The organism is Caulobacter sp. GW821-FHT11E10 (assembly GCF_058808375.1).
Window position 1 is genome coordinate 1 of sequence record NZ_JBXARP010000011.1, and the last position, 53633, is coordinate 53633.

Here is a 53633-nt window from a genome sequence, read left to right on the forward strand (position 1 = left end):
CGGCGGGCCTGGCGATGGGCGCGGCGCGCGGCGGGGCCAGCCTGGCGGGCGCGGCGACCGGCGCGGCCCAAAGCGGCGGCGCGATCGGCTTGGCCAAGGCCGCCGCCGGCGGCGCGGTCAGCCCGTTGCGCCGAATGGCCCAGGATCTTGGCGGACGCTTCGCCTCGGCGCGCGCCCAGCAGCTTGGCGGATCGGCCAGGGGCCAAGACGGTTCGCCCCCCGCAAGCCAACCGCCGGGTTGGGCCCAGCGCATGAACCGCGGCCAGGCCGTCGCCCATGGCGCCTCGGCCGCAAGCCACGCGGCCTCGTCCGGCCAGAGCGGCGGCGGCGCCTCGGTCGATCTCTCGGAAGGAGACTGAAGCAATGTTCAAGCGCCCGGAGGTTCGGTACGGCGCAACGCCCGAACTCGACACGCCCTATAGGCGGGCTCGTCAGGCGTGGGATGATCGCGAGGGCCGGATCGCCGTCAACGGCCGTCGCCTCTGGCGCCTGGCCATGGTCGAGGCCGGCGTGATCGCGCTACTGGCGGCGGGCTTGGTCTGGCAAGGCTCACGTGGCCACATCACGCCCTGGGTGGTCGAAGTCGATCGCCGGGGCGAGGCCCGCGCGGTCGCGCCGGCGGACGCCGATTTCAAGCCCTCTGACTTCATGATCGCCGCGCGACTGGAGCGCTTCATCCAGGAAGTGAGATCGGTTTCGGCCGATCCGATCGTGGTGCGCCAGAACTGGCTGTCGGCCTACGCCCTGACCAGCGCCAGAGGTGCTCGCGCGCTGAGCGCTTACGCCCAGGCCGACGATCCATTTCTTCGGGTCGGCAAGGAGCAGGTCTCGGTGGAGATCGCCAATACGCTGAAGGTCTCCCCGACCAGCTTCAGGGTCGAATGGGTCGAGCGCCGATACCAGGACGGCAAGCTGGCGGCGACGGAGCGCTGGGCCGCGACCCTGACGGTGATCCAGCGACCCTCCCGCAGCGCCGACCAACTGAAGAAGAACCCGCTCGGCGTCTACGTCGATGCGATCGACTGGTCCAAGGAGATGGCCTGATGCGCATGACACCCCGGATTCTGACACCCTTGGCGATCGCGATCGCCGCCATGGCGACGGGCGCCGCCGCCCAGTCGGACCCGCGACGACCGATCGCCGCAGCCAACGCCGCCGCGCGCGTGCAGCCCCAGCTCGAAACCTTCCAGGGGGCGGTCCAGACCTTCGCTTGGCGTGACGGCGGTCTCTATCAAATCTACACCGCGCCCGGCCGCGTGACCGACATCGTGCTGGAAGAGGGCGAAAGCCTGGTCGGGTCCGGGCCGATCGCGGCCGGCGACACCGTCCGCTGGATCATCGGCGACACCGAAAGCGGTGTCGGCGCCCGGCGGCGCGTGCATGTGCTCGTCAAACCGGCCCAAAGCGGGCTGATCACCAACCTGGTCATCAATACCGACAAGCGCTCCTATTATGTCGAACTGCGCGCCAGTGCGGCCACTTACATGGCCTCGGTGATCTGGACCTATCCCAAGGACGCGTTGATCGCCTTGGCCAAGCCGACTTCCACGCCCGCCGCGGTTCTGCTCACGCCGCCTTCGCCACCGCCGCTCGACCTGACCACCTTGTCGTTCGACTACAAGGTCACCGGCGACAAGGTCGCGTGGCGTCCGCTGCAGGTCTTCGACGATGGTCGCAAGACCATCGTCGTCTTCCCGCCGTCCGTCTCCGCAGGCGAGTTGCCGCCGCTCTTTGCTCTGGACGCGGCCGGCCGGCCCGAACTCGTCAACTACCGGATTGAGGGCCGGCGAATGATCGCCGATCGTCTGCTCGATCGCGCGGAGTTGCGGCTGGGGGACAAGCGAAAGGCCCGGCGCGTCCTCATCGAGCGGCTCGGGGCCGACGTCCGATGAGTCATCCCCCCGAGGACAGCGCGGAGGAAACGGTAAGGCTGCGGGCGTCTCCGCCCCGTGTGGCTCGGCTCTCGCGCCTGATGGTCCTGATCGTCGGCGGCGCGGCGGTCGTGTGCATCGCCGGCGCCTTGGCCATGGCCTTGCACACCCGAACGCCCAAGCCCGTGGAGCTTCCGACAGAGGAGGCGGACACCAAGCCGCCGCTCGCGGCCATGGCCGACGCGCCCAAGACCTATAGCGATGTGCCCCGGCTCGGGCCGCCGCTGCCCGGCGATCTTGGACGGCCGATCGTGGCGGCCCACGCCAGGGGCGTAGACCCCTCGCCTCCGCCGATCGGTCGCCCCGAGGGGACGTCGGGCGGTGCGGCTCCGAGCGCCCAGAGGTCTCTCGCCGACAGCGCCCGCGTGGCGGCCCTGTTCACCAGTCGAGCTCAACGCGCGACGTCAGAGCCCGCCAGCAACCCGTCATCGCCGCTGGCCGCCCTGCCAGCCGTGCTCCAGGCCCCGCCGCTCTCAAACCCGCCTCCAGATCCCAGGCAAGCCTTTCTCGATCGACCGGCGGGCTCGACGACCAGCGCCTTTCGCCCCTCGCCCCCGGCAGGTCGGCGGATCCTTCACGCTCATACCGTGATCCCGGCGGCGTTGCAGACGGCGGTGAACTCGGATCTGCCCGGTCCGGTGGCGGCCCAAGTCACGCGAAATGTCTACGACAGCCTGACTGGCCGAGAAGTCTTGATCCCGCAGGGGTCCAAACTGCTGGGGACCTATGAGGCCCGCATCGCCTTCGGCCAGCGTCGGGTGTTTCTCGCCTGGGATCGCGTCGTCTTTCCCGACGGGCGTTCAATGCAACTGGATCGTCTGGTCGGCGCCGACGCGGCCGGACGATCGGGACTTTCGGACCGGGTCGATGCTCATTGGGGCGACATGACCAAGGCCGCGTTGTTATCGACGCTGCTGGGCGTTGGCGCCGAGCTTGGCGCCGACGATGAGGGCGATGTGGCTCGGGCGGTCAGAGAGGGGCTGCAGGGCGCCGTCAATCAGACGGGCCAACAACTCGTTCGCCGGCAGCTTGACGTCCAACCAACGCTTACCCTGCGGGCCGGCCTGCCGCTCTCCATCCTGGTGACTCGCGACATCGTCTTCGATGGCTCGGCTGCGGCGTCGAACTAGGGTTCGCTCGGCAGGAGATCGAGCAGGCGGCGGAGCGCCGGCTTGTCCGACCGTCGACCGGTGATGGCTTTGAAGTCCAGAAAGGCTCGGCTGAGGGGCCGGTAGACCACGCCGTTCACGCGCGCCGCAGCAGCCTCGTTGATCAAGCCGACGCCTTGCTCCAGCGACACCAGGCGCGCCACACTCGCCGCGCTCGCCGCCAGCGCGTGGATATCTAGGCCGGCTTGATCGCGCCTTCGCGCGAGGCGCAGGGCCGAAGCGGCGATCGCGGTCGGCGCCAGGACTCGCCGCCCGGCCAAGTCGGTCCAGCCGATGGCGCTGTTTGCGGTCAAGGGATGGCTTATCGGCAGGGCCACGACCAGCCGCTCGCGCCATCCCTGGCGTTGGTCGAAGCGAGCTGGGGGATCGATCATGAAGGCGATGTCGAGCCGGTCCTGGAGCAGGGCGTCTGTCAGTCGCTCGTCGTCGGCCTCGACCAGGTCGAGCCGCAGAGCAGGCTCGCGCTCCAGCAATCGCCGCATGATGTCGTCCAGCGCGCCAGGGGCCAACCCGCCGAGCACGCCAACCCGCAAAACGCTCATTTCGGCCAGACCTAACTCGGCGGCGCGATCGACGGCGCGATCCAGGCCCGCCAGGGCGGCTTTGGCGTCCGCGACGAAATCCTCGCCGGCCGATGTCAGGCGAACGCCGCAGGGTGCGCGGTCGAAGATTCGAGCGCCGAGCCGCGCTTCGAGGTCATGGATGCGCCGTGAGACGGCCGACTGCTGGACGCCGAGCGATCGCGCCGCGCGGCGGAAGCCGCCTTGTTCGGCTGCGGCCAGGACGTAGCGCAGCTGGTGCAGACCCAGTCCGGCCCAGGCGCTGGTCCGGGACGGCGTGGTCCTTGGGGGCGAACTCTTGAGCGGAGCGTCGAACACGAGCAACTGCGGCGGCGTGGCCAGGATGGCCGCAGCGCCATCCAGAGAGCGCTTGGATGCGCTGCGCCACTCTATAGATCGAATATAGGCGGAATATTCGGTCCAACCTGGGAGGCTTCCCACGCCGCTGCGCTCGATTTCGCACGCCAACGGTCGCGGCGCCTTCGACGTCTGCGCTTTCGTGCCTTAGACTCTTTCCCCGACTGCCGAACCAGAGTGTGATCGGCGGGCGCGTACTCGACAGGAGCCCATGAAGACCTCGCTCGACCATCTGCCGGCCGGCAAGCGCAAGGAACTCGACTTCGTGGTCGAGACCCTGCGCGAAGGGTTCAGCCAAGCGCTGAGCCGGCGAACCATGCCGCGTTTTCGCACCGGCAAGCTGCTCAAGATCATTCTCTTCGGCAGTTATGCGCGCGGCGACTGGGTCGAGGATCCCAAGGGGCGATACTTCTCCGACTACGACATCCTGGTGGTGGTCAACCACGAGGATCTGGCCGACCTGGAAGAGTTCTGGGGCAAGCCCGACGATGTGCTGCTGCGGGAGCTGGCCTCCGGCGAGCGTCTGCGCACCCAACCCAACTTCATCGTTCACAGCCTGGACGACGTGAACGAGCAACTGCGGCTGGGCCGCTACTTCTTTACGGACATCCTGAGAGACGGGATTACGCTTTTCGAGGAAGACGGATTTCCGTTCGCGCAGCCCGAACTGCTGTCGCCGCAAGACGCCTATGGCGAGACTAAGGGCTACTACGAGGAGTGGTTTCCCAGCGCTGCGGGGTTTCTTGACACCGCCCGTTACGTCATGGGCCAAGGGCGATCCAAAGAAGCAGCTTTCCAACTCCACCAAGCGGCGGAACGGTTCTATCACGGCCTGGTTCTTGTCCTGACGCTGTACAGCACCAAGACCCATCGCTTGAACCTCCTGCGCGACCGTGCCGAGGCGATGGACACGCGTTTGATCGGCATTTGGCCCGGGTCCAACAAGTTCGAGCGCCAAGGGTTCGACCTGATCCGCCGCGCCTATGTCGAGGCTCGCTATTCCAAGACCTACGAGATCTCCGCCGAGCATCTAGACTGGTTGGAGAAGTGCGTCACCAAGCTCAAGGTGATTGCGGAAACCATCGCCTTAGAGCGTATCGAGGCCCTCCGAAAGGCAGTCGACTAGCTTGCGTCACGGGGTTCCGATGTCGAGCAGGACCTCCAAGCCCTTCTTGAACTCGACGACGCCTTCGCCGACGCCCAGCATCTTGGTCAGAGATTCCAGCGGACCATCGATTGCGGCCAACGTGCCTTTGACGACCTTCCTATAGCCCCAAGGCCGCGAGCGTCGTCGATCGCTGACGCGCTCCAGCGCGCGATTGCGAGCGGGTGGGATTTGAAAATTGACGTACTCGATGACCTCGAGCTTGAAGCGCAGAGGGGCTCCCGTCAGACCGAAATCGACGAGCCGATTTCGATAAGTCCCCACCTCCACAAAGGCGCGGATCGCATCGATGAGCTCTTTGATCTGCCCTCGTGCTTCGTCGAACGCGGCGGGCAGAGCGCTCTCATCCCGGGCGAGCACACCCGAAAAGCGATCGGGCAGGAGCAGCCATCGATCCTCGAGTATCTCGATGAAGAGTTGATCGAGGAGCTTGAGCATTTCCACGATCGCCTCAGCCGGCGGAAAATCGTCGAACCTTGGCGCTGCATACTCAGCCATCGCGTAAACCTCTCACCGCAGCAAAGGCGCAATCTTGGCGCGAGTCTGGGTCGAAGAGTCAAACCTTGGCCATACGGCGGAACCTCGCCCGAAGCGTCAGCCCGCGGGCATAGCGTAGCGCTCGATCACGGCGCCGTCGTCTTCGATTGCGATCTCGACGACCTCGTTGAGAAGCTCCTGCCCTTCCAAGTCGTCAAGCACAGCAGCAAACAGGATCCGTTGCTCAGCCGGCGGGACCTGGGGGACAATGATGACCAGGCCGGCATGAATCTCGGCTTCGGCGTAGAGACGCCGGAAGTCCTTGGCGTTGTTGGTGACGAAGGTCAGGAATTCCTCACGGATAGGCGCCATGAGGTTCCAATCCTGCATGCCGCCCATGCCGCGCCAGGTGACATGGGCGGCCTCATGGCCGCGCTGCTGGGCCACCTCGACCAGCGAGGTGTGCAGGCATTCGTCGATCAAGAAGTTCAACGGCCGCTCGTCCCACCGCGCGCGCCGGTCAGGGGATCGCCCTTGAGCAGCACCGTCTTGCGCGAAGCCGAAGGCACGCCGTGTTGCGACAGGCGCTTTGGACGGCCCCGCCGGGGGTGGGCTGCGGCCCAGAGACGGGCAAGCACGAGCCTGCGCGCATCGAGCTTGGGATAGCCCGAGAGCAATTCGTCCGGCGTCGCTCCCGCATCGAGCATGGCCGCAACGCCGTAGACCGGGATACGAGTGCCCTTGAATACAGGCTCGCCGCCGAGCACGGCCGGATCACTGTGGATTTCGGCCTCGGCGGCTTCCAAATCTCGAACGCGCGCATCCACCTCGCGGCGGGCCTCGGCGACGTCGACATGCAGGACGCTGTTGGCCTTGACCATCCGGGTGTTGGGACGGGCGGCGACTTCCTCGAAAAGCTGCTGGCGACGCTCCACCGGCAAGGTCCCCGCCAGGAAGTGCTCCAGCCGCATGCACAGCAGGTGACTGTGCGTCAGGTAACGCCGCGCCGCGCGCCCACCCACGGCGGGGCGGGCGACGTCGACGATGTGTTTGTCGATCAGATTGTTGACGGCCTTGAGACCAAGCCCGCTGACCGCAGCCGCCTCGGCGGGGGTGTAGAGGCGAAGCGAACTACTCATAATCATTCTCCACAGAGAGATTATTTATAACAGATCGTATTGGCCAAGTCACCCAGTCGCGACTGCGGGCGCGCGTAGGCCAAGAAAGCCTTGAACTTCACAGGTGCCGCCATCATTCTATGGCCAACGCCGTTCTCGTCGGCGTGGCCGCTGCCCTGGCGAAGAGCCCGCGCTCAACGATCCAAAGACCAATACCCCTCCACGGACCTCATCATGGCCGGCAGGGACGAGCAGCGCGTACCGCCACGGCCGATGCAGGATCTGTGATGTACACCACGCTCGACCGCGCCAAGAAGCGCGCCAAGGACCTCAAGCGCGTCTTCGACGACAGCGGCTTTCTCTATCCCTTGAACCTCTGCCAGACCGCCATCGCTCGCGCCGGCGGCTATCGCGACTGGAACGACCTGGAAGCGTCGATCGCGGCCCAGCCGCGCGTAACCTCAGACACGGACTATAGGCGTCGCCTAGTCGAGGCGCTGCCATGGCCATGCCACGCACCAGTGCGAGCCTGGCTCGACAAGGAACCAGTGTTCGACACGTTCGAGTTTGACGGACCGCGCTTTTGGTTTCGGGACGTCTATCCGTTCATCAGCGTCTCGTTGCGCCATCAACGCCGCCGCCCGCTCCTGCGGCCCGGATCGGGAACTGGCCAGCAGATGCGCGAGGGCCTGGTGATGGATCTGCTTTTGCACATGCACCCAGGCGTGCCGCTCTATCCGCGCCTAGACCCGGTCAGCTTAGCGCTGATCTACGAAGGAGATCTGGCCGCGACGTTCGCGACGCGCATCAAACACCCCCGGTTCGAGGATGAATTCGCGCGGTTGATCGAAGAGGGTGTCTTCCTGTGGACCGGACGGGCCCTTCACATCCTGCCGGTCGCGCGCGAGGCCATGTATGACGACCTGATCGAGGAGAAAACCCACCTCGCAGAACACTGGGCGCCAAGCCCGCACAACGTCAGGGAGTTCACCGGACGACTGCGCGAAGCCCTGGCTGTGATCGGCGTCGATGAGGCCTGGCGCATCGCCGAGGCCATCGCCAGCCAAGGGTCGCGCGCCTACACCACGGAATCTGGAGCAACTCTCGACCTTCTGTCCGAACTCGCCCGGGAAGGTCGTCTCGACACCTTCGCCCGGGTCTGCGGGCTGTTCGTCACGCTCTATCCGGCTAACGCCGCGTTCCTGGTCTCACAGATCCCAGTCAAGATTGGCTCCAACGTCCTGGCCAAGGTGGCGGCGAGCAACCTGAAACGCTTTGAGGCCTGGGATCGCACGCACCCGGACTGGCGCGGCGCCCTCAAGGCCACGTTCGGCTCGCCTCCAGCCTTCGTAGCCGCCATCGACGCCATGATCGCGGAGATATCGGCTCAGGCGGCGTAGGCCGGAGTTAGGTTGGGCGGGGCGCCGCGTCTGGCGAGTCTCGCCCATCTCACAAGCAAGAGTTGCTCTAGCTTGGGCATGGTGATTGGCTGGGCGGTCCAAGCCAATGGGACCGCAGCATGATCAAGTGGGGAGATAGTCGTCGGGACCACGATCCCATCCTGGCCGTATGGCCCACCTACCGTGGTCTGTACGACCGCTGGTTCATGCTCGAACTGGTCGAGACGCCCGCGGGCGGCGTGCAATGGCGCGACCGTCGTGTCCCCGACGAAGACGGCAACGTGCGAATGGACGTCTATGACGGCAAGGAAGCGGCCATCGCCAGCGCCGAGGCGCTGAACCCTGCCCTAGCCGACGCCCTGTTGGCGCGTCCCATGGATCACGTCCTCAAGACCTCGCTGATCCTTAAAGTCAGCAAAGCGCTTCAGGCCAAGCAGCGGCTCGCCGAGGAAGAGGGGTTGATGCTGGCCGAGGCGATCCGCCGACATTCCGAAACGCCGCGCCCAACCGCTTCGGATATCAAGCTCGACCCAACGGCCGAACGATACCGCGGGGCCTTAGCCGCCGAGTTGCAGATCTATCCTTATCTGGGCGTCGCCTTGATCGGCGAACGGGGCCGCCGTGTGGTCCTCTATCGCAACGCGGCCGGCGAATGGAGCCGGGCCTACAACGCAGGGGAACGTGCAGCCGAACTGGCTGTGCGAGCTCGGATCGCCAATGGCTTTGGATTTCACCACTCTCAACACTGGGGACAGGTCAAGGCCAGTATCCGCGCCATATTGCTGCCGCGCGCCAATCAGCTTCTGCAGCTGGCCAGCGTCCAGCGACTATTGGCGGAAGCCCTGGCTCGCGGTGAGCGCGTGCTGGTCAGCAATGGCGTGGTGTTTTGGTACGAAGATGACGGTCAGATCGGCTGGATGGTGAAAGCCACCACCAGCGACAAAGGGGAGGACGGCGCGACACTTTGGCGTGAAGGGACGATCCTTTCGACCAATCACGGCCGTTTGGTGATCCTCCCCTACATCAAAGAAAACGGCGAATTGATCCGGGGTCATACCAAGAATGGTCCTGGCGACGGGCGCGCAAAGCCGCGCCATCCAGACCATTATGTCGAGATCCCCTTCCGGGAGCTCAAAGGCGATCTGATGATCGGCCTCTATGGGGAGCTTCCGTATGAATGACCTTGGCCCGTTTTCTCAACGCTTCGGCTTTGAAGGCCCTGAGGCGGACATTACCGTTCGCGCCGATGCGCCCCAGGCTGTTCGGGACGCGGTCGTCATGCTTGGCTACCAGTTGGGAAAGAGCCCGAAAGGTCTGCGCTCACTGGTCTGCGAGATACTCCTACGGCGACCCAACGCCAACAACTGGAGCGACGAACCGGTCGAACACGAGGTCGCCGAACTGGTCGACGAGGCGCCATGGTTCAAGGTCTATGACATCGCCGAAGCGCTCTATCGCGACATCGAGAAGAGTGACTACACCGCCACCCAAGCGGCCAGCTTCGAGGCTCAGCTCAACCAGGTCTTTCGTGAGCACGGCGTCGGCTGGCGGATGGAGCAGGGCAAGCTCCAAGCTCGAGGCTCGGAAGTCTTCGCCGCCGCGTCGCGTTCAGCAGTGGATATCCTCGACAGCACGAGCAAGACGACGGCCGCTCGTGAAATGCATCAGGCGCTGGAAGACCTCGCCCGGCGGCCGGCCGACGTAACCGGCGCCATCCAGCATGCGATGGCCGCGCTCGAGTGTGTCGCGCGTGGTGCAACCACCGATAACGATACGTTTGGCAAGCTGGTCAAGAAGCTCGACATTCCTCGGCCGCTCGACACCGCGCTCGAAAAACTCTGGGGCTTCGCCTCAGAGCAGGGGCGGCATATCCGCGAAGGTCGAGACCCTCGTTTCGAGGACGCCGAGCTCGTCGTCACCGTGGCCTCAGCGGTCACCGTCTATCTCCAGCGGCTGGAGGCGACTGGACCGGTCGGCGATCAATGACGCTGCTTTGCCCTCAGTGCTTCGGCAATACCGGGCTCCAGCGTCGGATCGAGGAAATTCGGCCCGACTACGACGAAGGCCGGTGCGATTTCCACAAAACCCGGAAGGGCACGCCCATCGCGGCGGTCGGCGCCATCATCGATGAGGTATTCCGCTCGAACTATGCGCTCGCCGGATCGGACCCCTACTTCTCGGACGACCCGGATGATCCCGAGCCTTACTATGAGCCTCGGGGAGAGGATCTGCGCGAAACGGTCGCCGACCTAACCGAGCCGACGACCCCAGGCGTCACGGACTTGGTTGCCGACTGGCTGATCGAAAACGACGACTATTGGCCGCCCGACGGCGACGAGCCGTTCTATGTTGACGAGTTCCGTTACGAGCGAACGGCGCCGGGAGACGCGGGCCACGCCGTAGCCTGGTCAACATTCCGCGAAACGATCATGCATGAGCAGCGGTTCTTCAACCGAGAAGCCGATGGCTGGTTGGCGAAGATTTTCCAGTTCATCCACCTTCAGCGTGACCAGGATCGGTTGCCGCCGGTCTACCTGATGCAGCCAAGCCAGGCTCCAGTCTTCTTTCGCGCCCGGGTCGCCGACGCTCAGGAGCAGCGGAAAATCCTGGCCAATCCTCACCAGGAAATGGGCGCGCCGCCCCGTCGTAAGGGTAAGCCCAATCGGATGAACCCTTCTGGGATCACAGCTCTCTACGCGTCCCTCGATGTCGAGACCTGCCTGTCAGAGCTCCGGCCATTGGTGGGCGCGAAGATCGTGACGGTGGAACTGAGGCTCCATCGACCCATCATCGTCCTGGACACCACCCGCTTCCGGGCCCCGCCAAAGGAACTCAATCTCTTCGCGCGCGACCATGCTCGTCGGCTGACGCAATGGCGTTTCATGCAAAGGTTCATGGACGAGATCAGCAAGCCGATCCTGCCCAGCGACGAGCACCTCGACTACGTGCCCACCCAAGCTGTCTCCGAATACCTGCACAAGGTTCACAAGGTTCGGATCGGCAAGGAAGCGCGCAACATTGATGCGATCGTCTTCAAGTCCGCGCAGCGCCCGCCGGGCACGAATATCGTGCTGTTCGGCGACGCGGCAGACATCGTCGGCGCCGACGACAGCCTGACCAAGACCGCAAGATCAAGGTCCAGTCCTTCCCTCTTCGAGCTTTCCCTGCCGGAGGCGCGTAACCCAGCCCTGGCGCTAGATGCCGCGACCCTCAAGGTGCGGGAAATCACCGAAGCCCAGTTCCCGACCGACGAACCGGTCGATCTTGCCTTTGCGTTGGATCCGCCCTTCTAGCCCGGGTGGATGTAAATTCGGAGACGCCCTTGCCGCATCGTTCGCGGCGCCCAATTGTGACGGCGCGGGCGCCGCCTAATAGGCGACGATCTTGAGCCGGGGGTAATCGGCGGCGGTCGTGGCTGAAGCCGGCGGGCCTTTGGCATGCGCACGAGGTTCCAACGCCCGCCCCTTTTCCGCCGAACGCCGCTCGCCGGCTTGCGCAGCCAGCCTATTTGATTCAGGATTCTCCGGCTGGCGTCCTTGCACGCCGGTGGGGCGTGGAAACCCCGTGCGTTGATTAGAGCCATAGCGACAAGCCGGAGACGGCTGGCCGCTCGCGTCTGGATTCCAGGCGCGCAACCCGTGTCCGCGGTTCGCGGTCGCGCGCCCTTGTCCGCCCTGGCGTTTCCCACGCCTCCGTGAGCAGCGGAGTCGGCGATGGATCGGAATCTGAAGAGGCTCGCCACCCAGCCCGACCTGGACTGGGACGATGGCGAAGACATGGATCAGCTCTATCGGCGCCATGCGTCTTGGCTCGGCGGCATGCTGCGCCGGCGTTTCGGCCAGGGCCTTGAGGCGGACGCCGACGACGTCGTGCAGGAAACCTACGCCCGGCTCGCCCCGCACGCGGTGCGCGACATACGCCGTCCGCGCGCTCTGTTGATGCGGGTGGCCTCGAACCTGGCTAAGGACATCCTGCGTCGGCGCGCGGTGAGGGGCCGCCACGCCCAGGCCGTCCGTGACCTGCCCGATTGCGCTGAAGCCGGGGCAGAGGCGCTGGACCTGCTGACCACCAAGGAGGTCATTCTGTCGATCCCGGAAGCCTATCGCGACGTCTTTGTCTTGAGCCGCTTTCACGGTTTGACTTATGAAGAGATCGCTACACGCTGCGGTTTATCAGTGAAGTCTGTAGAATGGCGACTGAGCAAAGCCATCGCCCACTGCGTCAAGCGCGTTAAGGACTAGGCGGAAGAAGCGTCCCATGAGCCTTTCGACCGTTTCGAGCGACCGGGCCAATGAAGAGGCCGCCGACTGGTTCGCCCGCCTGAAAAAGCGCGACGTCTCGCGCGCCGACATGGAGGCCTTTCGCATCTGGCGTCAGGCGCCCGGGCACAAGGAGGCTTACGACGCGGTTGACGCGTTCTGGCGCCGAAGCGAGGCCTTGAAGACCGACCCCGATATCCGGGCCGCAGTCTCATCGGCGCTGGCGCCACCCACGCCGAACCGGGCGCTCGGGCGCCGACCGATCGTGGGGCTGGGCTTTACCGTCGCGATCGTCGCGATCGGCGCCGTCGGCGGCTATGCCCTTTGGGGCCCCAAGACCTACGCCACCGACATTGGAGAGACGCGCACCCTCCGGCTCGACGATGGCTCCGCCATCGTCCTCGACACTCAAACCAAGGTCAGCATCCGCTTCTCCCGCGCCAAGCGCGAGATCCGGCTCGAGCGTGGTCAGGCCTTGTTCGACGTCGCCCATGACACCTCGCGCCCTTTCATCGTCACCGCCGGCGAGACTTCCGTGAAGGCGCTGGGCACGCGGTTCGATGTTCGGCGTGAGAACGGCGGCGCCCGCGTGACCCTGCTGCGTGGGGCCGTGGAGGTGAGCAGTCAAGCGAAGGCGCAAGCCAGATCCTGGCGCCTGACGCCAGGGCAAACGCTGTCGGCCAAGACCGCGAGGCCGACCAGCGCCGACGTTCAGGCCCTCACGGGCTGGACGAGCGGACGGCTGGTCTTCAAATCCGTTCCGCTTGGCGAGGCCGTCGCGGAGGTCAGCCGCTACGACCGGCGCAGGATCGAACTCGATGTCGGCGAGCTGGAACGGGCTCCGATCAGCGGCGCCTTCGACGCCGGCGACACCGAAACCTTCGTCAGTTCGGCCGCCGAACTGCTCGATTTGACAGTCACGCGACCGGAGAAGGGGGTCTTCCGGTTGGTCCGTTCCGGAGCGCCCGACGAGACGCCCTGATTTTCTTTTTCACGGGCCCAGGGGGACGAGGCGGCTGACGCGTCAACCCGCCGACGCACTGCGCCGTGCACAGAAGATCCGTCCTGCGACGGACGCCGCGCGCGCGTCCGAGGGGACCCGTTTCATGCTTTTCGCATCTCTCCGCCGCCGCCTTCTGGCCGGTCTGGCGATCACCGCCTTCGCCTTGCCGCTCGGCGCGGAGCCGGCGTTGTCCGCGCCCCAAGCCCAGACCCAGACCCAGACGGTCGACTTCAACATCCAGGCCGGCTCGTTGGACAACGCGCTGCTGGCGTTCGCCGACCAGAGCGGGCGCCAGCTGATCTACACGCCCGATCTGGTCGCTGGTTTGCGGACCGCGGGTGTTCGTGGCCGCTTCACGCCGGACGAAGCTATCGCCCGGCTGCTGGGCGGCGCTCCGATCGATGTCCGACGTGGCGGTTCCAACGCCTTTGTCCTCAAGCGGCGGGCGGCCGCGATCCGGTTCGAGGGCGAACAGGCGCTTGAACCGCCGGTCACCGCCCCTGAGGCCGAAACCACCGAAGTGGCCGAGGTGGTGGTGACCGGATCGTTGATCCGGGGCGCCGGCGACGGCGCTTCGCCGATCGTCAGCCTCGACCGGGAGGTCCTTGATCGCGGCGGACACGCGACCCTCGCCGACGCGCTCAGCGATCTGCCCCAGAACTTCGGCGGCGGCTCGACGCCGGCCAATCAGCTGCTCGGCGCTGATCGTAGCTTCACCAACGACTCCGTGGCCACCGGCGTCAATTTGCGTGGATTGGGAAGTTCGGCGACCCTGGTCCTGCTCAACGGCCGGCGGGTCGCCGGAACCGGGTTGAAGGGCAACTTCGCCGATGTCTCGGCCATTCCGACCGGCGCGGTCGAGCGTGTCGAGGTGCTGCTGGACGGCGCTTCGGCGCTTTACGGGTCGGACGCCGTCGGCGGCGTCGTGAACGTGCGGCTGCGGCGCAATTTCGTCGGGGCCGAAACGCGGCTGCGGGCCAGCGCCGCCCAGGGCGGCAAGGCTCAAGAGCGGCAAGTGACCCAGACGCTCGGCCTGGGTTGGGGGGGCGGCAATCTCGTGCTTTCGGGCGAGTATCATCAGCGCGACGCGCTATCGGCCGCCGATCGTCGCCTGACCGAAAGCAGCGATCTTCGCCGCTTCGGCGGGACCGACCACCGCAACAGCTTCGCCCACCCCGGCAATATTGTCGCCTACAGCGCCGCGGTCGGTGGTTACGTCCCGCTCTACGCCATTCCATCCGTCCCCGCCGGGACGCCCCTGAAGGCTTCCGACTTCGTCGCCGGCTCGGCCAATCTCGGCGACCCGCGGCAGGGCAGCGACACCCTGCCAAAGCAGGAGCGCGCCAGCCTCTACGCCAGCATCCGGCAGGACGTGGGCAAGACCGAGCTGTCGGCCGACGCAATCTACACCCATCGCCGTTTCAGCTACCTGCAGGCCGGCCCCACCACGATCCTCACCGTCCGGCAGGCCAATCCCAATTTCGTCTCTCCAACCGGGGCGGCCTCACATCTGATCGGCTACAACTTCACGGATGATCTGGGCCCGCGTCGCCTGTCGGGACTGGGAGAGAACCTTGGCCTGACCTTTGGCGCGGCGCGCGACTTTGGCCGAACCTGGCGCTGGGACGCCTATGGCGCCTACAGCATCGACCGCGGACGTCGTGACCAGAACCGCGCCTTGAACACGCGCTTTCTGAATGAGGCGCTGGGCAATATCGCCGACGATCCGGCTACGCCCTTCAGCGCCGCGCGCGACGGCTACTTCAATCCGTTCGGGACGAGCACCCCCGCCGCGCTCGACTTCATCAACAACGGCTACCAACACCTCAAACGCCGCAACCGGGTGACAGCCGGCGGCTTCCAGATGGATGGCGCCCTCCTGAGCCTGCCGGCTGGCCCGCTTAAACTGGCGGTCGGGGTTCAGGCGCGCCACGAGGATTTCATCGTCCGCACGACCAACCTGACCTCGGGGACGAGCCCGACGACGAGCGGCGGACGATTGTTCGACCGCGACGTCTCGGCCGCCTACGCCGAACTGCGCGCGCCGCTGGTGTCGCCTGACATGAACGTTCGCGGGGTGGAGCGCCTGGAGCTTTCCCTGGCCGGACGGATCGAGCGCTACAGTGACTTCGGCGTCACCCGCAATCCGAAGATCGGGGTGGTCTGGACGCCCATCGCGCCTCTGAAGGTGCGGGCCAGCTACGGGACGTCTTTTCGCGCGCCGACCCTGGCCGACATTTACGAGACCTACGCCGTCGGCGCGGCCATCCTGCCGGACAAGTCAGGGCAGACGCTGATCCTGATGGAGACCGGCGGCAATCCAGACCTGGGCCCGGAAACCGCCAAGACCTGGACGGCCGGCTTTGACCTGACATCGCCGACGCGACGCGGCGCGCGCCTAACCCTGACCTACTTCGACACCCGGTTTTCCGACCAGGTCGGCCATCCCGTGTACGACGACGTCGTCAACGCCTTGACCAACCCGATCTACGCCAGCTTCGTGCGGCGCCTCAATCCAAGCAGCGCCACAGACCTGGCGGCCGCCCAGGCTCTGATCGACCATCCGACTTCCACCGACGCCAAGCTGTTTCCGGCCAACGCGTTCGGTGCCATCATCGACGGCCGCAACCGCAACGTCGGCGAGTTGGCCGTGCGCGGGCTTGATCTACAGGCCAGCTGGCCCTTCAGCCTGGCGGGCGACAGCTTCGTCGTCAGCGGCGATGCCTCCTATCTGTTCGATTATCAGCGCAAGCTGACGGTCGACGCGCCGGCCATCCAGTATGTCGACCTGGCCACCTTCCCCGTCGACCTGCGCGCCAATCTCGGCCTGACTTGGACGCATGCGGCCTTCACGACCAACGCCACGGTTCGCTATGTCGATGACTACCGGGCCTCGAGCGGCGCAAAGGTCGACAGCTGGACCACGCTGGACGCGCAGGTCCGGTGGGCGGCCGCGCCCACGCGCGGTCCGTGGGCGGGAATCGTGATCGCGCTATCGGCGCAAAACCTTCTGGGTGAGCAGCCACCGTTCTACGACGCAGTTCAGGGCGTGGGCTACGACTCCGCCAATGCCGATGTGCTGGGTCGCGTGGTGTCCGTGCAGCTCACCAAGCGCTGGTGACCGTCTGCGGCGCGGCGCCTGACGCCGCGCCGCGCTCTTCCTTCTCCGAGGTATGCCCATGCGCCAGCTTCTGGCGGTCGCGGCCCTTTGCTGCGCCCTTGCCGGCTCGCCCAGCCGAGCCGAGCCCTTCACCGTCGAGGACCTCCTCGACGCCGAGACCCTGGTCACCACATTGGCCTCGCCCGATGGGCGCTGGGTCGTCCTTCAGACCTATGCGGGTCAAGCCCATGCACCGCGCTTCGACTATGACGCCGCCTACTATCTGGCCACGAGCCGCCTGCGTGTCGTCGATCTCACCAAGACCGGCTCGGCGACGTTTCTGATCCCACCGGATCGCAACACTGGATTCGTGCCAGGACCGTTCTCACCATCCGGTCAGCGGATGCTGGTTCATCGGGTCCGCGACCATCGCTGGGAGACGGGGGTCATCGACCTCGTCACCCGGAAGGTTCGCTGGTTTGGCCTGGGGGTGGATTTCTCCGTTCAGGGCCGGACAGCCGCCTGGCGGAGCGAAGATGAGATCGTCGCGCTCACCCACCCGCCCGATCGCCCGCACCTGCTGTTGCGGCGCGGCTCCGAGCCCCCGGCCACCCTCGCGGCGCGCTGGCGCGCCACGGCGAGGCAAGGGGGACCGTCCGCCACGATGATCGGGTCGGGGCGATACTTGAGTCGCGGCGGCGCGGCATGGCCAGCCACGCTCGTGCGACTCGATGTCGACACCGGCAAGGTCTCAGCCCTGGCTCAGGGCGACTTTCTGTACCTCGAACTCGCGCCGAACGGCGGCCACGTCGCCGCGGTCAAGGAGGGCGCGGACGTTCAGCCGCGCGCCCAGGATCCGGTCACCGGGGGAACGGCTATGCGCCGGCGCGATCTTGTCATCGTCGACCTGAAGGATGGCCACGTCTCCGCCCCGTGCGCGGACTGCGATCTGTCGCCGTTCCTGCTGTCTTGGGCCCCAGCGGGGGATCAATTGTTGATCCATGCCCGCCGCCCCGGTCAGACGGTCGAGGAAGGCCGCCTGGCGGTGATCACGGTCGAGGCCCGCGCCGATCAGAGCGTCTCGTGGCTGACGGGCTTCCATCCCGCGATCGGCCGCACCAACGAAGGCTTCGAGCTCATCCAGGCCGGTTGGCTGGCCGGCCGGCCGATCGCCTGGGGCGATGCGAAGGCGTCTTCGTCGGCCCCAGAGCATGCTTGGTGGCGCCTGGACGCTCCTGGCCTGGCCACGCCCCTCCCACCTGGCGCGGCCAAGGCGGGTCGGCTCTATCAGACACCCGACGGCGGCGTGCTGGCGATCGACGGCGATCGATTGTCCGCCGTTGATCCACGAAGCGGGCGGGCGCGTCCGATCCTTGAGGGCTTTGTCCCAGTCAAGGCGCCGTCCAGTCAGATTTCGGGCCTGGACTTCGCGCGGGTCAGTCAAGAGCCGGTTCTTGTCGGCGCCGCCAAGGGACGGATCGTGCGCGTCGCGGCCAGCACGGTCGATGATCTCGGCCCGGCCCCGTCGGGCCTGAACCTGATCACCCCACGCGGCGCGGCCGTCACCGCCGCGCGCGACGATCACGGCGTCCAGACCATCGCCGTGGTCGATCAGGGCCGGCGTCAGACGGCGGTCGTGCTCAATCCGCAGTTCGCCACGCGCGATCTCAACGTCATTCGATCTGTCCGGCATCGCGCGCCCGACGGCGGCGAGGTCACCAGTTGGTTGATGTTGCCGCCCGGCTGGAAACAGGGCGATCGCCCGCCGATCGTGGTCGTGCCCTATCCGAGTCGAAATCATTACTCGCCCGCGAAGCCGCCCTCGGACCTGCTTCCGGGACTGGCCGTGACCAACATCTCGGCTCAACTGATCGCGGCGCATGGTTATGCGGTGCTTTATCCCAGCCTGGTGCGCAGCCCCACCGACGATCCTGGGGAAGGCATGGCCGCCGCCATTCTGACGGCCGTCGATGCGGTCGGCGCGGCGGGACTGGCCGACGCCGATCGCGTGGCGCTTTGGGGCCACAGCTTCGGTGGCTACATCGTGCTTTCGGCCGCGACGCAGTCACCGCGTTTCAAGGCGATCATCGCCTCGGCCGGGATTGCCGACCAGTTCAGCGCCTGGGGGCAGGTTCGCGGCAACGCCGCGCGCACCCGGCCAGAGGAAGGGTTCGTCTTCAACGCCGGCACGGGCTACCTGGAGACGGGTCAGATGCGTGTGGGAGCGCCGCCCTGGGCCGCGCCACACCGCTATGTTCGCGCCAGCCCCTATCTCAACGCGGAACGGATTACCGCGCCCGTGTTGCTGATCTACGGCGATCTCGACGGCTACGGCGCCGACCAGGGCGAGGAGATGTTCTCCGCCCTCTATCGCCTGGGCAAGGACGCCAAGCTCCTCACCTTCTGGGGCGAAGGCCATGTCGTCCTGGGTCCTGGAAATGTCCGACGACTGTACGCCGAGAGCTTCGCCTTCCTCGACCAGGCGCTAGGCGTAGCCCAGGCGAAGGAGCCGTGACGACCAGGCCCGGACCCACAGCTCGAGCACGACCATCGCGATGATGTCGCGGTAGGGATCGCTCCAGATCAAGTGCTCGGGCGTCAGCATCGTCACGACCACGTCGTGCTGAAGACATCCAGAGCGCATCAGGAGCCCGTCCAGCAGGAGATCGCGCAGCTGGGGCAGATCTCGAGCCAGGGCCAGCCCGTAGTGCCGGCTCAGATCCCCTTTGGATCGCCGGTCACGCACCGCGGCCGGGAGGCGCACGGCGAAGGCGGCGCGTGCAAGGGCCCGGTCGTCGCCGCCCGCGGTCAGGGCGAGCGACGACAGGCTCAGGGTCGCCTCCATGACGGGTTGGGCCAGCAACGGATTGACGACGTCCGCGACGCTGGTTCGCGCCGACCGCCCCGTGACCAGGAGGACACGGGCCAGGCCTTCGACCTGCGCGCGCTTGGTCGGCGTCAAGCCGCCGAGCGCTTCGCGCCACAAAGGCGGCGGCCGGCGCTCGGCCGCGCGGATCGCCTGAAGGGTCAAGTGCCGCGCTGGCCCGGCGCGGTGGCCGCCGAGCCCGCACGCCCCGGCCAGACCGAGACGACCTACGCGCCAGACGGAGGTCTGCGCGTATCGGGCGATCTTCATCAGATCCTGGGTTCGCCATCGCCAGGGCGGCGTGTGACGAAAATAGTCGCCGCCCAGCCAGCGACTTCCGCCCTGCATGAAGACGACGTCGCCGCCGAGGCCCGTGACGATCTGTTGGGCGCCGAGCTCGCGGCAGCGCGCGGCCAGATCCTGATCGTAGGCTGCATCGACCAACCGAAAACTGGGACGCGCGCTTGGACTGGCCTGGTCCAGGCCGTCAAGGTCCACGCCGGCGTCGGCCTTGATCGCCTCGGTCAGCTCAAATCCGTTAAGCGCCGCCGTCGCTCGGGCATAGGCGCGTTCGTCTCCGTGCGGATCGACCACATAATAGTTCAGCCAGGCGCGCACGTCCGCACCGGCCTGGCAAAGCGCCGAGGCGACGATGGAGGAGTCCAGGCCACCGGAGACTTCGGCGAGCGCCGGCAGGCCGCGGGTCAGCTGCGCGACGGTCTCGTCGATCACCCCCACGAGCCGGGCTTGTCGCTCGCCGCCGCCATCCAGGGCCCGGCGGGCGAACCGGTCCGGTCGCCAGACCAAGGTCTCGCCGCCGTCGGGCTGGATCGCGCGCAGGCCGCCCGGCGTGATCGCCGTCACGCCGATGAGCGGGGTCGCTCCGGCCAAGTGCATACGGTCGTAGAGCGCCGCTGCGACCATGTCCCAGTCGATCGCCAGATTCCTCGGCGCGGCCTGATCGAGGCCCGCATGCAGATCCGAAGCCACGATGGTCACGCCATCCCGCTGCCAGATCAAAGCGTCGAGCCCACCGGACGGATCGCGATAGACCGCCTGCGCCGGGCCATCGGCGGCGCGGAAGATCGCTACATAGCGTCCCCAGCCCGCCTTGGTGAGTCGGTCCGAGCCGGTCAGCGGCTCGGGCCCGGCATGTTCTGGATCATCGCCCCAATAATCCCCGACGAGAACAACGCGGCCGTCGTGCAGCAAGCGCGTCGTCGGCGGGCGATCCCTTGGGATGAAGAGCCGCAATCCCGGGGCGCTCACGCCTGAACGCCAGGTCGACCCCAGGGCGACGGCGATCGCGTCAGCCTGCGCGCCGGCCGCGGCGTCCGCTCCCATCCAGGTCAGCAGGATGTAGTCTCGCATGTCAGACGGCCAGGATCGGGGTGTAGGCGATCAGTCGTTCGGCGCGATCATCGAGCACCGTGTCGCCAACCTGCAGCCAGCAATGGGCCTCGAAGGACCAGGTCTTGACGCCAAACACCCACGTCGCGTCCAGGCCGGCTTGGCGCAAAAAGGCGAGCAACATGAAGGAGCGATAGAGGCAGACGCCAGGAAACGGCGCCAATGGCAGCAACGCGCGATACAGCGCCACCCGCTCAGCGAGTTCGGCGGTGACGTCCTGAACCGCGGCCGGCGGGCGGCGCGCCGCCGCATAGAGGATCAAGCTGGCGAACGGACGGCGATAGTAGCGACGCAGCATCACGCCGTAGGCGGACAAGGCCTCGATGACATCCCTCATGTGAAACTTGGACGGATGGACTGTCGCCAGATCGAGATGGGCGCGAGCCGGCAGTGCGCGTCGCGACGGATCGCGCTCCCCGATCAAGGCAAGGTCCGCCAGGTCCGCCGCCAGTTCGGGGTCGAGCACTTCAAAATCCGCCCCCACCGCGCGGAACGCGTCGGCGCCACCGGGCAAGCAGAAATACTCGCCCTTTCGAGTGTCGAGCAGAACCATATCCTCGCCCAGGCGCGCGCCATGGACCCAGCCAGCCAAGTGCATCTCGCGTCCCGAAAGTACGAGTTCACGGAAATACGGCGGCGGCCCAAAGGCGCGCCGCCGCAGCAGGTCAGCCAGCGAACTCGCGAGGCTGCATGTTCAGCTCGATGCTGAAGTCGAACCCGCCCCGGGTCAGGCGCTTGGCCGAGCCCACGCGGACGATGGTGGTCTTTTCCTTGGATCGCATGACGCGCTCCTTTTCGAGGCGTCCAAACCGGACGCCGTTGATGTCAGACGCGGGCGCGGACAGGGTTGGTCGGCGCCCGCTGCGATCAGCCGGCGACCTGCTTGGGCTCCAGGTTGATCTCCAGGCTGACGGTCCCGTCGCCCTTGGTCAGGCGCTTGGCGTCGCCGACGCGGACGAGGCGGACCTTACGGGTCTTGGTCATGACACGCTCCATTTTGAGTGTTGCCGCACAATCGCGACGACCCATGAGGCGCACCCACCACCCTGCATTGATAGTATATTGGGCCTATAACCGGGATATATTCGCACGCGCGCGCAAAGCCCTGATCACGTCGCCCGCGCGATGCCTGCGAACCTCATGCAAGGCGTCGATCGCCCCCTGCATTGCGCCGCCTCCGCCACGGCTAGCGGCGATCAGGCCAACCAGTTCTTCGCGCACCGGGAAGATCTGCGGCTCGACGACGACGGCGGGAGCCAGGCGATCGGCGGTTTGACGATAGGCTTCCAGAAGCGCGCGATTTCCCGCTTGAGCGATGATCCGGTCGAAGTGCTGGCCGAGTTGCTCGCCAAGGCCGATCGTGTCGCCGCCTGACGCCGCATCCTCCTGAAGGCTGGGACGCGACGCGCTCGCCAGAGCGTCGAAAAGGTAAAGCCGGCGCATGCTGTAGAGCTCGACCAGATCAGCGACGTCGAGGCGGCGGGCGAAATAGCCGCGCCCTCTTTGGTCTTCGATCAGGCCTTCTCCCGCCAACCGGGAGAGGGCTTCGCGAACCGGCGTCGCGCTCAGGCCAAGATCGTCGGCCAGTTCCGTGATCGTCAGAGGCTCTCCGAGCAGCAGGTCGCCGGCGCGAATGCGGTTGCGCAGGGCTCCGAGGGCGGCGGTGAACGGATCCTTGGCTTTGCCGGGCGACGAAAATCTCACGCGTGTCTCCAGACGACGAAAGCGCACGCCAGTTCATCGCTTCACTACGCCACGATTACACAAATAGTCGCACAAACGTCATCGTTCAACCGCAAGATATAGAATCTATATTGATCTAGCGCGCAGAATATTTGCGCCTATACGCAAAATCATTGCGCGCGATGATTTGCACTTTACTTGTCTTTGACATAGTGAGCGGAACTGCTCGCGGCGTGCGCGCCGCGATGCTGGCTGAGGCTTAGGCCGCGACCGGACATTGACGGCCATCGCCAATCGCCGGAGCTTTGCTACACCTTCAGGTAGATTGCCTAGGCGTGGGTTGTAATGACGGATGAGGACCCGGACAGCAGAAAACGCGCTCGCCTTCTGTCTCGCGCGCTGAAGGCGGTTCGCGGTGTTCGCAGCAGCGCCAAGTCGCGAGATCTGGCGGCGGCGCTCGGCCTTTCGCTACGAGGCTACCAGCACTTCGAAGCCGGCGGCGGCCAACTCAATATCGACCACGTCCTCAAGTTCGGCGCGGCGCTGGACTGCGACCCCATCGGCGTGCTGACCGCAGTCCAGATCGGCCGACCGGAGTTCGCCGCCTATGTCGCCCAGAATAAGGCGATGATCGCCCTGATGATCACGCTGCAGGAGTTTGTCGAAGACGCCGGGGAGGACATCGCTCGGCTCGAGACCACGACTTTCGTGTCGGCGTACCGGACAATGTTCAAGGACCTCTCGCGCCAGGCCAAGGCCGCGCGGGACCAGAACGACGACTGGATCGCGCAGAACGCCGGGCGGCTGGGCCTGCCCGGCAAGCCGCCCGAGGATGACGACTCATAGACCCAGGCTTCGGTCGCGACCGCGATCGAAGCTCACGCCGCCCCCATCCAGGACGCGACCGACGACGGCGCGCCCCAGGTGCGACTCGAGACTCGGACGCCAAGGCGTCAGGCGAAAGCCCAGGCCATCCTCGATCATGGCGAAGCGACCAGAGGCCAGATCGAGCCGCCGGCGATAGACGCCGTCGAAGGTCTCGCCCGCCGCGGCCTCCGGCCGAGCCGTCAAGCCTGTCTCGTTGGTGATCCGAGCGCGAACGGCGGCCAATTCGCGCTCCTGGAGGGTCGTCAGGAGGCGTCCGGCGAGCATTAAGCGGCCGTCGCGTCGCTCCGCCAGGCCGCGCGCGACCAGAACCTCGATCCGCGCTTCGGCCGCCCTGGCGACCTCGGCGCCAAACCCAGCGTCGCTCCCGCGCTCTTGGCGCAGGATCTGGCGATCGAGCCAGGTCGCGCCTTCGGCCTGGATCTGAGCTTCGAGCGGCAGGTCGCTGCGGGTCGCCAGGGACCGCGACCGGGTCGACGGCGGCGATCTCAGCTCGACGATCGCGCCTGGCCGGGCGTCACCGGTGTCGTCCAGGTCGGCGAAGCCAAGATGATGCTGCCGTCCATCCAAGCCGTCGATGATCGCATAGGCCGAGCCCGTCAATTCGTCGCTCAAGCCCCGCTCGACCAGGCGTCCGGTCACCGACGGGGCCGCTTGGTCGGCGTGGATCAGGAATCGGCCAGGCTCCACGGCTCGCCCCCTGTCGGCCATCGCGCGATGGAGCGTCTTGATGATGTCGCCCCGGATGGACAGATCGCGCAGACGCGCTTCGAGGTCGGGCGCCAGCCGCCAACGCGCCGGCCCGATCGGCTCGGCCAAGCCGAGTTTCTGCAGATGCGCCGCCCGTCCCAGGGCGCGCCGGTTCCTGTCCGGGTCCTCGGCGCCTGGCCGCAGATCCAGCACGCCATCGAGTTTGTCGACCGCCCTGGCCAGGCCGTGATCCAGGCTGGTCCAACGATCAGCGGTAATCTCCTTGTCGAGGGCCTTGGCGACTTCCTGCGCCGTTCGGGGGCCCAGCTCCAGGGCGACGAGGTCTTGGGCGCGCTCACGCAGCCCCTGGGCGAGATAGTCCCCGGCGATCACCAGATCGCGTCCCTCGACCCGGCCGCGAACCAGTACGTGCAGATGCGGGTTGTCGGTGTTCCAGTGGTCGATCGCCACCCAGTCCAGCCGCGCGCCGAGATCTTGCTCGGCCCGCCGCATAAGGTCTCGGGTGAAGCCGCGCAGATCTGACATCAGAGGGGCGTCCTCCGGAGAGATGATGAGGCGGAAGTGGTGGCGGTCGTCCTCGCAACGCGCGGCGAAGGCGGACACGTCCGCATGCTCCCCCATAGCGTCGAACATCGCCGGCCTGGCGCCGTCTCGTGTGACGCCCTCGCGTTCGAGATAGGCGATGTGCCGCGCCAGCGGCGCGGCGCGAAAGCGCCTTCCTCGGTGGCGCACCACCCTGGCCTTGATGATCACCCGCCGGCGACCCGCCGTTCGCCCGACGCCGCGCCCCCCGCCACGCGCCGGACCGCCGCGAGCGGCTGAACGGCCGCGTCGGACGCCCATGCCTGGATCGCTCGCCAGGGCGACGGCCCGCTTGACCTGGCCCAGGAAGGAGCCCGCAGCGGGACCGCCCCGCTCGGCCCGACCGCGTCCCGGCCTGAGAAGAAACTCGTCATCGAACTCGTTCATGGGACGAGCGCCGGCGCTCGCCGCCCTGAAAAGACTGGAAAATTCGCGTGTTGCGCCAGCCGGGACCGGCGAGCGACGGCGCTGCAAACCCAACCCCCGCAACGCCTCGCGGTCACACCGACGGCGGTGCTTTTATCTGGCCGTCGTCTTTGCCTTCTCCACACCGCGCCACAGCTCTCCCGACCGCCACCGTCGCTCATCGCGCCTCTCCGCTGAACAATCCCGTGGGCGGCGACCGCCATCGCACCGACCAGACCGGCGGGAAGAGGCCTGCGGTTCGCCAGTCAGCGGGGTCCGCCGCGCCCTGGACCCGATCGCGCAGCTTGGCGACATAGCGCTCCGTCTCGGCGGGCAGAGGACGGCCGGCCAAGCTCTGTTCATAGCGACCGGGTCCTGCATTGTAGGCGGCCAGGAAACCCTCGCGCCCGTAGCGGTCGAGCAGGCGTCGCAGATAGGCGGCGCCGGCCAGGATGTTGTCGTGGCGATCAAACGGGTCGCCTCCGAGGCCAAGTTCCGACCTGAGCTCCGACCAGGTCGCCGGCATCAATTGCATCAAACCCATCGCCCCGGCCGACGAGACGGCGCGGGGGTCACCGCCGCTTTCGGCCTGGATCACCGCCGCGATGAGGCCGGGGTCCAGTTCGAAGCGCTGAGCGGCGCGAAGCACGGCCGCCTCGTGGGACGCCGCCTGGACTGGCCCCATCGCCACGGCCGCCGCGAGCGCAACCGCAACCAACCGCCGCCTCACGGCTCACCGGCCTTGGCCGCACGCGACCTTGTCCAGATCGGGCGAGCCACGCCGCGCACCGAAGACAGCGGTGTGGGGCCAAGGTAGCGGCCGTCGAAGCTGCCGCGCGCCGGGGACAGGACGAAGATCTCATCGGAGGCCAGACGCCGGCACCCGCGCCATCGCGGCAAGGGCCGCCCCGCGCCGTCATGTCGTCTCGCCGCGACCGGTGCGGCGCCCTCGACCATCACCACGTCCCCCATCCGGCAGACGGATCGCCCAGGCAAGGCGACAACGGGCTTGACCAGGGGCACGCCCCGGGGGAGCCAGCCGCCGCGCGCCAGCCAGTCGGCGGCTTGCGGCGGCGGGTCGAAGGCGACGAAGTCTCCGACGCCGGGCGCCTTCTGGGTGAGGCGATAGAGGCCGACCGGCACGCTTTCGGTGGCGTTCCACAGCAGGCGGGGCGCAGAGGGGCGCCAGGCCAGGAGCAGGCAGGCCGCGCCGCCAAGGACGATGGCCGCCCGCCTCATCGTCCGGCCTTCCGCCGCAGAAGCCAGGCGCGATGACGTGCTCGATCATAGGCGCTTGGCGCCAGCCCCGCCTGCAGCCGGTTTTGAACGTGGCTCCAGTAGCTCGGCGCGATCCGCTCGGGCGCGTATCCGGCGGCTTCGACCGCGTCGATGACGGCGAGTCCTCGCTGGACGAGGGACCAGCCCCTAAACGCCGCCAAGACCTCGGCGCCGGGCCGGACGCCTGGACGGGTTGTGAAGGCCTGGCCCGGCGCGACGGCGCGCAGGATGTCGAGCTCGGACCGGGTGGTGCCGTAGTCGCCGCCCGTCCACCGGATGAAGGCGAAGATCGCGCCCGGCTCCAGTCGCACAGTCCGTCGGCGTCGGTCGTGGCGGACCTCGCTGCGCACCGCGCCGAAGCGAAGCCAGCGCTCGATCCGCGCCGGCCACCAGATCAGCTCGACCTCGGTCATGGGGAGCGATGCGTTCATGCTTCCGTCTCCGGGAATTCGCGATCGAAGAGATCGCGCACCATCTCCGCGACGGTCTGGCCGCGACCGAAGGCGGCGATCTTGATGCGCGCCCGGCAAGCGGGGGTGACGTCGATTGTCAGTCGCGCCGTGTAGGCCGAGGCGCGCAGAGGCTCGTCGGCGGCCTTGATCCAGGCCTCGGCGGCGGGCGGGCGGGCGGCGAAGGATCGATCCGTCATGGCGCGATGCTTTCGATCTCAGCGGCGACCGCCCGGACGTCCCGCGCGGCCAGGCCGTCGGGATCGAGCTCGGTGACGACCCGTCCTGTTTGCATGGCCTGGGCGAAGGCGACCCTTTGGCCCACGACATGCTCCAGGGCGAACGGCTCCTCGCGCGCCAGGGCCGTGGTGGTTTCCCGGGCGATCACCGTGCGCGCGAGGCGGCGGTTGATCAGGAAGCGGGCCCGCAACTGCGGTCGGTAGATCCTGGCCTCGGCGATCAGCCGCAGCATTTCAGCCGAGGCCCAGCCGTCCAGGGGCGAGGGCTGGACCGGCACCAGGACAAGGTCCGCCGCCAGAAGGGCCGATCGCATCAGGGCCGCCACCCGTGGCGGGCCGTCGATGATCAGATGATCGGTCTGACTGGCGAGACCTGGCGCCTCCTGGTGGAGGGTCTCCCGGGGCAGGCCAATAACGCCAAAGGCGCGCGGCAGGCCGGCATGATGTCGCGCCTGCGCCCAGTCCAAGGCCGAGGCCTGGGGATCGGCGTCGATCAGGGTCACGCGCCGTCCTTGGCCGGCCCAGTAGCCGGCCAGACTGATCGCCAGCGTGGTCTTGCCAACGCCGCCTTTCTGATTGAGGAGCGCGATGATCATGACCGGCCGCCTCGGCCGCCGCGCGCATCACCCCCGGCCGACAAAGAGTTAGAGTCTGGGTTAGATTCCAAGTTACGCGGCGCGGGAGGCCCTATGATGTAAGGGTTTGAGCGCAAGTCGCGCGCCTGATGTCCCGAGCCCTCTGCGCCCGATCTCACGATAGCCGCTGCGCCCGATCTCACGACCCCGTCCACAGGCTCGCCCAGAGCGATCTCCACGACAGCGGGCACGATGCGCAAGCGCTCGGGTCCGTGCGTGCGATCCAGCGACAGGTGGTACCCGGGCAAGGGCTGGCGGGCTACGATCCGGCGGATGTCCAGGGCGAAATCCGACGGGCGGGCCAGGCTGCCCGACTTGTGGTGCAGGTGAGAGAGCTCGAAGACCCAGCCCCGCACCTGGCGGCCGGCGTGCTTGCGCGCCACGCGGTAGAGCCAGCGCTCTATCCCGCCCGTCAGGCGGAAGTAGGCCGGATCGATGGTCAGCACCAACGACCGATCGACCACGCCGCGATAGAACCAGTCGGGCAGGACAATCTCCACCCCCTCGACGCGTCCGTCGCGGGTCGAGCGCTCCTCCCATTCGTTGATCCAGGAGAACTGCTGGCGTCGCCAGTGCTCACCCTGGCGGATCGTGGTGGCCACGACCGTCGACTGCAGCCGGCGCAGGGCCGCCTTGAACAGCCGGTACTCGGTGGCGCCGGTCGCACGTCCGACGCCCGTCAACAGCTGATAGGGGGTGAACTGCATCCGCCGCGAGGTCCGCAGGCCATGGTTCTCGGCATCGACGATCTGCGAGGCCGCCCATATCAGCACATCGGCGTCCCAGATCGTGGCCATCCCGTGCTCGGGCAGGCCGTGCACCTGAACCTCGACCTCTCCGGCCCGGTAGAGGATCGGGCGCACTCGTCGAGACTTCGACAGCGAAAAGAACGGACGCTCCATCAGGTCGCGTTGATCGCGCGGACTGGCGTCGCCCGTCACGACAATGAAGGGATCGAGCCGCTCACGCGGACGGATCGGAAAGTTCGGCTGCCGGCCCATGCTCAGAGCGCGCTCGTCGTCGAGACCGGGGCGTGACGCTTGGCCGGAAGGACATCACCCACGCCAGGATCGGTGGTCGAGGTCTTGGCGCCGCGGTCGGCCCAGGCCTGAAGGTCATCGATGGCGTAGACGACGCGACCACCGAGTTTTCGATAGGCCGGCCCCGTCCCGTAGGTGCGGTGTTTTTCGAGGGTGCGATGCGACAGACCAAGATAGGCGGCCGCCTGCTGCGTGCGAACGAAGCGCGGCGCGCCGGCGGCGGGCGTGGCGGACATGAGCGGACTCCCTGGTTTCGCGGCGAAGGCCCGGATGACCCCGCGCGGACTGGGGCAAAGCTGGCGGGTCCGTGCGGTGCGGAGGGAGTGCGAAGACGGGGATGCGATTTTCGCACCCCCTGGTCAGAGGAGCAGGGAGCGGTAGCCGCCGCCGACCAGGGCCGCGCCGTCGCGGGCCAGCCGCATCGTCGCGTCGCGCAGCGACGATGACTTCCACGGCGCCGCCGCGACGCGGGCGTCGCCATAGAGCGCGATGGCGATGTCGCGATAGGCGGCTCCGCCACGTCGGCCATCGACCGCGCGGAGCATCGCCTTCAGGCGACGGCGTCGCGGTCGGGTGAGCGGATCAGGTCGAGGCGAACCGCCTTCGAGCCGTCGCCAAAACCCCGCCAGCGCCTCCAGGCGGTTGGGCAGGGTGGCGTCCAGCGGCAACACCGCCGCCAGGGGCGACTGCGGCTCGTCGGGGCCCAAGAGCAACAACCGGCTTCGGCCCGGACCAGCTCCCGTCGACCACCAATGCTCGCCGGACGCCGATGCGTCGGGAGGCCGCAAGGCCAGGCCGACGTTCGTGGGCCAAGCCGTCAGCAGGATCAGGCCGGCGTCCGCCTCGGCGCGCCAACGCACGTCCGCGCGAGGGGCTTCAAGCGAAGGATCGACGGGGAAATCGCAACCCCCAGCGCGCTGTCCAGTCCGTCCCGCCGGGGGAATCCGGCGCGGCCTGGAAGTCCTTCTGGTAGTCGGGATTGCGACGAAGATATTCCCAGGCCAGATCGGCGGCTGAAAGTTCGTCCAGATAGTCGTAGGCTTCTACGGACCGCCACCGAGACGCGTCTGGCGACATAAGCAACTCCGGCAAGGCTCACTCAGAGATTGAGCGTCGCAGGTTGTTCCGTACCCAGAAGGGCGGGGTAGACCGAACCGTGCGGACAGGCGATGCCGCGCCGGCATCACCTCGGCGGGCCGCCCCCCAGCAGATCGCGATAGCCCGTCTGGGCCATCCAGCGCGCGCGCCTCAGATGCTCGTCGTGAATCCGGCGCGCCCGGGCGGGATCGGCGACGACGTCGAGTCCCAAAATCACGGACGCCGCCTCACGCCAGTCGGCGCGGGCGGCGGCGGCGTCCAACAGGCGCAAATAGGCCTGAAGGTGGGCGCGGTCGTAGTCGGTGACCTGCGGGTCGCAGATCGGCGTATCTCGAAGATCACCGTGGTCCATCGGGCCTCGCACTCCCGGCCGGGGCGTCACCCTACTGGAAAACGCCTGGGAGGGGATGGCTCCCGCATGTCATCGGGCGATGCGTCTGCGGCATCGCCCTGATGGTTTAGCCTGGCGCGCGGGGGCGGGGCTCCTCGCGCGGCTTGTCGTCCGGCTTGCGGATCCAGCTGAGCGCATAGGGTTCCTCGCCGGCCATGAGCCGAGCGTCGAGCGGCTCGGACCAGGTGGGATCGTCGAGCTTGAGATTGAGGATCGCCCCGCTGGCCGCGTCGTTTGGGCGCCACGCCGCGCCGCATTCGACGTCCCCGACATAGGCGCGAAACTCCGGCGCACGCGCCGAGAGCTTATCCACCGGAGTGAGGCGGACAGTGGCGTCCAGCTGCAGGGTCGTGAGGCGGCCGACGAAGCCTTCGCCGTCGCGCCGGAAATAGCCGATCGTGGTCATGTTGGATCCTTTCGCAGGAGGTCGCGGCGACGGATCCGGCATGGGTGGGGGACGGGCCGGATCGCGTCGCCGCTCGCCCGATGAGGCGATCGCGAGGCCCTCGACCGAATGGCGGATCGGCCCGCGCCATGACGATGAGCGCCCTGATCGCGCTCTCGCAAGAGGCGTCGGACGCCGATCGCGCAAAGACAGGCGCTGGCGTATCCTGGCGTAGGACCCGCCATGGGCTCGCAGCGGACAACACGCTAGGCAGGCGGTTCGCCACCGGGCGGCTCCACACGCCGGATTGCCCGCCAGTAGGGCCAGGGTACGCCGCTGACCTGTTCGACCTCGAACCAGGCTTCTTCTCCATCGAAGTCGGGTACGCGCTCGCGGTCGATGAAGCTGTTGCGACGGCGCTCGGCCCGCCGCGTGCCGCCCTCGAAGGTGAACATGAGGGTCTTGCCATGCCCCTCGCCCCCAAACTGGCGCACGCGGGTGAGCTTGACGACCATCCTGTGGATGACTCGGTCCGGTCTTGAGGCGTGCGTCGTCGCGCGCTTTTTGACGCGTGGGGGCGGCATGGCGATCTCCTTGTTCGCTAAATGTTCTCATCCCGTCTCGCGGCGGAGTCAACGGGATCGTCCTCGGATCGAGACTTGTTCGACGACCAAGGCTCGCATCGCTTCGAAGGTATTCGGCGAATTGGCGCTGACTCTCAGCGCGTGTTGGCGCCGAACACTTCCTCGATCATCGCCCTCATGAAGGTCGCGCCCGTCTGCGCCAGCGCGATCGGCGCCGGCGGATCACCGATGTCGTAGGCGAAGGCGTCTGGCACGGGCAGAGGCTTTCGGCCGCCGATCGGACGAAGGCGGATCGACTCTGGGAAGAAGGCCAGAACGGGCGGCGGATCAGCGGTCTTGGGGATCAGGGCGAGGTCGGGCAGCAGCGCGCCTGGGCGAGTTCCGAGGATTTCCACATCGTAGCCGCCGAGCGCTCCCAGTGCGATGGCGGCCTCGGACTTCTCGACGACTTCCAGCAATGTGTGGCTGTCGGCGTTGCGCGCCATGTGCAGGTAGTTGAGCGCGGGGTCCGCCTGAGCCCGCGACTTCCACGGGCGGTAGACGCCCCGAGCCTGACGCCCGCCCGCCGCATCACATAACTCCAGCGCCTGATACCAATAGACCAGGAAGTCACTCCAGTGGCGTTCTGCGTCCTCGAAGGTTTCCGAGGCTTCCAGGCCGGCGAGCGCGGTCTCGACCCGCTTGGCCTTGATGACGATCGCCCGGCTCATCGCCCCTCCTACCCGCCGCGCCGCCCGCTGAGCCTATGCCTGCCTAAACAGAAGAGACGACGCAGATCGACACCTGGATCGACAACACTACTTATCTTTATTTCGAAAATCTTGACACGCGCAGCAATATACTGTAGAGTCCCGTTTCAAGTCGCGGCTCGCCGGACTTGTTCCCCGAAAACCTATCTCTCGGCGTCGAACCCCGACGCGTCACCGAGGAGAAATCTCTATGTATAAGGACCTCTACACCTATGACCCTCCCTACCAACCTGCCTGACGTCATCAACGCCATCGCCTTCTTGGCCTTCGTTCTCGGCGTCGTGTTCTTCGTGCTCCCTGCCATCGCCAAGCCGCTCAGCAAGGCGCAGAAGGCGGCCCTATCCTTCACGTTTGCCAGCGGAGCGGCCTTCACCCTTTCGGTGGACGCACCGAACATGGCGATGACGCCGCAGAGCGCGCCGCCGCCGATCACCGCGCCGGCCACGTCTCAGACGTCACTGTCATCGCCGTCATCTCCTCCTCCCGCGATCTAGTCGGCGACACTCGGCCTTGACCGACGCGCCTGGCGTTCGCCCGTGCGGTCTTCCGCTCGGGGCGCCTTCGCGCGTCGGTCGCGTCCAAGGCTAATCCTCGGCAAGCTCGATCTCATCCTCGCCGTGATCATCCGGCTCGGTCGGCGGCGAAAGAAATTCAAGCAGGCCTCGCAGCTTGGCCAGAAGCTCCTCGTAGGTGACGATGATCACGTCGTTGAGGCCGTTGCGGAAAAGCTCCAGCGACTTCAGCTGAGCCGGGTCTGCTGGAAGCGCGCCGGCGATGACCAGGCACTTCACGGCATAGACCTGACGGTCGGTCTGACGCGAGGTGAACTGCAAAAGCGGCAAGCTCAGCGCCAGTTGGTAGCGTTGATCGAGAACTTGCGTCACCGCGCCCGCCAACTCAGGCGATGGCGGAAACACCCCGCCGCGATACTCGGCGCCAAGGAGCCGCGTCCCGGGCTTCTTGATCTCGACCAGGGCGATGTTCTCGGTCAGCCCATTGCGCGCCATGAAGTCGGCGATCTTCTCGCCGCCGCCGGAAAAGGTTCGCCCGCCCACGGAAACCCGCTCGCCAATCACGGCGATCGGCAGGCTGAACGCTAGGTTCAACACGAAGGGGTGCTCAAGGAAAAAGGCCTGCCAATCGGCCTCGCTGAGCGGCTTGGCGATCATCGTCGTCATGCGCGCGATCAGCGTTTCCAGCGTGACCACCTCCAGCTCGCGCCGCAGCTCCATCAGGGCGGCCGGTTCGTGTTCCGCCAGATCCTGCTTGGCCGCCGAGACCAACTTGATCGCCGCCATCTTGTCGGCTGGCGACAGGCGATCGGCCGCGACCGAACCCCCGACCGTCTTGAAGATGGTGTCCTTCCGGTAGGGCCGCTGCGCCTCGGGGAAGCGTTGGGGCAGGATGGCGGTCAGCAGGCTATTGTGCGCCAGAACCACCTTATCGGTGCTCGCCGACGCCAAGGCCTGGCTGTGGATCCGCCCCAGCCCCAGGCGCACGGCCTCGAAGTCTCCATAGGTCAGGACGTAATCCTTTCCCGAAAGTCCCGACCCTCGGGTGCGGCTGACCACGAGCGTGTCGACCTCGGGTATCTTCTCGACGGCCGCGATGATGTAGCGGATGTCCTTGAGCAGCCCCAGGCCATACTCTGGATCACGAATGAAGCCGGCGGGAAGTCCGGCGAGCGCCGGCTCCGGTCCGTCCTGCTCGAAGACCTCGGCCAGCCCGAACCCTTCCAAGGTGATGGCGCGTATCCGGCTGTACTTGGGCCCCAGAAAGTTCCCGCGCCCCGGCAGCGTCCCGTGCGGCCTGACCGTAAATTTGTCGGCGGCGACCTCGACCTCGATCAGGCTGATCAGGGCCGTTTCCTTGGTGACTGAGACGCCATAGGCCTGGGCGTCCTCGACGCGCGCGTCCGACAGCCGGTAGGTGGCCGAATAGTCTCCTTCCTCATCGGTGAACGTCAGGAATTCGCCTTTCGGCGCCTGGATATCGGCGAACCGGCTGGGCATCGATCAGGCTCCGGATGTGGACAGGCGCTGAGCCAAGCCGTGTCAGAAAACGCCAGCCTTAAGCTTCTCGACGTGATCGAGCGTCTCATCCACGGCGAGGATCGCGCGAAGCTTGGCCTCTTCGAGGCTGCTGCGCCAGTGCGGGATGGCCGGGTCATAACCGTTAGGCCCGTCACCGATGTAGCGGGCATGGACCTGCCACCGTCCTTTGGACTGCGGCGTGATCGTCAGCCGGACCTGCTGCACCTCGGCCGCCAGCCCGCCACCATCGCGCCATCACCAAGGGTGGGTGGCCCTATACCCCCGCCCCTCCGCCCACGTGGGGCTCGCGCCAATACAAGCTATCTTTCAAATAGTGTTGTAATGATGTCTGGATCAGGAATTTATTACGAGCCGCAATCGAGGCGATCCTGAAACAATTGTTCACCCTATGGGTTTGCCTATCTCATAGGAATTCAGAAAATGGCCCGCGATTGCATCTTGTATGTCGAAGATGATCTGTTGTGTAGCTTAGAAAATTCGGAAGTTATTCGAGAGAGTGGATTCGACGTGGTCGAAGCCTGTAGCGCTGCCGAGGCGGCGGCGGTGATCGATCGGCACGATCCCCTCGCGGCCCTGGTGACGGACATCGATCTCGGCGACGGCGCCGATGGTTTCGAGGTCGCGCGTCATGCCCGTTCCGCCTATCCGGGCCTTCCGATCATCTATGTTTCAGCGGCGGCGGCGGCCCGCATTTCGCTGGAAGGTCTCAAAGGCGCGGACTTCATCGCCAAGCCTTTCCACGCCCAGCAGATCATCGCCGCCCTGCATCGCATCGTTCAGACGGAGACCATCCTGTCCATGCTCGACGCGGCCACTCCGAACGGGGTTTGGGCCAGGGTGACCAACACGCCGCCGAACCCGCCCGCCGACAAGACCCAGGCGATGACGGAGACCCTGCCGTGATCGTTCACGTCACCTTCGCGGAAGGCCAGGTCATGCTCGCGGACTGCCGGCTGCAGCTGGGATGCTATGGCGAGGTCAACGCCTTGGTCCGGGCCGCGTGCGATCAATTCCACGCCAAGAATCCGGACAGATCACTCTTCGACGGTGTGACCGTCACGTTTCAGCGGGCCGTGTGAGATGGCTCTGCGGAAGCTCTATCCACCGGCTGTAATGGAGCGCAGTTATGCCAGGCCCTGGTGAGCAGATGATCATGCGAACTTCGAACGAGTGTCGCGCCATGGCGTGTGAGATGGAGCGCAAGGCCGAAAGCTGTCCCACCTGTGAGTTGCAGACCGAATTCCTCGACCTGGCGAAAACCTGGCGGGGCATCGCCTTGATGGCGGCGTGGCAAGACGCAGCCGAGCGGCATGTCTGGCTGGGCTAGACGAGGTCCCCACGATCAACAGGTCTAACCTTCGCACCCGCCTTTGCGGGCAAGCTCGCGGCTTGGCCCATATGGCGATGCCAACTAGATATCGGAACGAACAGCGCCCGCGCCGCGGCTGAAATGCCTCCCCCGGCGCCTAGGAGGCGTTCGGCGAAACGGCCTCATCGGCCATCGCGCGCACGAGGTCGAGAACCTGCCGGCGGATGCGGGCCCGGCCGATCTTCGGGAACGTCTCGGCCAATTCCATCCCCTCGGGCATGTTCAGAAAGTCCGTGACGATACGATCGGCGGCGGCGCCGACGACGTCGCGCTCGCTCGTCACCGGGTCGGCGAGCCCGTCGAAGAAGAATGAGATGGGCGCCTGCAGCGCCCTGGCGATCTCATAGAGCTTCGATGCGCTCACCCGGTTGGCGCCGCGCTCGTATTTTTGGACTTGCTGGAAGGTCAGTTTGAGCGCGTCGGCCAGGTGCTCTTGGCTGAGGCCCAACATCTTCCGGCGCATGCGCACGCGCGCCCCGACGTGAAGGTCGACCAGGTTCGGTGTTCTAGCTTCGGGGATCGCGGTCACGACATCTCCACGGCCCATCCGCCGGTTGGCGGCGAGCCCTCAAGTTCGGCCATGGGAGAAGCGCTTTCTCATCGCCAAGACAAGCGTGTTCCCCTAACGCGACACGGTTATCGCGACATCGACCATGCAGCGCGCGCCGAACCCCTGGGCACGGCCCAATAGGCCGGCGGCGGGGCCGCCGGCCACAGGGTCAACCTGCCGAAGACAAGGCCTTCAGGTAGTCGACGGCCTTCTGGGCATGGGCGGCGGCGGTGAAGATCGCCCGCATGTCGCCACCCAGCACGCCAAGCCATGCGCCGATATAGGCGGCGTGATCGGGTCGAGGCGCCAGATCAATGCCGAGTTCGGCGCAGAGGAAGGCCGCGCCAAGCTCGGCCACGAGTTCCTCTCGGGCGTAGCCTTCGTCGCCGAAGGTCTTGCGGCCAAGATCGCGGTCGAGCCGCGAAGGGTGTCGCGTCCAGTGCACGGTCTCGTGGCTTCGGGTGGCGTAGTAGTCGTGAGGGGTGGCGAAGGCCCCGAACACCGGCAGGCGGATGCGGTCCGCGACGAGATCGTAGCAGGCCATCTCGCCGCCGTGGACGACCTCAGCCTTGGTGGCGGCCAGGAAGGCGTCGGCCTGGGCGATGCGCTCGCTTTCCGGCAGGGTCGGCGGCGTGGCCTTGAAACGATCCGCAAGCCCGTCGATCTGCTCGACGTTGAAGACCGTATAGGCCTTCAGGAACGGGATCGACCGCTCGACATCCTCGCCCTGGTCGTTGGTCTCCTGGCGCGTGACGCGGTTGGCGTAGACGACCATGGTCCCCTTCTCGCCCTTGCGCACCGCTCCGCCCAGTTCCAAGGCTTGACGGAAGGTCATCCAGATGGGGGCGGCGTAGCCGCGTTCGACGGCCGCGCCCCACAGCACCAGGGTGTTGATGCCTGAGTAGGGCTCGAAGCTGTGGCGTAGGGGCCTCGAGACAGGACCGGCGGCGTGGCCGCTCGTCCAGGGCTTGGTCCAGGGCGTCACGCCCTTGGCGAGGTCGGCGAGAATCTGATCGGTGATGGTCGAATAGAGGTCTTGGCGGGTCGCGCCGTCCTGGCGCGAAGGGGTTTGGGCGCGCGTCATGGCCGCCTCCTTGCGAATGACGGGAAGGGGACGCCCCGCCGCCACAGGCGGCGGGGCGTGGCGAGATCAGTCCTCGGCGTCGGGCTCGGCGCTCGGGCGGGCCTCGCCCTTGCGAACCGGACGGGACCAGACGAGGTCGAAGCCGTCCTCGGACGGGAACAGGCGGGCGCTGATCGGGTCGGGGAAGCTCGGGTCGTCGAGGCTGACCGACAGGAAATCGACACCCTTCTTGGAGGTGTATTTCCAGGCCGCGCCGATATCGGCGCCCTCCGAGTAGATGCGATAGACCGGTTGGTCCTTGGCCGGGTCGCCGTCGATCGCCTTGAAGACGACCTTGGGAACGAAGAGCTTGAGGCTGCGGATGGAGCCGACGAAGCCGTCCGACGTGGCCTTGAACGTGCCGATGCGAGCCATGGGATAGTCCTTTCGCTTCTTCGGGCCGCGACCATCGCGGCCTCGATGGCGCGCCGAAGACCGGGGATGGGCGAGGACGGCAGGCCGCTCCCGGCCGACAGGCAGGGCGGCCCCGCAGCGCAGCGGAGGACCGCCAGGGGCGGGTTTGTTGCCTCGCGAGGAAGGCGCGCCGGAACCCATCGGGTGGAGACGGCGCCGGGGAAGAAACCCTGGCCCCAAGGTTGCCCGACGACCCCGCCTCGGTCCGGTTGCAGCCAGGAGAGGCCGCAGCGGTTGCGATCCGACCGAAGGGAAAGGCCTGTGCCGGGGTTCGCCCTCGGCGCGTTCCAGGCCGCGTCGGATGGCGGCGGCGGCGTCCGCGCCGAAGACGCGCGCGCCCCGAGGTCGTCATCAGGACGGTCGACGGCGACCCGGCCAAGGACCAACCGGTCCATCGCATCTACTCCGAGAACGCCGCTGTCGCGCTCCCTTGAATACGCCCCATGGAGGCCTGTCGCTTTCCTGCCGGTCAGCCTCGACGGCCCGAGCTTTCCCGACCCGATCCGCGCCCGCCTGCTCCCGCCGTGACCGGGATCAGGCGAGGACTGCGTTCCGGCGGTCCGCAAGGGCGAGGCCCGCTCGCGCGTCGAGCCCGACGCCGAGACCTGATCTCCTCGCGCCCCGCCGCCTGTGGCGGCGGGGCATCCCCTTCCCTTCAGTCGCAAGGCGGCGGTTCTGGCGCGCGCCCAAGCCGGACCGCGCAAGGCGGCCCGGCCCCAGGGACGACTACTCGGCCGCGATCAGATGCTCCCCGGTCTTGGTCGGCGCGACACTGGCGTCGTCCGGATCACCGGCCCCGGCGATCAAGACCTCATCGCCCGGCGCCTGCGGCGGGGCCTTGGTCCGCAGCAACACCGGAAGCCAGCGGGCCTTGACCAGATCGGGCTCGGTCGCCGCCACCAGATCGACCTTCTTCAGGCCCGACAGACGCTGGGCGGTGTCGGGCGAGACGGCCTCGCTCGTCGCCGCCAGCACATGTGCCTTGGTGACCCGAGACAGGTAGCGCTCGGCGGTCGGCTGCCAGAAGGCCGTCATGTCGAGGCTCGCCGCCGTGGCCAGGACTTCGGCATGGGCCAGGGCCGCGCCGCGCCCGCCGAAAGCCTTGACCGCATCGACCGTGCGCCCCACGCAGAAGGCCAGCAGGCTGGCGCGACTGTCGGCGTCGAGGCCGACGATGAAGTCCCAGACCGCCGCCGGGTCCTCGGGCACGTGCTTGGCCCACTGGCCAAACCGGGCCTCCAGGGCCTCGTAGGCCGGGTTGGTCTTCACGCCTTCGCCATGCTCGGGCAGGAAGGTTGAGGTCGCCTGGATCGTCAGGCATGAAGCGCGGCCGACGCCGTGGAACGTGCAGAGCGCCAGGACGTGGGTCAGGGCGATCAGGGCAAGGTCCGGATCGTTGGCCAGCGCCAACCGCAGACCCGCCGACCGATGGGCGGTCAGGTCGGCGATGAGCTTGGCCGACAGCGGCGCGCGCGCATCGCCCTCGGGCTCCTCGCTCACCGGTGCGGGCTCGTCGTCGGCATCATCGCCTTCTGCCTCGCCGTCCGCTTCATCGTCATCCTCGTCCGGCGCGCCGGCGACAACCTCGTCCTCGGGCAGGACGAGGCCACGCTCGATGCGCGGCTCGCCGTCATAGCCAAGGATCACCCAGACCCCGGCGCGGGCGAGGTCCTCGGCCGCGTAGGCCTCGGCGGGCTCTTCCAATTGGGCTTCCAGCGCCGAAAGACGCGCCTCGATCTCCGTCGGCAGGTCCTCAACGCCGCCCCATTCCTCGCAGAGGACGTTGTAGGCGTCGCGTTGGGCCTGCTGCTCATCGCTGACCGGCACGGGCTTGGGCCACACCCGGCGCAGCCCGTGGCCGTGCGGATAGTCCAGGCGCCATTGCGCCCACTTCCAGCCCTCGGCCGTCTGGATGTCCTGGGCGATGTCCGAAAGCTTGGCGGCGACCAGCTCGTCGATCAGGGCCACGTCCGACAGGTAGCCACCGCGATCCTCGGTGAAGAGGTCACGGATGACGGCCCCGCCCGCCGCGACATAGGCCTCGACGCCGATGAAGCGCACGCGGCGGTCGTCGGCCTGCACCGTCTTCTCCGTCATGGCCCGACGAATAGCGGACGGGTGGGCTTGGGCGTAGGTCTCGAAGACCTGGAGCTGGCGCGCGTGGTCCTCGGAGACGGCGAAGGCCATCAGCTGATCGAGGGTCAGCTCGCCCTCACGGTGACGCGCGATCAGCGACGGGTCCACCGCCGCCAGTCGCAGGCGCTGGCGCACGACGGCGGCGGTGACGCCATAGCGCGCGGCGATGGCTTCGGCACCCCAGCCCTTGCGCTCGGCCAGATCGCGGAACGCCTCGAACTCGTCGGCGGGCGCCAGCGGCTCGCGGGAAATATTTTCGTCGAGGCTGACCTCCACCGCGTCGTTGGCCTCGTCCACCAGACAGCGCACGAGGGCGTCGCGCGGGATCAGCTTGCGCTTGGCCAGCAGGCGCAGGGCCAGACGCCGACCTTCCCCGGCCGTGACCAGGGCGTAGCCGGTCTCGGAGCCGTCCGCGCGGCGCTCGGGTTTGACGACCGGCGGCTGGATGATCCCCTTGGTGAGGATCGAGGCGGCCCGCGCCTCGATGACTTCCTGGCTATGGCCGCCTTTGCGGACATTGTCGGGCGAGGCCTTGAGCTTGTTGAGGGGATAGACGCGCTCCTCGCCGGACCGGACGGCGCCGGTGTCGGTGAGGACGAAGTACTTGGCGGCGATCACGTCGTCGGCGGCGTCTTGGGCGGTTTGACTGGACACTGACATGACAGGTCTCCCGTTGGGGGTTGGGGGCAGGCGCGGGTTGCGCCTGACCCCTGCCCGTCGGCGAGACCGGGGGGTGCAAACGGAGCGGCGGTTTCGCGGGGACCCGGCTGCAGCCGTCGCCGTCCTCGCGCCTTTCGCCGCCCTCGCGCCCGCGAAGCTGGGCGGAAACCGATGCGAAGTGCGCCAGGGGGCAGCGCCCCCAAGCCCGCGGCCGCGCCCCGCGCGGCCGCCATGCAAAAAAGTGAGTTCGCCGCCCCAGGTCCCAGGAGTTTTCGCGACCTGGCCCGTCAGGGGGTCTACGGGTCGGTTGGGTGAACGCCATCCGAACCAAGTCTGGACACGCTTCGGTTACTCCCGCGCATCCATGCGTAGTAGCCGCTAGAGTAGAGCGCGGTAGCGGAGTGGCGTCGATGAATGACATGACCAACCGGTTCCCGATGGCGGCCCAAGCCATCCTCACGCCCGAAATCCTATCGACTTCGGTGCAGGTCAGCGGTCAGCACGGCGTCTTTCTGATCAAGGGCTTCGCCCGTGACGTCCGGGCCTGGCCCGCGACCGGCGCGCCCCGGCATGTCTACGGAATCCTGCAGCTGGGACCAGCGTCGATCCGCTTCAAAACCGATCCGATGAACGCGCCTACGGAAGGCGAGGCGGTGATCCTGTCGGCGTGTCTCGAGGTAAAGCCGCCCAAGGCCGCTGGTCGTGATCGATGGAACGGCGCGTTCGAGGTCACACTCATCGCCGAGAAGGCCGGGACCTGGTCGCCGGGCGCGGCCGATCGCGAGGTGGTGCAACTGACGGCTCGAGCCGACCGCTTGCCGCTCGAGGACTTCCTGGACACCTATCTTCCCGACCGGTTGACGGTTCTGGTGTCGGGAAAGGCCGAGGCCGATATTCAGCAGGCCTTCACCGAGGCCGGCCTGATCCAGCGTCCGCGGATCGTCCGAGCCCGTTTCGACGACGAAACCTCGATCATCGAGGCCGCGCGACAGGCTGTCGCCGACGGCGCCGAGGCGGTGGCGCTTGCGCGCGGCGGCGGGGCCGGCCTTGAGCTGACGGCCAATTCGCCGCGACTGACCCAGGCCCTGATTGGGCTTGGACGACCGTTCTACAGCGCCCAGGGACACGGGGACGACGTGTTCCTGATCGACAAGCACGCTGACGACTGCTTCGCCACGCCATCAATCTTGGGCCTGGCGATTGCGCGCGGCGTGACCCAGGCCAATAGTCGCCGGCAGGATCGTGAAGCGCTCGGCCAGACGCGCCTTCGCGCCGAAGAACTACAGACCAGACTTGATCAGACCTCTGCGACAATGCTCGCGACCAGTGAACGGCTAGCGGCAGCCGAAGCCGCGCGGGGACGGCGGATCCACGCCGACAAGCTCGGCGTCAGCCTGTCCTGGCCGGCGGCCTTGGGCGTCGCCGGCGCGATGGTCTTCTTGGTCGCCTTGACCTTCATCCTCATAACCTAGCGCAGGCGCTTCGCCCGCAACGCCTGCGCCCAGGTGACGCCGCGGCCGATCGATCTTGCGAACGGGGTCCTGGTGCGCAAGGTGCATCGATGGCCAAGTACGAACCGCTCAGACGTTACCTCGCCCGCCAGAAGGCGAGCCGTGTCGAACTGACCTTCTCCGAGATCGAGCGCCTGATCGGCGCCATGCTCCCCAAGAGCGCCCAGCGCCCGCAATGGTGGTCGAACGCCGACGGGCACACCACGCCTGGCGTACAGACGGCGGCTTGGCGCTCGGCTGGCTTTTCTGCCTCGATGAGCGGGGACGAGAAGGTGCGGTTCGACCGCAGCTAGAGCCGCGATCGTTCAGCCGCTAAGGTCCATTAGGCCAAGCTTGGGAGGCGTGCGCTGCCTGATCCTGAAATCGAAAACGCGCTCAATTATCTGGTCGACGATGACGGGTTTCACCGCCTCGATGCGATGCTCGGGCGGTTCAATCTCTTCGAGGCGATGGGCGGTGTTCGCGCCGAGTTGCGCCACTCCAATTTCCTGGGCTTCCTGTTTACGCCAGCGAGGGCTCATGGCCTTGGCCCCTTAGCGCTTGAAAAGACGCTTCGCGCGATCTTGGAGGAGGTTCCGCCTGAATTCAGGCCGATCCGCCCGCTGGAACTGGCGCTCGCCGACCTCGACGACGCGGTCGTTCATCGCGAGCGGGAGAATATCGACCTGCTGATCGAGATCGCCTCGTTGAATCTGATGGTGCTGATCGAGAACAAGGTCGGCTCTGGCGCCGGCGAGGGCCAACTGCAGCGCTACAAGGAAACCCTTCAGCGACGCTTCCCCACCCGAAAACACCTCCTGATCTTCTTGACGCCCGACCGCGTCGAGCCGGACTGCGAGGGCTATGTGCCGTTCAGTTACCGCCGGCTCGCCGAAGTTCTGGACGACCTTTCGCGCCATGACAGCGTCGCCGCCGAACCCCGGCTGATCCTGTCCCACTACGTCGAAATGCTGCGGAGACACGTCGTGCCCGACGAAGAACTCAAGACCCTCGCGCTTCGGCTCTACGAGCGCCATCGCGAGGCGTTCGACTTTGTCTTCGAGGTCCGTCCCGCGCCGCAAGGCCTGCTCGACGCCCTGAAGTCGCGGGTGCTGGGCATCGAGGGCCTGGTCGAGGATCGCTCATCGATGACCATCTTCCGCTTCCTGCCGGCCCGATGGGACAGCGATCTCCCTGCGGCGCGCTGCAGCCGGTCGCTCTGGACGCGCAGCGGCCGGGGCCTGATGTTCGAGATCAAGGTCAATCCGACCACTGGGCGAGTGCATGTAATCTTGGTGTTGGGACCGCTGGAAGCGGAGTTGCGACGTAGGATTTATAAGGCCGCCGCCGATCGTCCGGAGATCTTCAAGGGTCTGGTCAAGCCGATGGGCCAGCAGCACTCCACCCTCTACAGCCGCGAGCTTCTGACCCCAGCGGTGGCGCAAACGCTGGACTTCGAGCAGCAGAGTCTGGCTGTTTCTCTGGCGTGGTCGGAGTTCCAGGGCGAGGAGCTGCTTTCGCTGATCAAGGCCGTGGAAACCATCGTCAACGCTGCCGCGCAAGAAGACGCCGCCTCCGGCTAGCCGGCGACGGCGCCACCAAGAAGGCTCGCCGCCTCCGGCGAGAGCAGAAACTAAGTGCTACGTTGAGGCTGGAGCATGGCGGCGTCGAAGGCCGACGACGTGCCCGACCAGGGTGCCTCGCTGATCGGCGCGCCCAAGGCGTTGACGGCGGCGATCAGCGGCGAGGGATCGTAGCCCTTGCGGCCATCGGTGATCAGGTAGAACTCGACACCGCCATCCGGCCGGTACATCCCCCAACGATCAGCCTTAGCGATGATGAAGCCGTGTTCGTCAGCCCACGCCGCCCGCTCTTGCAGCCTGCTGTCCGACATCGGGTAGGGCTCGTCGGCAATCAGATAGGCCTTGGCCTTGGGGTCGTACCAGGTGGTGGGGTGATCCACGCCCGGCGCCTCGGCGCGATAGGCCCCGTTGGGATAGGCGCGATAGCGGCTGGTGGAGGGGCGCAGGCCCGTGACGTCGATGAACTGCAAGGTGCGCAGCGCCTGGCAGATGGCCCAGCGCGCGGCCTGTTGGGAGTGGCCCAGATCGCGGGCGGCCAAGTGGTTGTCGCCGATGATGCGCAGGTGGCCGAGGCGATCGGCGATGCGCATTTGGCTCGGGCTGACGGCCTCCAGCAGAGGGCGGCTCAAGCGCACGCTGAGGGACTCAACGCCCGTCTGCCGCGCTTCGCGATCACGCCAGCCGATCGTGATCCGCACCTCGTAGCCGGGTTGGGCGAGCGGCTTGCGCGGACCCGCCGACGGCGGACGGACTGGGAGGCGTCGCGTGGCGTCGATCCAGTTGTTGAATCCGGATTGGACGGCGGCCTGGTCGAGGGCGCGAGCGTGCTGCAAGCCCTGCTGTGCGCGGATGCGCTTGGCCAGCCGCTTGATGCCGTCGAGGGTGGTGGGGGTGAAAGTAGAGGTCTGAAGACCGGTCATCGTTGTGCTCCTGGCCCGAAACGAAGCGTCGCCCGTCAACCGCCCCGAGAGCCCGAACAAAACGATCAGGGTCAGGGATCAATCTAGGTAGTGCCAGGTGAGGCTTCGCGCTGACGGGCGGCGGGCTCCTACCGAGAGCCTGCACGCACCCTAACCCGAAGGGAGCTAGCGCACAAGAAATGCGCCGAGCGCCGCGGGCGATCAGCGTATCGGCTTTTCGCCGAACATAGAGAAGAACGAGCGCTGGGTTTTGAACTTCAGGGTGTCGCCTGGAACGATCTGCTTGCCCCGGCGGCGCACACCGCCGGCCGGCGTTACGACCTGCAAATCCTCGCTGTCGAGCATAGCGCTGTGGATGTCGTCCTTGTGGGCCGGCGTGGCGCTGTACGCCGCTGCGTAGAAGTCCCCCACGAGCATAGCGTCGCCCACGCCCGCAACGAGTTTAGGGATGTCGTAGATCAGCTTCTCGCGAGCCTTGCCGCGATGTTCGTCCTCGAACAGGTAGATCATACCTTCCTTGGCCGGATCGTAGGCCAGCATGTCGAGGCCGGGCAGGCCGAAATGCGCCTGCGCGCCGTTCTCGTGCAGGACGTCGTTATAGACTTGGCGGGCCCGATAGTTGTTGGCGAAGTGGATGAGCCAATAGCGCCAGCCCTTGGGGTTGGCGATCGAGAAGGGGCTGACATAGGGCGCGGTGGTGTGGAACGACTCGAAGACGATACGCTCGGCCGCGCCCAGCCAAGCTTCATTGCTGACAATGCCATCGATGGCGCGCAAATCGGCGGGATCGACGCCCAGGTGTCGGACCTGCCGCTTCATCAGGCCTGGATCAGTGCGGCTCAGGAAGGTCAGCAAGGTGTCGATCGCGAAGGTGTAGAAGACCTCCACGGACTTGGTGGACCGCATGATTTCGCTGAGCGTGGTGAACGCGACGCGCTTGTGACCGCACTGGTCGAGGTTCCACAGGACGTTTTGAAAGCGCCCTGCCAAGAGGTCCCTTATCGCCGGGTAGGCGTCCTCGAACGGTTGGCTGAAATAAGCCACGCTCAGGTGCAGCTTGGGGCAGGTATCCTTCACCGCAGCCAGCAAAGGCGCACAGTAGGTTTTCAGCATCTCCGTGACGTCGGGCTTGGCGTCGTTGAAGATCAGGAGACACTCGATCTCTATCGTCCCGAGCCCTTGGACGGCGCGGCGCGTGTTGACCGCATCGAGGGCGCGCTGCAGCTCCTCGATAAAGATGATCGGCGAACCGGCGGCGCCGCAGGCGTAGCGCCCACCACCGGAAAACCCGTCCACGACCGCAAGACGGAACTTGCTCTGCTGAGGGTTCACGCAGCGCACGGTCAGGTACTGAAAAAAGTATTCGCGTAGAATCTTGTGCTTGCGGTGGCTGTGCTCGTCGAGCACCGCGCCAGCCGCCCAGTCATACGCCTTTTCGACCAATCCCCGCTCCCCCTTGGCGCGGCCCCGGCTAGATGTCCAAGGTCGCGGGCATCTCGTTCCAGGTCCGGCCGCGGTACTCGCGCCCGTTGGCCTTCTTGGAACGCTTCTTGTTATCCTTGCCCCAAGTGCCCCACTGCTTAAAGAAGAAAGCTGTGCTGAAGGTATCGCATTGCGCGTATATCTCGTCGATCCAGTCTTCGCGGATCGGGCGGGCGTTCAAACCGCTTTCTCCGCCAACGATCGCCCAATGGATATCGGTGAGATCGACGTCCCCGACCGGCCCGATCAGCGGCTCGAACGAGATGAAGCGGATTGCGGCGGGCACAGCGCGCAGATGGTCGATCCGGCCGACGACATCAGCGTTCTCGACGCTGGTGCCCAGCCAGACGTTGGGCAGAATGTCGGGAATAGCGCGCGTGACCACTTCAGCCATGCGTTCGGGACGCTTGGTGAGGATTTGGTAGTTGTGGTGCGGGGTCTCCCGCATCACCCGCCAGACATCGACGATGAACGCCTCGCTGACGTCGTCGTGGAAGAGGTCGCTCATCGAGTTGACGAAGATCTTCCTGGGCTTGCGCCAGCTGTAGGGGATGGAGAGCGCGGTGCGATCTTCCCGCACCACTCCGTTCCAGATCGCGCGCTTGCCGCTCTTGCGGGTGAGGCCCTCGTATTTGGGCACGCCCATGGCTTCGAGGCGGCGCGCCATCTGCATGGCGTAGCAGTTGGTGCAGCCTGCGGTGACGATGGAGCAGCCGGCCACCGGATTCCAGGTGGCGTCGGTCCACTCGATCTGGGTTTCGGCCATGGCTCAACTCTTCCTTCGCGCCCGGGAGGCGTTTCGTCGGGCGGACAGTCAACTCCAAGAAGCAAACATCACGTTAACCATGATTGCTTCAGTCACGCTTCAGGGGACAAGGATCGCCTTGCGCTGTGACAGTCGCGGTCGTCCCCAGCTCCACCTTCGATAGAATTTCTCGACCACTGATACGCGCTTTGCAATGGTGGGTGTCTGGTCGCGCGCTGGCGACCTCTAGGGTCGAGATCACCGTGATCGGAGAGCTGAAGCACTACCAGGGTCGTGAGCAGGCCTATGTGAAACACTTCCTGCTCAGCGAGTACCTGGAGAGCTGGGCCCATAAGGTCGCCAGCACATGGGACGAGGTCGCCTATGTCGACGGCTTTTCCGGCCCTTGGCAGAACTCCGACGAGCATTTCAGCGACACGTCGTTCGGTATCGCTCTGAAAGCGCTCACCAAGGCCAAGGCTAGCTGGCGTGCCCACGGGCGAAATGTCCGCATGACGGCCTACCTCGTCGAGAAGAACCCCGCCGCCTACGCCAACCTTCGGGCCGCTACGGCGAACTTCCCCGAGGTGGAGATCAAAACCTATCCGGGATCGTTCATCGACCAGGCCCCGACGATTCTGCGCGACATCCCTTCGCGAGCCTTTGCCTTCCTTTTCATTGATCCAAAAGGCTGGCGGATCGACATGAGGCGGATCGCAGAACTCCTCAGGCGACCGAACACCGAGGTCGTTTTCAATTTCATGTTCGACTTCATCAACCGCGCGGCGTCGATTCAGGCCCCCGGCGTCGCCGCCAGTCTGGATGAGTTGATAATCGATCCAACTTGGCGCGACCGGCTGATTGAGCCCCGGCCAGCCGGCGTAACCGAAGCCGAACATCGGAAGACCGTGCTCGTTGACGCCTTCGCTGCCACGCTTGGCCAACTCGGTCGGTATCCATACGTCGCCGAAACCACTGTCCTGCGGCCGCTGAAAGACCGTCCGCTCTACTGCCTAGTGTATGCTACCCGGAAACCGAAGGGCATCGAGGTCTTTAGGGGCTGTCAGGTCAAGGCCCTCCAACAACAGGACCTGATCCGTGGCGTCACGAAGTTGAATGTGGCAGCGGCCGCGAGGGACCAGACTGAGATGTTTGGGTCATTCAGCGAAATGGCGCCTGACCCGTCGGCTGCGTTCCTTGCAGACGAAGCGCGCTTGGCGGGTCAACTTCTACACGCCCTTGTGCCACCAGCGCCGGGCGCGGCGATGTGGGGCAATCTCTGGCCCAAGGTTCTGAAACGCCATGTCGTCACGCTGACCCAGGTCAAACAGCACGCCAAGGATTTTAAGAAGGCCGGCGCGGTGACGTTTCTGGACTGGGCTCCCAAGCAACAGGCGCCAGGGGATCAGGATCGCCTTAACCGCCCACTCGCTTGAACGGCCCAAGTCCGCAATCACGCAATCCGGTGAACGAACCGATACGCCGGCAAGCCCGAAACAGCGTCGGTGATCAACTCGGCATCGGACTTCAGGACGGCAGCGGCCACCCGTCTGGAGGCTTCGTTTTCGACGCCGACGACCGCTTCGACGATGATCGGTAGAATGCCTGCGCGACCATAGCCATTGGCCATCTCCCTGATCGCCGCCTGGACCACGTCCTTGGCTCGCCCTTGGCCACGATAGGCCGGTGGCACGGCGTAGCCGAGCTGGAAGCCTGGACGACCGTCAATGAACCCGCAGCTGGCGGCGGAGACCATCGCCGTAATGATCGCGCCCTCAAGGCGGACATATGTCATCCGAACGACATGCGGGGCAGGCTCGTCCATCACCACATAGAGATCTCGGTCGAGATCGCAGCGCTGAATTGGCACGCCACCGAGGGGGAGGACGTGCTGGAGGGACACCAGAGCATCTGCCGGGTCGGTCATCTTGGGCATGCGGGCCGTCCCGGAGTGCTGACAAGCGGTCACTCCAACAGTTTGGAGACCCCATTCCAAGGCCGAACCCCACCCGGTTTGCAAGGGCAGGCCCCGAAGCCGAGAAAATCCCCCGACTAAAGCCCCGACTAAAACGCAAAATTAGTCGGGGGCGCTAGCGCCGAACCCCGATAAGTCATTGATTTTCTTGGAGAAAATGGCGCGCCCGGAACGATTCGAACGTCCGACCCTCAGATTCGTAGTCTGATGCTCTATCCAGCTGAGCTACGGGCGCGCATTGCCTTTCGGCGAGGCGGGGGAAATAGCCCGTCCCTTCCGGGGACGCAAGCCCGGTTTCGCCGATAAACTGGAAAAGTTTCGCACACCTGCGTTCGCTTTCGATTGGCGCCTTGCCTGGCAGGGCTTCAGAGCGGGCAATTGCCGGCGGCGGTGGGCTATCTGGGCGTGACAGTCTGGCTCTATTGGTGTCCATGGACGGCTTCGGGACGGCGGGCAGGCCGTCCTCGCATTCGCTATTGAGGATCCGTATGCGTCGTCTCGTGTCGCCTTCCCTGCTCGCCATCGCCGCCTGCGTCCAGCTGACGCTGGCCCCCGTCGCCGCCCAGGCCGAGTCGATCCCGCTGGGCATGCCGACGCCCAGGCCGGTGGTGAATTCGACCGTCGCCAAGGGTATGGTCGCCGCCGCCAATCCGCTGGCGGTCGAGGCCGGCCTGCGCGTGCTGCGCGAGGGCGGCAACGCCGTGGACGCGGCCGTGGCCATCCAGTCCGTGCTGAGCCTGGTCGAACCGCAGAGCTCGGGCCTGGGCGGCGGGTCGTTCCTGATGTTCTACGACGCCAAGACCGGCAAGGTGACGGCCTATGACGGCCGCGAGAAGGCCCCCAGCGGCGCCGGACCGGACATGTTCCTGGATCCCGCCGGCAAGCCCCTGTCCTTCGCCCGCGCCGTGGTCTCGGGCCGGGCGACCGGCGTGCCGGGCGCCGTCGCCATGCTGGCCCAGGCCCAGAAGGAACACGGCAAGGCCGCCTGGAGCACGCTGTTCAAGGACGCCGAGCGGCTGGCCGCCGACGGCTTCATCGTCAGCCCGCGCCTGGGCATGATGATCGCCAGCCGCGCGCCGCAGGCCTCGACCCCGGACACCGTGAAGTACTTCACCAAGCCGGACGGAGCCCGCTACCAGGCCGGCGACCTGCTGAAAAACCCGCTTTATGCCGAGACCGTCCGCCGGATCGCCGCCGAGGGTCCTTCGGCGCTGTACGAAGGTCCGATCGCCCAGGCGATCGTCGACCGCGTGCACGAGGGCGAGCTGGCCGGCACGATCTCGCTGGAGGACCTGAAGACCTACAGGCCGCGCTCGGCCCCGGCCCTGTGCCGCCCCTGGAAGGTCTACACCGTCTGCGTGCCCAACCCGCAGTCGTCGGGCCTGGCCGTCATCCAGGCCCTGCAGATGCTGGAGCACACCGATATCGGCAAGCGCGGCCCGACCGATCCGGTCGCCTGGACGCTGCTGGCCCAGGCCGAGCGGGTCATGTACGCCGACCGCGATCGCTACGTCGGCGACCCGTCCTTCGTGAAGGTGCCGGTCGAGGGCCTGCTGGATCCCAAATATGTCGCCCAGCGCGCCAAGCTGATCACCGACAAGGCCGGGGCCGCCCCGCCGTTCGGCCACCCCAAGGGCGCGCCCAAGGTCGGGATCGACATGACCAAGGAGCCGGGCGGCACCACCCACCTGACCGTCTACGACCTGCAGGGCAATGTCGTCTCGATGACCACCACGGTCGAGAGCATCTTCGGCTCGGGCCGGATGGTCGGCGGCTTCTTCCTGAACAACCAGATGACCGACTTCTCGTTCTCGCCGAACGAGAAGGACGGCGCGCCGGCGGCCAACGCCGTGGCGGCGGGCAAGCGCCCGCGCTCGTCGATGGTCCCGCTGATCGTGCTGGACAAGAAGGGCAAGTTCGTCGCCGCCGTCGGCTCGCCGGGCGGCAATGCGATCCTGTCCTATAATCTGAAGGCCATGGTCGGACTGTTCTACTGGAATCTGAACATGCAACAGGCCGTGTCGCTGCCGAACCTGGTGGCGCGTGGGGACAATTTCTCGGGAGACGCCGACCTGTTCGGACCGGAGATGCTGGCGGCGCTCAACGCGCGCGGCGTGGCGGTCAAGGTCGGCCAGCTGGAGACCTCGGGCCTGCACGGCGTGATCGTGCGTCCCGGCGGCGTGCTGGAAGGCGGCGCCGATCCGCGTCGCGAGGGCGTGGCCAAGGGGCTCTAGGCCCCTTCAGGCCTGATGCTCTTCCGGAGACGGACCCTGATCGAAGGATCAGGGCTCCAGGCCGGCCTCGACCTCGGCGCGGGAGAAGACCTCCTCCTGGCCGTCCACCAGCAAATCCGCGTCTGACGCCTCCTGCACCGCCACCATCGCCGCCACGCGGCGCAGGGCGGTCGGGACGTCGGGCGCTTCGACGGTGATCTCGTGGATCGGCGCGCTCGCCGGCGAGGCGCCCAGCTTCACCGCGATGGTCCAGGTCGTCGTCATCTGACTTCTCCTAGGACGCCGAGGCGTCGGCGGCCTTGTCGCCAGGTTCCGACGGCGACTCGGGCAGTGGCTCGGGAACACCCGCCAGCATCAGATCGAACACCGAGCCGCCCGGTCCGGTTTCCACCAGGGCCAGATCGCCGCCGTGACCCTGGGCCAGCTCGCGGGCGATGGCCAGGCCCAGGCCCGTGCCGCCGCGGCGCACCGAGCCGACGAACGGCTGGAAGAGGTTGGCGCGCGCCCGCTCGGGCACGCCCGGGCCGTCGTCGGTGAGGCGCAGGATGCTCATGCCGTCGGCGCGACGCAGCTCGATGAACACCTTGCCCTTGCCGCCCCGGTCCGGCGCGCCCTCGATGGCTTCGCGGGCGTTGCGCAGCAGGTTGGTCAGGATGCGGTGGAACTGGTCCGGATCGGCCAGAATCTGTTCGCGTGGGCCGATCACGGTCTCCAAGCCCACGCCCTGCGGCGTGAGCCCGGCGTCCTCGGCCGCCATCTCCAGGGCCGGCCGCAGCACCATGGGCCGCACCACCGGCTCGGGCTCCTTGGACTTGCCATAGGCCATGACGTCCGACGCCAGGGTGATCGCCCGGTCCAGCGCGCGTTCCAGGCGCGGCAGGGCCTGGGCGACCTTGGGATCGCCCAGGGCGGCCAGCCGGTCCGAGGCCATCTGGGCGCTGGTCAGCATGTTGCGCAGGTCGTGATTGATCTTGGCCACCGCCTCGCCCAGGGCGGCCAGGCGCGCCTTCGAGGCCAGGGCGGCCAGCAGGTCGGCCTGCATCCGGTCCAGCTCCAGCTCGGCGCGGCCGATCTCGTCGCGACGCATGGACAGCACGATGCGGGCGGCCGGATCGCCGGGATCGCCGCGGAAGGCTTCCATCGCCCGGGTGATCCGCTGCATCGGCCGGACCAGGAAGATGTTGAGGAAGGCGTAGACCAGCAGGCCGGCGAGGCCCGCCACGAAGATCGTGACGCCGGCCAGCTGCCAGAAATAGCCGACCAGCTTGGCCTTGAGCGGCGCGTCGGGCAGCACGACCTCGACGAACTCGGCCTTGCGGAAACGCGGCTCGGCCATCACGCGGACCATGGCGCCCTTGGGACTGGTCAGGGTGAAGAACGGCGCGGCCAGCCACGAACCGGGATTCTGGCGGCGAAGGTCGACGAGATAGGGCGTCTCGAACGGCTGCTTGGGCGGCAGGACGAGCCGCCGTGCGCCGTCGACCTGGACGGCGACGGTGACCGCCCCGGCCTGGTCGAACATCTGGTTGGCGACCGCGTCGCTGACCCGCAGCTCCGGATCCGATTCGGCGATGGTCGAGGCCAGTTCACCGGCCCGCACGCGATCCAGCAGCCACTGCTCCTCGAAGGCCGCCAGGGCCGGCGGCAGAATCAGCAGGCCGCCGAAGGTGACGACGATGGCGGTGAACAGCAGCAGGCGCGCCGACAGGCCGCCGGGCCACGGAAAGCGCTTCCGGGGCGGGGCGGGACCAGTCTCCGACGGCGAAACCGTTTCGACCATTCGGGGCGGCTACTTCTCTTCCAAGGGCGCGGCTCCGCGCCGCCTGCGCCAATGGCGCCACAACGGCGGCAGAAAGGCCAGAACGCCCATGCCGATGATTGGAAGATAGATTCGCGGCGAGAAGAGGGTCTCCAGCGTCACGGGCCCGCCCTGGGCGAAGAGATGACCAAGTCCCGCGCCGATTCCGGCATAGACAAAAGAGCTCGGGATCATGCCCAGCACCGAGGCCAGGACGAAGGTGCGGACGGGAATGTTGGCCACGCCGGCGGCGACATTGACCACGAGCAATGGAAAGGCCGGGATCAGGCGCAGCGTCAGCAGATAGTTGAAGGCGTCGCGGCGCAGGCCTTCGGCCACCCGGGCCAGGAAGGCGTCAGGCCTGCGGCGCAGCACGTCGCCAAAGGCGGTGCGGAAAACCAGATAGGTGACGGTGGAGCCGCCGGTCGCGCCGGTGACGGCCAAGGCGCCGCCCATCGGTCCGAACAGGAAGCCGGCGGTCAGGGACAGGATCAGGGCGCCGGGCAGTGAAATCGCCACCGAGCCCACATAGATCGCCAGATAGATCGCCGCGCACAGCACGGGCTTCTCGCTCGCGAAGGCCTGCAGCTCGGCGCCCCGCACGCGCAGCTCTTCCAGCGACAGATGGTCGGCCAGACCGCTGGCGAAGGCGACCACGAACAGGATGACGATGACCGCGAGCGGCCCGAAACGGCCCAGCAGAGTCACAGCCCGCTCGCGTGCCATTGGGCGCGTCATGGAGCGCCGACCGCGTCCTCGACCGCCGTGAAGCCGTCGGCCCGCAGACGGGCGGCCAGGTCGCGCTTGATGCGGGTGACCAGGCCGGGTCCGCCATAGACCAGGGCCGAATAGAGCTGCACCGCCCGGGCGCCGGCGCGGATCTTGGCGTAGGCGCCCGCGCCGTCCGCGACCCCGCCCGCGCCGATCAGGGCCACGCGGCCGCCAGCGGCGGCGTGGAAGCGCTTCAGCACCGCCGTCGAGGCCTCGAGCAACGGCGCGCCCGACAGGCCGCCGCCCTCGCTCGCATGCGCCGACTTCAAGGTGGCGGGACGGGCGATGGTGGTGTTGCTGACGATGATGGCGTCGAGGCCCGCGTCGACCACGGCCTCGACGATGGTCTCGACCTCGTCGTCGTCCAGGTCGGGCGCGACCTTCAGGAAGATCGGATAGT

57 protein-coding genes, 1 tRNA gene and 1 pseudogene (1 of these 59 running past the window's edge) are annotated in these 53633 nt (G+C 66.8%); 23 read left to right on the plus strand and 36 right to left on the minus strand.

Annotated elements, in window-relative coordinates:
• The 4 genes and pseudogenes from AC1RRV_RS21465 to AC1RRV_RS21480 form a co-directional block, all read left to right on the plus strand.
• Positions 1-359: pseudogene (locus AC1RRV_RS21465) on the plus strand (P-type conjugative transfer protein TrbL); the annotation flags it as partial.
• Between the two features lie 4 nt (positions 360-363).
• Complete coding sequence (trbF, locus tag AC1RRV_RS21470; protein ID WP_492861685.1) at positions 364-1044, plus strand: conjugal transfer protein TrbF; 681 nt, start codon at positions 364-366, stop codon at positions 1042-1044.
• A gap of 29 nt (positions 1045-1073) precedes the next feature.
• Positions 1074-1892 (plus strand): P-type conjugative transfer protein TrbG, encoded by an 819-nt coding sequence (gene trbG, locus AC1RRV_RS21475; protein WP_492861686.1) that lies wholly within the window; start codon positions 1074-1076, stop codon positions 1890-1892.
• Between the two features lie 59 nt (positions 1893-1951).
• On the plus strand, positions 1952-3061 hold the full coding sequence (locus tag AC1RRV_RS21480) for a TraB/TrbI/VirB10 family type IV secretion system protein (RefSeq protein WP_492861687.1): 1110 nt from the start codon (positions 1952-1954) through the stop codon (positions 3059-3061).
• Here AC1RRV_RS21480 and AC1RRV_RS21485 read toward each other — a convergent pair.
• Entirely contained in the window at positions 3058-4128 is a 1071-nt protein-coding gene (locus AC1RRV_RS21485; RefSeq protein ID WP_492861688.1) for a LysR family transcriptional regulator, read from the minus strand. The genes AC1RRV_RS21480 and AC1RRV_RS21485 overlap by 4 nt on opposite strands.
• Positions 4129-4228: 100 nt before the next feature.
• Here AC1RRV_RS21485 and AC1RRV_RS21490 point away from each other — a divergent pair, with 100 nt between their 5' ends.
• Positions 4229-5143, plus strand: a complete 915-nt coding sequence (locus tag AC1RRV_RS21490; protein ID WP_492861689.1) for a HEPN domain-containing protein — start codon at positions 4229-4231, stop codon at positions 5141-5143.
• 6 nt (positions 5144-5149) lie between these two features.
• On the opposite strand, the gene AC1RRV_RS21495 is transcribed toward AC1RRV_RS21490, so the two are convergent.
• The 3 genes from AC1RRV_RS21495 to AC1RRV_RS21505 form a co-directional block, all read right to left on the minus strand.
• Complete coding sequence (locus tag AC1RRV_RS21495; protein ID WP_492861690.1) at positions 5150-5680, minus strand: hypothetical protein; 531 nt, start codon at positions 5678-5680, stop codon at positions 5150-5152.
• Between the two features lie 96 nt (positions 5681-5776).
• Positions 5777-6151, minus strand: a complete 375-nt coding sequence (locus AC1RRV_RS21500; RefSeq protein ID WP_492861691.1) for a DUF5615 family PIN-like protein — start codon at positions 6149-6151, stop codon at positions 5777-5779.
• Complete coding sequence (locus AC1RRV_RS21505) at positions 6148-6798, minus strand: DUF433 domain-containing protein (RefSeq protein ID WP_492861692.1); 651 nt, start codon at positions 6796-6798, stop codon at positions 6148-6150. Before AC1RRV_RS21505 ends, AC1RRV_RS21500 begins: the two co-directional genes overlap by 4 nt.
• A 266-nt stretch (positions 6799-7064) precedes the next feature.
• Between AC1RRV_RS21505 and AC1RRV_RS21510 the strand changes: the two genes are divergently transcribed.
• The 8 genes from AC1RRV_RS21510 to AC1RRV_RS21545 all read left to right on the plus strand — a co-directional run bounded on the left by AC1RRV_RS21510 (position 7065) and on the right by AC1RRV_RS21545 (position 19054).
• Entirely contained in the window at positions 7065-8177 is a 1113-nt protein-coding gene (locus tag AC1RRV_RS21510) for a hypothetical protein (protein ID WP_492861693.1), read from the plus strand.
• A gap of 119 nt (positions 8178-8296) precedes the next feature.
• Positions 8297-9358, plus strand: coding sequence for a hypothetical protein (locus tag AC1RRV_RS21515; protein ID WP_492861694.1), 1062 nt, complete (start codon positions 8297-8299; stop codon positions 9356-9358).
• Positions 9351-10163 carry an AbiJ-NTD4 domain-containing protein gene (locus tag AC1RRV_RS21520; RefSeq protein WP_492861695.1) on the plus strand — a complete coding sequence of 271 codons (813 nt, stop codon included), beginning with the start codon at positions 9351-9353 and terminating at the stop codon, positions 10161-10163. The genes AC1RRV_RS21515 and AC1RRV_RS21520 overlap by 8 nt, the downstream gene beginning before the upstream one ends.
• On the plus strand, positions 10160-11470 hold the full coding sequence (locus AC1RRV_RS21525) for an RES family NAD+ phosphorylase (RefSeq protein ID WP_492861696.1): 1311 nt from the start codon (positions 10160-10162) through the stop codon (positions 11468-11470). Before AC1RRV_RS21520 ends, AC1RRV_RS21525 begins: the two co-directional genes overlap by 4 nt.
• A 420-nt stretch (positions 11471-11890) precedes the next feature.
• The gene (locus tag AC1RRV_RS21530) at positions 11891-12418 is read left to right on the plus strand and encodes an RNA polymerase sigma factor (protein ID WP_492861697.1); all 528 of its coding nucleotides are present in this window, start codon (positions 11891-11893) and stop codon (positions 12416-12418) included.
• A 16-nt stretch (positions 12419-12434) separates the two neighbouring features.
• On the plus strand, positions 12435-13418 hold the full coding sequence (locus tag AC1RRV_RS21535) for a FecR family protein (protein ID WP_492861698.1): 984 nt from the start codon (positions 12435-12437) through the stop codon (positions 13416-13418).
• 124 nt (positions 13419-13542) lie between these two features.
• Entirely contained in the window at positions 13543-16560 is a 3018-nt protein-coding gene (locus AC1RRV_RS21540; RefSeq protein ID WP_492861699.1) for a TonB-dependent receptor domain-containing protein, read from the plus strand.
• A 58-nt stretch (positions 16561-16618) separates the two neighbouring features.
• Positions 16619-19054: a S9 family peptidase gene (locus AC1RRV_RS21545; RefSeq protein ID WP_492861700.1), complete on the plus strand. Its 2436-nt coding sequence runs from the start codon at positions 16619-16621 to the stop codon at positions 19052-19054.
• Here AC1RRV_RS21545 and AC1RRV_RS21550 read toward each other — a convergent pair.
• From AC1RRV_RS21550 to AC1RRV_RS21560, 3 genes are all read right to left on the minus strand, one after another.
• Complete coding sequence (locus tag AC1RRV_RS21550) at positions 19025-20776, minus strand: asparagine synthase-related protein (protein ID WP_492861701.1); 1752 nt, start codon at positions 20774-20776, stop codon at positions 19025-19027. The genes AC1RRV_RS21545 and AC1RRV_RS21550 overlap by 30 nt on opposite strands.
• Before the next feature lies 1 nt (position 20777).
• The gene (locus AC1RRV_RS21555; RefSeq protein ID WP_492861702.1) at positions 20778-21407 is read right to left on the minus strand and encodes a lasso peptide biosynthesis B2 protein; all 630 of its coding nucleotides are present in this window, start codon (positions 21405-21407) and stop codon (positions 20778-20780) included.
• Positions 21408-21883: 476 nt separating this feature from the next.
• Complete coding sequence (locus AC1RRV_RS21560) at positions 21884-22519, minus strand: GntR family transcriptional regulator (protein ID WP_492861703.1); 636 nt, start codon at positions 22517-22519, stop codon at positions 21884-21886.
• Positions 22520-22843: 324 nt separating this feature from the next.
• Here AC1RRV_RS21560 and AC1RRV_RS21565 point away from each other — a divergent pair, with 324 nt between their 5' ends.
• On the plus strand, positions 22844-23344 hold the full coding sequence (locus AC1RRV_RS21565) for a hypothetical protein (RefSeq protein WP_492861704.1): 501 nt from the start codon (positions 22844-22846) through the stop codon (positions 23342-23344).
• Here AC1RRV_RS21565 and AC1RRV_RS21570 read toward each other — a convergent pair.
• From AC1RRV_RS21570 to AC1RRV_RS21635, 14 genes are all read right to left on the minus strand, one after another.
• On the minus strand, positions 23339-25063 hold the full coding sequence (locus AC1RRV_RS21570; RefSeq protein ID WP_492861705.1) for a relaxase/mobilization nuclease domain-containing protein: 1725 nt from the start codon (positions 25061-25063) through the stop codon (positions 23339-23341). The genes AC1RRV_RS21565 and AC1RRV_RS21570 overlap by 6 nt on opposite strands.
• A gap of 196 nt (positions 25064-25259) precedes the next feature.
• A complete protein-coding gene (locus AC1RRV_RS21575; protein ID WP_492861706.1) occupies positions 25260-25730 on the minus strand; it encodes a lytic transglycosylase domain-containing protein in 471 nt (156 codons plus the stop codon).
• Positions 25731-25807: 77 nt separating this feature from the next.
• The gene (locus tag AC1RRV_RS21580) at positions 25808-26320 is read right to left on the minus strand and encodes a S26 family signal peptidase (protein WP_492861707.1); all 513 of its coding nucleotides are present in this window, start codon (positions 26318-26320) and stop codon (positions 25808-25810) included.
• Positions 26317-26790, minus strand: a complete 474-nt coding sequence (locus tag AC1RRV_RS21585) for a DUF2840 domain-containing protein (protein WP_492861708.1) — start codon at positions 26788-26790, stop codon at positions 26317-26319. The genes AC1RRV_RS21580 and AC1RRV_RS21585 overlap by 4 nt, the downstream gene beginning before the upstream one ends.
• Positions 26787-27008: a hypothetical protein gene (locus AC1RRV_RS21590; protein WP_492861709.1), complete on the minus strand. Its 222-nt coding sequence runs from the start codon at positions 27006-27008 to the stop codon at positions 26787-26789. Before AC1RRV_RS21590 ends, AC1RRV_RS21585 begins: the two co-directional genes overlap by 4 nt.
• Positions 27005-27643, minus strand: coding sequence for a ParA family partition ATPase (gene parA / locus AC1RRV_RS21595; RefSeq protein ID WP_492861710.1), 639 nt, complete (start codon positions 27641-27643; stop codon positions 27005-27007). The genes AC1RRV_RS21590 and parA overlap by 4 nt, the downstream gene beginning before the upstream one ends.
• On the minus strand, positions 27640-28683 hold the full coding sequence (locus AC1RRV_RS21600) for a replication initiator protein A (RefSeq protein ID WP_492861711.1): 1044 nt from the start codon (positions 28681-28683) through the stop codon (positions 27640-27642). Before AC1RRV_RS21600 ends, parA begins: the two co-directional genes overlap by 4 nt.
• 2 nt (positions 28684-28685) lie before the next feature.
• Positions 28686-28958 carry a helix-turn-helix transcriptional regulator gene (locus AC1RRV_RS21605; RefSeq protein ID WP_492861712.1) on the minus strand — a complete coding sequence of 91 codons (273 nt, stop codon included), beginning with the start codon at positions 28956-28958 and terminating at the stop codon, positions 28686-28688.
• A 123-nt stretch (positions 28959-29081) separates the two neighbouring features.
• On the minus strand, positions 29082-29582 hold the full coding sequence (locus AC1RRV_RS21610) for a DUF2285 domain-containing protein (protein ID WP_492861713.1): 501 nt from the start codon (positions 29580-29582) through the stop codon (positions 29082-29084).
• 16 nt (positions 29583-29598) lie between these two features.
• The gene (locus AC1RRV_RS21615; RefSeq protein WP_492861714.1) at positions 29599-29799 is read right to left on the minus strand and encodes a transcriptional regulator domain-containing protein; all 201 of its coding nucleotides are present in this window, start codon (positions 29797-29799) and stop codon (positions 29599-29601) included.
• Between the two features lie 106 nt (positions 29800-29905).
• Entirely contained in the window at positions 29906-30172 is a 267-nt protein-coding gene (locus AC1RRV_RS21620) for a DNA -binding domain-containing protein (RefSeq protein WP_492861715.1), read from the minus strand.
• A 106-nt stretch (positions 30173-30278) separates the two neighbouring features.
• A complete protein-coding gene (locus AC1RRV_RS21625; RefSeq protein ID WP_492861716.1) occupies positions 30279-30617 on the minus strand; it encodes a DUF736 domain-containing protein in 339 nt (112 codons plus the stop codon).
• A gap of 245 nt (positions 30618-30862) precedes the next feature.
• Entirely contained in the window at positions 30863-31111 is a 249-nt protein-coding gene (locus tag AC1RRV_RS21630) for a hypothetical protein (RefSeq protein WP_492861717.1), read from the minus strand.
• A gap of 203 nt (positions 31112-31314) precedes the next feature.
• Positions 31315-31890, minus strand: coding sequence for a hypothetical protein (locus tag AC1RRV_RS21635; RefSeq protein WP_492861718.1), 576 nt, complete (start codon positions 31888-31890; stop codon positions 31315-31317).
• A gap of 167 nt (positions 31891-32057) precedes the next feature.
• On the opposite strand from AC1RRV_RS21635, the gene AC1RRV_RS21640 reads away from it, so the two are divergent.
• A complete protein-coding gene (locus AC1RRV_RS21640; protein ID WP_492861719.1) occupies positions 32058-32423 on the plus strand; it encodes a hypothetical protein in 366 nt (121 codons plus the stop codon).
• Between the two features lie 90 nt (positions 32424-32513).
• On the opposite strand, the gene AC1RRV_RS21645 is transcribed toward AC1RRV_RS21640, so the two are convergent.
• Entirely contained in the window at positions 32514-33941 is a 1428-nt protein-coding gene (locus AC1RRV_RS21645; protein ID WP_492861720.1) for a Shedu immune nuclease family protein, read from the minus strand.
• Between the two features lie 42 nt (positions 33942-33983).
• Positions 33984-34187 (minus strand): hypothetical protein, encoded by a 204-nt coding sequence (locus AC1RRV_RS21650; RefSeq protein ID WP_492861721.1) that lies wholly within the window; start codon positions 34185-34187, stop codon positions 33984-33986.
• A gap of 216 nt (positions 34188-34403) precedes the next feature.
• Here AC1RRV_RS21650 and AC1RRV_RS21655 point away from each other — a divergent pair, with 216 nt between their 5' ends.
• The 3 genes from AC1RRV_RS21655 to AC1RRV_RS21665 all read left to right on the plus strand — a co-directional run bounded on the left by AC1RRV_RS21655 (position 34404) and on the right by AC1RRV_RS21665 (position 35310).
• Positions 34404-34886 carry a response regulator gene (locus AC1RRV_RS21655; RefSeq protein WP_492861722.1) on the plus strand — a complete coding sequence of 161 codons (483 nt, stop codon included), beginning with the start codon at positions 34404-34406 and terminating at the stop codon, positions 34884-34886.
• Positions 34883-35062, plus strand: coding sequence for a hypothetical protein (locus AC1RRV_RS21660; protein ID WP_492861723.1), 180 nt, complete (start codon positions 34883-34885; stop codon positions 35060-35062). The genes AC1RRV_RS21655 and AC1RRV_RS21660 overlap by 4 nt, the downstream gene beginning before the upstream one ends.
• A gap of 113 nt (positions 35063-35175) precedes the next feature.
• Positions 35176-35310, plus strand: a complete 135-nt coding sequence (locus AC1RRV_RS21665; protein WP_492861724.1) for a hypothetical protein — start codon at positions 35176-35178, stop codon at positions 35308-35310.
• 139 nt (positions 35311-35449) lie between these two features.
• On the opposite strand, the gene AC1RRV_RS21670 is transcribed toward AC1RRV_RS21665, so the two are convergent.
• From AC1RRV_RS21670 to AC1RRV_RS21685, 4 genes are all read right to left on the minus strand, one after another.
• Complete coding sequence (locus tag AC1RRV_RS21670; RefSeq protein ID WP_492861725.1) at positions 35450-35899, minus strand: helix-turn-helix domain-containing protein; 450 nt, start codon at positions 35897-35899, stop codon at positions 35450-35452.
• 172 nt (positions 35900-36071) lie between these two features.
• Positions 36072-36986, minus strand: a complete 915-nt coding sequence (locus AC1RRV_RS21675) for an ArdC family protein (protein ID WP_492861726.1) — start codon at positions 36984-36986, stop codon at positions 36072-36074.
• A 66-nt stretch (positions 36987-37052) separates the two neighbouring features.
• On the minus strand, positions 37053-37400 hold the full coding sequence (locus AC1RRV_RS21680) for a DUF736 domain-containing protein (RefSeq protein WP_492861727.1): 348 nt from the start codon (positions 37398-37400) through the stop codon (positions 37053-37055).
• A gap of 765 nt (positions 37401-38165) precedes the next feature.
• Positions 38166-40235: a ParB/RepB/Spo0J family partition protein gene (locus tag AC1RRV_RS21685; protein WP_492861728.1), complete on the minus strand. Its 2070-nt coding sequence runs from the start codon at positions 40233-40235 to the stop codon at positions 38166-38168.
• A 419-nt stretch (positions 40236-40654) separates the two neighbouring features.
• On the opposite strand from AC1RRV_RS21685, the gene AC1RRV_RS21690 reads away from it, so the two are divergent.
• The 3 genes from AC1RRV_RS21690 to AC1RRV_RS21700 all read left to right on the plus strand — a co-directional run bounded on the left by AC1RRV_RS21690 (position 40655) and on the right by AC1RRV_RS21700 (position 43308).
• Positions 40655-41707, plus strand: coding sequence for a hypothetical protein (locus AC1RRV_RS21690; RefSeq protein ID WP_492861729.1), 1053 nt, complete (start codon positions 40655-40657; stop codon positions 41705-41707).
• Between the two features lie 89 nt (positions 41708-41796).
• A complete protein-coding gene (locus AC1RRV_RS21695) occupies positions 41797-42039 on the plus strand; it encodes a DUF7662 domain-containing protein (RefSeq protein WP_492861730.1) in 243 nt (80 codons plus the stop codon).
• Positions 42040-42165: 126 nt separating this feature from the next.
• The gene (locus AC1RRV_RS21700) at positions 42166-43308 is read left to right on the plus strand and encodes a PDDEXK-like family protein (protein WP_492861731.1); all 1143 of its coding nucleotides are present in this window, start codon (positions 42166-42168) and stop codon (positions 43306-43308) included.
• 50 nt (positions 43309-43358) lie between these two features.
• On the opposite strand, the gene AC1RRV_RS21705 is transcribed toward AC1RRV_RS21700, so the two are convergent.
• The 3 genes from AC1RRV_RS21705 to AC1RRV_RS21715 form a co-directional block, all read right to left on the minus strand.
• Positions 43359-44228, minus strand: coding sequence for a hypothetical protein (locus AC1RRV_RS21705; protein WP_492861732.1), 870 nt, complete (start codon positions 44226-44228; stop codon positions 43359-43361).
• A 201-nt stretch (positions 44229-44429) separates the two neighbouring features.
• A complete protein-coding gene (locus AC1RRV_RS21710) occupies positions 44430-45671 on the minus strand; it encodes a three-Cys-motif partner protein TcmP (protein ID WP_492861733.1) in 1242 nt (413 codons plus the stop codon).
• A gap of 28 nt (positions 45672-45699) precedes the next feature.
• Positions 45700-46476, minus strand: coding sequence for a DUF5131 family protein (locus AC1RRV_RS21715; RefSeq protein WP_492861734.1), 777 nt, complete (start codon positions 46474-46476; stop codon positions 45700-45702).
• A 242-nt stretch (positions 46477-46718) separates the two neighbouring features.
• Here AC1RRV_RS21715 and tcmP point away from each other — a divergent pair, with 242 nt between their 5' ends.
• Positions 46719-47891, plus strand: a complete 1173-nt coding sequence (gene tcmP, locus AC1RRV_RS21720) for a three-Cys-motif partner protein TcmP (RefSeq protein WP_492861735.1) — start codon at positions 46719-46721, stop codon at positions 47889-47891.
• A gap of 17 nt (positions 47892-47908) precedes the next feature.
• On the opposite strand, the gene AC1RRV_RS21725 is transcribed toward tcmP, so the two are convergent.
• Entirely contained in the window at positions 47909-48391 is a 483-nt protein-coding gene (locus AC1RRV_RS21725) for a GNAT family N-acetyltransferase (RefSeq protein ID WP_492861736.1), read from the minus strand.
• A gap of 197 nt (positions 48392-48588) precedes the next feature.
• Positions 48589-48665 (minus strand) — tRNA-Arg (locus tag AC1RRV_RS21730).
• Positions 48666-48918: 253 nt separating this feature from the next.
• Here AC1RRV_RS21730 and ggt point away from each other — a divergent pair.
• Positions 48919-50664, plus strand: a complete 1746-nt coding sequence (ggt, locus tag AC1RRV_RS21735) for a gamma-glutamyltransferase (RefSeq protein ID WP_492861737.1) — start codon at positions 48919-48921, stop codon at positions 50662-50664.
• 48 nt (positions 50665-50712) lie between these two features.
• On the opposite strand, the gene AC1RRV_RS21740 is transcribed toward ggt, so the two are convergent.
• The 4 genes in view from AC1RRV_RS21740 to AC1RRV_RS21755 are tightly spaced (at most 10 nt apart) and all read right to left on the minus strand, a layout consistent with a single transcriptional unit that may run on beyond the window.
• Complete coding sequence (locus tag AC1RRV_RS21740) at positions 50713-50928, minus strand: hypothetical protein (RefSeq protein WP_492861738.1); 216 nt, start codon at positions 50926-50928, stop codon at positions 50713-50715.
• 10 nt (positions 50929-50938) lie between these two features.
• Complete coding sequence (locus tag AC1RRV_RS21745; RefSeq protein WP_492861739.1) at positions 50939-52444, minus strand: sensor histidine kinase; 1506 nt, start codon at positions 52442-52444, stop codon at positions 50939-50941.
• A 9-nt stretch (positions 52445-52453) separates the two neighbouring features.
• On the minus strand, positions 52454-53188 hold the full coding sequence (locus AC1RRV_RS21750; protein WP_492861740.1) for a TVP38/TMEM64 family protein: 735 nt from the start codon (positions 53186-53188) through the stop codon (positions 52454-52456).
• A gap of 8 nt (positions 53189-53196) precedes the next feature.
• Positions 53197-53633, minus strand: the final stretch of a protein-coding gene (locus AC1RRV_RS21755) for a quinone-dependent dihydroorotate dehydrogenase (RefSeq protein ID WP_492861741.1). Its footprint extends 622 nt past the window's final position; only the last 437 of its 1059 coding nucleotides appear in the window; its start codon lies off the right edge, out of view; it ends in the stop codon at positions 53197-53199.

What these genes read in the sequence shown, in the direction of transcription:
- AC1RRV_RS21625 (WP_492861716.1), bottom strand. Translation starts at nt 30,617, where the DNA reads ATGACCACGATCGGCTATTTCCGGCGCGACGGCGAAGGCTTCGTCGGC.
- AC1RRV_RS21515 (WP_492861694.1), top strand. Translation starts at nt 8,297, where the DNA reads ATGATCAAGTGGGGAGATAGTCGTCGGGACCACGATCCCATCCTGGCC.
- AC1RRV_RS21530 (WP_492861697.1), top strand. Translation starts at nt 11,891, where the DNA reads ATGGATCGGAATCTGAAGAGGCTCGCCACCCAGCCCGACCTGGACTGG.
- AC1RRV_RS21680 (WP_492861727.1), bottom strand. Translation starts at nt 37,400, where the DNA reads ATGGCTCGCATCGGCACGTTCAAGGCCACGTCGGACGGCTTCGTCGGC.
- AC1RRV_RS21745 (WP_492861739.1), bottom strand. Translation starts at nt 52,444, where the DNA reads ATGGTCGAAACGGTTTCGCCGTCGGAGACTGGTCCCGCCCCGCCCCGG.
- AC1RRV_RS21570 (WP_492861705.1), bottom strand. Translation starts at nt 25,063, where the DNA reads ATGAACGAGTTCGATGACGAGTTTCTTCTCAGGCCGGGACGCGGTCGG.
- AC1RRV_RS21685 (WP_492861728.1), bottom strand. Translation starts at nt 40,235, where the DNA reads ATGTCAGTGTCCAGTCAAACCGCCCAAGACGCCGCCGACGACGTGATC.
- AC1RRV_RS21700 (WP_492861731.1), top strand. Translation starts at nt 42,166, where the DNA reads ATGCTCGGGCGGTTCAATCTCTTCGAGGCGATGGGCGGTGTTCGCGCC.
- AC1RRV_RS21540 (WP_492861699.1), top strand. Translation starts at nt 13,543, where the DNA reads ATGCTTTTCGCATCTCTCCGCCGCCGCCTTCTGGCCGGTCTGGCGATC.
- AC1RRV_RS21665 (WP_492861724.1), top strand. Translation starts at nt 35,176, where the DNA reads ATGGAGCGCAAGGCCGAAAGCTGTCCCACCTGTGAGTTGCAGACCGAA.
- AC1RRV_RS21490 (WP_492861689.1), top strand. Translation starts at nt 4,229, where the DNA reads ATGAAGACCTCGCTCGACCATCTGCCGGCCGGCAAGCGCAAGGAACTC.
- AC1RRV_RS21565 (WP_492861704.1), top strand. Translation starts at nt 22,844, where the DNA reads ATGACGGATGAGGACCCGGACAGCAGAAAACGCGCTCGCCTTCTGTCT.
- AC1RRV_RS21600 (WP_492861711.1), bottom strand. Translation starts at nt 28,683, where the DNA reads ATGGGCCGGCAGCCGAACTTTCCGATCCGTCCGCGTGAGCGGCTCGAT.
- AC1RRV_RS21615 (WP_492861714.1), bottom strand. Translation starts at nt 29,799, where the DNA reads ATGTCGCCAGACGCGTCTCGGTGGCGGTCCGTAGAAGCCTACGACTAT.
- AC1RRV_RS21605 (WP_492861712.1), bottom strand. Translation starts at nt 28,958, where the DNA reads ATGTCCGCCACGCCCGCCGCCGGCGCGCCGCGCTTCGTTCGCACGCAG.
- AC1RRV_RS21695 (WP_492861730.1), top strand. Translation starts at nt 41,797, where the DNA reads ATGGCCAAGTACGAACCGCTCAGACGTTACCTCGCCCGCCAGAAGGCG.
- AC1RRV_RS21630 (WP_492861717.1), bottom strand. Translation starts at nt 31,111, where the DNA reads ATGGTCGTCAAGCTCACCCGCGTGCGCCAGTTTGGGGGCGAGGGGCAT.
- AC1RRV_RS21645 (WP_492861720.1), bottom strand. Translation starts at nt 33,941, where the DNA reads ATGCCCAGCCGGTTCGCCGATATCCAGGCGCCGAAAGGCGAATTCCTG.
- AC1RRV_RS21590 (WP_492861709.1), bottom strand. Translation starts at nt 27,008, where the DNA reads ATGACGGATCGATCCTTCGCCGCCCGCCCGCCCGCCGCCGAGGCCTGG.
- parA (WP_492861710.1), bottom strand. Translation starts at nt 27,643, where the DNA reads ATGATCATCGCGCTCCTCAATCAGAAAGGCGGCGTTGGCAAGACCACG.
- AC1RRV_RS21675 (WP_492861726.1), bottom strand. Translation starts at nt 36,986, where the DNA reads ATGACGCGCGCCCAAACCCCTTCGCGCCAGGACGGCGCGACCCGCCAA.
- AC1RRV_RS21520 (WP_492861695.1), top strand. Translation starts at nt 9,351, where the DNA reads ATGAATGACCTTGGCCCGTTTTCTCAACGCTTCGGCTTTGAAGGCCCT.
- AC1RRV_RS21510 (WP_492861693.1), top strand. Translation starts at nt 7,065, where the DNA reads ATGTACACCACGCTCGACCGCGCCAAGAAGCGCGCCAAGGACCTCAAG.
- AC1RRV_RS21715 (WP_492861734.1), bottom strand. Translation starts at nt 46,476, where the DNA reads ATGGCCGAAACCCAGATCGAGTGGACCGACGCCACCTGGAATCCGGTG.
- AC1RRV_RS21670 (WP_492861725.1), bottom strand. Translation starts at nt 35,899, where the DNA reads ATGGGCCGTGGAGATGTCGTGACCGCGATCCCCGAAGCTAGAACACCG.
- AC1RRV_RS21635 (WP_492861718.1), bottom strand. Translation starts at nt 31,890, where the DNA reads ATGAGCCGGGCGATCGTCATCAAGGCCAAGCGGGTCGAGACCGCGCTC.
- AC1RRV_RS21690 (WP_492861729.1), top strand. Translation starts at nt 40,655, where the DNA reads ATGACCAACCGGTTCCCGATGGCGGCCCAAGCCATCCTCACGCCCGAA.
- AC1RRV_RS21620 (WP_492861715.1), bottom strand. Translation starts at nt 30,172, where the DNA reads ATGGACCACGGTGATCTTCGAGATACGCCGATCTGCGACCCGCAGGTC.
- AC1RRV_RS21725 (WP_492861736.1), bottom strand. Translation starts at nt 48,391, where the DNA reads ATGCCCAAGATGACCGACCCGGCAGATGCTCTGGTGTCCCTCCAGCAC.
- ggt (WP_492861737.1), top strand. Translation starts at nt 48,919, where the DNA reads ATGCGTCGTCTCGTGTCGCCTTCCCTGCTCGCCATCGCCGCCTGCGTC.
- trbF (WP_492861685.1), top strand. Translation starts at nt 364, where the DNA reads ATGTTCAAGCGCCCGGAGGTTCGGTACGGCGCAACGCCCGAACTCGAC.
- AC1RRV_RS21750 (WP_492861740.1), bottom strand. Translation starts at nt 53,188, where the DNA reads ATGGCACGCGAGCGGGCTGTGACTCTGCTGGGCCGTTTCGGGCCGCTC.
- AC1RRV_RS21495 (WP_492861690.1), bottom strand. Translation starts at nt 5,680, where the DNA reads ATGGCTGAGTATGCAGCGCCAAGGTTCGACGATTTTCCGCCGGCTGAG.
- AC1RRV_RS21705 (WP_492861732.1), bottom strand. Translation starts at nt 44,228, where the DNA reads ATGACCGGTCTTCAGACCTCTACTTTCACCCCCACCACCCTCGACGGC.
- AC1RRV_RS21550 (WP_492861701.1), bottom strand. Translation starts at nt 20,776, where the DNA reads ATGCGAGACTACATCCTGCTGACCTGGATGGGAGCGGACGCCGCGGCC.
- AC1RRV_RS21505 (WP_492861692.1), bottom strand. Translation starts at nt 6,798, where the DNA reads ATGAGTAGTTCGCTTCGCCTCTACACCCCCGCCGAGGCGGCTGCGGTC.
- AC1RRV_RS21525 (WP_492861696.1), top strand. Translation starts at nt 10,160, where the DNA reads ATGACGCTGCTTTGCCCTCAGTGCTTCGGCAATACCGGGCTCCAGCGT.
- AC1RRV_RS21585 (WP_492861708.1), bottom strand. Translation starts at nt 26,790, where the DNA reads ATGAACGCATCGCTCCCCATGACCGAGGTCGAGCTGATCTGGTGGCCG.
- AC1RRV_RS21535 (WP_492861698.1), top strand. Translation starts at nt 12,435, where the DNA reads ATGAGCCTTTCGACCGTTTCGAGCGACCGGGCCAATGAAGAGGCCGCC.
- AC1RRV_RS21545 (WP_492861700.1), top strand. Translation starts at nt 16,619, where the DNA reads ATGCGCCAGCTTCTGGCGGTCGCGGCCCTTTGCTGCGCCCTTGCCGGC.
- AC1RRV_RS21740 (WP_492861738.1), bottom strand. Translation starts at nt 50,928, where the DNA reads ATGACGACGACCTGGACCATCGCGGTGAAGCTGGGCGCCTCGCCGGCG.
- AC1RRV_RS21655 (WP_492861722.1), top strand. Translation starts at nt 34,404, where the DNA reads ATGGCCCGCGATTGCATCTTGTATGTCGAAGATGATCTGTTGTGTAGC.
- AC1RRV_RS21580 (WP_492861707.1), bottom strand. Translation starts at nt 26,320, where the DNA reads ATGAGGCGGGCGGCCATCGTCCTTGGCGGCGCGGCCTGCCTGCTCCTG.